This is a genomic window from Micromonospora sp. NPDC048999 (assembly GCF_040649295.1).
GTDB lineage: Bacteria > Actinomycetota > Actinomycetes > Mycobacteriales > Micromonosporaceae > Micromonospora.
The window spans coordinates 747,810-804,601 of record NZ_JBEZFI010000001.1 but is presented as its reverse complement, the minus strand read 5'-3'; the positions used below and the strand labels follow the sequence as shown (position 1 = coordinate 804,601).

The 56,792-nt window shown below is 72.2% G+C and carries 54 protein-coding genes and 1 pseudogene (2 of these 55 cut by a window edge); 28 read left to right on the top strand and 27 right to left on the bottom strand.

Annotated features, from left to right (window positions below):
• On the bottom strand, positions 1-80 hold the beginning of the coding sequence (locus tag AB0C02_RS03895; RefSeq protein ID WP_357540777.1) for an arginine deiminase. It extends 1,132 nt beyond the left edge of the window; the window shows 80 of its 1,212 coding nt (coding positions 1-80); the start codon lies at positions 78-80; its stop codon lies off the left edge, out of view.
• A gap of 162 nt (positions 81-242) precedes the next feature.
• Between AB0C02_RS03895 and AB0C02_RS03890 the strand changes: the two genes are divergently transcribed.
• From AB0C02_RS03890 to pheA, 4 genes are all read left to right on the top strand, one after another.
• Positions 243-980 carry a hypothetical protein gene (locus AB0C02_RS03890; RefSeq protein ID WP_357540775.1) on the top strand — a complete coding sequence of 246 codons (738 nt, stop codon included), beginning with the start codon at positions 243-245 and terminating at the stop codon, positions 978-980.
• Between the two features lie 230 nt (positions 981-1,210).
• Positions 1,211-1,666 (top strand): hypothetical protein, encoded by a 456-nt coding sequence (locus AB0C02_RS03885; protein ID WP_357540773.1) that lies wholly within the window; start codon positions 1,211-1,213, stop codon positions 1,664-1,666.
• Between the two features lie 222 nt (positions 1,667-1,888).
• Positions 1,889-2,395 (top strand): hypothetical protein, encoded by a 507-nt coding sequence (locus tag AB0C02_RS03880; RefSeq protein ID WP_357540771.1) that lies wholly within the window; start codon positions 1,889-1,891, stop codon positions 2,393-2,395.
• A gap of 10 nt (positions 2,396-2,405) precedes the next feature.
• Positions 2,406-3,362, top strand: coding sequence for a prephenate dehydratase (gene pheA / locus AB0C02_RS03875; RefSeq protein WP_357540769.1), 957 nt, complete (start codon positions 2,406-2,408; stop codon positions 3,360-3,362).
• A 35-nt stretch (positions 3,363-3,397) separates the two neighbouring features.
• Here the strand turns inward: pheA and AB0C02_RS03870 are convergent, their stop codons facing one another.
• Positions 3,398-3,742 (bottom strand): metallopeptidase family protein, encoded by a 345-nt coding sequence (locus AB0C02_RS03870; RefSeq protein ID WP_357541035.1) that lies wholly within the window; start codon positions 3,740-3,742, stop codon positions 3,398-3,400.
• A 124-nt stretch (positions 3,743-3,866) separates the two neighbouring features.
• A complete protein-coding gene (locus tag AB0C02_RS03865) occupies positions 3,867-4,295 on the bottom strand; it encodes an OsmC family protein (RefSeq protein WP_357540767.1) in 429 nt (142 codons plus the stop codon).
• A gap of 122 nt (positions 4,296-4,417) precedes the next feature.
• Between AB0C02_RS03865 and AB0C02_RS03860 the strand changes: the two genes are divergently transcribed.
• From AB0C02_RS03860 to AB0C02_RS03850, 3 genes are all read left to right on the top strand, one after another.
• On the top strand, positions 4,418-5,149 hold the full coding sequence (locus AB0C02_RS03860; protein ID WP_357540765.1) for a hypothetical protein: 732 nt from the start codon (positions 4,418-4,420) through the stop codon (positions 5,147-5,149).
• Between the two features lie 166 nt (positions 5,150-5,315).
• The gene (locus AB0C02_RS03855) at positions 5,316-6,137 is read left to right on the top strand and encodes an HAD-IIB family hydrolase (RefSeq protein ID WP_357540763.1); all 822 of its coding nucleotides are present in this window, start codon (positions 5,316-5,318) and stop codon (positions 6,135-6,137) included.
• Entirely contained in the window at positions 6,137-6,949 is an 813-nt protein-coding gene (locus AB0C02_RS03850) for an HAD family hydrolase (RefSeq protein ID WP_357540761.1), read from the top strand. The genes AB0C02_RS03855 and AB0C02_RS03850 overlap by 1 nt, the downstream gene beginning before the upstream one ends.
• A 10-nt stretch (positions 6,950-6,959) precedes the next feature.
• Here the strand turns inward: AB0C02_RS03850 and AB0C02_RS03845 are convergent, their stop codons facing one another.
• The gene (locus AB0C02_RS03845) at positions 6,960-7,550 is read right to left on the bottom strand and encodes a bacterial proteasome activator family protein (RefSeq protein ID WP_357540759.1); all 591 of its coding nucleotides are present in this window, start codon (positions 7,548-7,550) and stop codon (positions 6,960-6,962) included.
• Positions 7,551-7,634: 84 nt separating this feature from the next.
• Between AB0C02_RS03845 and AB0C02_RS03840 the strand changes: the two genes are divergently transcribed.
• A complete protein-coding gene (locus AB0C02_RS03840; RefSeq protein ID WP_357540757.1) occupies positions 7,635-8,462 on the top strand; it encodes an alpha/beta hydrolase in 828 nt (275 codons plus the stop codon).
• Positions 8,463-8,511: 49 nt separating this feature from the next.
• Complete coding sequence (locus tag AB0C02_RS03835) at positions 8,512-9,726, top strand: ABC transporter substrate-binding protein (RefSeq protein ID WP_357540755.1); 1,215 nt, start codon at positions 8,512-8,514, stop codon at positions 9,724-9,726.
• Positions 9,727-9,803: 77 nt separating this feature from the next.
• On the opposite strand, the gene ddaH is transcribed toward AB0C02_RS03835, so the two are convergent.
• Complete coding sequence (ddaH, locus tag AB0C02_RS03830) at positions 9,804-10,637, bottom strand: dimethylargininase (RefSeq protein ID WP_357540753.1); 834 nt, start codon at positions 10,635-10,637, stop codon at positions 9,804-9,806.
• 59 nt (positions 10,638-10,696) lie between these two features.
• On the opposite strand from ddaH, the gene AB0C02_RS03825 reads away from it, so the two are divergent.
• From AB0C02_RS03825 to AB0C02_RS03815, 3 genes are all read left to right on the top strand, one after another.
• On the top strand, positions 10,697-11,155 hold the full coding sequence (locus AB0C02_RS03825; protein ID WP_357540751.1) for an Lrp/AsnC family transcriptional regulator: 459 nt from the start codon (positions 10,697-10,699) through the stop codon (positions 11,153-11,155).
• A gap of 132 nt (positions 11,156-11,287) precedes the next feature.
• Entirely contained in the window at positions 11,288-13,165 is a 1,878-nt protein-coding gene (locus AB0C02_RS03820) for a beta-propeller domain-containing protein (protein WP_357540749.1), read from the top strand.
• Positions 13,166-13,310: 145 nt separating this feature from the next.
• Entirely contained in the window at positions 13,311-14,228 is a 918-nt protein-coding gene (locus tag AB0C02_RS03815; protein WP_357540747.1) for a zinc-binding dehydrogenase, read from the top strand.
• 36 nt (positions 14,229-14,264) lie between these two features.
• Here the strand turns inward: AB0C02_RS03815 and AB0C02_RS03810 are convergent, their stop codons facing one another.
• From AB0C02_RS03810 to AB0C02_RS03800, 3 genes are all read right to left on the bottom strand, one after another.
• Positions 14,265-15,365 (bottom strand): hypothetical protein, encoded by a 1,101-nt coding sequence (locus tag AB0C02_RS03810; protein ID WP_357540745.1) that lies wholly within the window; start codon positions 15,363-15,365, stop codon positions 14,265-14,267.
• 90 nt (positions 15,366-15,455) lie between these two features.
• On the bottom strand, positions 15,456-15,713 hold the full coding sequence (locus AB0C02_RS03805) for a DUF6457 domain-containing protein (protein ID WP_357540744.1): 258 nt from the start codon (positions 15,711-15,713) through the stop codon (positions 15,456-15,458).
• The gene (locus AB0C02_RS03800; protein ID WP_357540742.1) at positions 15,710-16,306 is read right to left on the bottom strand and encodes an NTP transferase domain-containing protein; all 597 of its coding nucleotides are present in this window, start codon (positions 16,304-16,306) and stop codon (positions 15,710-15,712) included. The genes AB0C02_RS03805 and AB0C02_RS03800 overlap by 4 nt, the downstream gene beginning before the upstream one ends.
• 200 nt (positions 16,307-16,506) lie before the next feature.
• Between AB0C02_RS03800 and fdhD the strand changes: the two genes are divergently transcribed.
• A complete protein-coding gene (gene fdhD, locus AB0C02_RS03795) occupies positions 16,507-17,361 on the top strand; it encodes a formate dehydrogenase accessory sulfurtransferase FdhD (RefSeq protein ID WP_357540740.1) in 855 nt (284 codons plus the stop codon).
• 71 nt (positions 17,362-17,432) lie between these two features.
• On the opposite strand, the gene AB0C02_RS03790 is transcribed toward fdhD, so the two are convergent.
• Positions 17,433-18,482, bottom strand: a complete 1,050-nt coding sequence (locus AB0C02_RS03790) for a DUF4192 domain-containing protein (protein ID WP_357540738.1) — start codon at positions 18,480-18,482, stop codon at positions 17,433-17,435.
• A 162-nt stretch (positions 18,483-18,644) separates the two neighbouring features.
• Here AB0C02_RS03790 and AB0C02_RS03785 point away from each other — a divergent pair, with 162 nt between their 5' ends.
• The 5 genes from AB0C02_RS03785 to AB0C02_RS03765 all read left to right on the top strand — a co-directional run bounded on the left by AB0C02_RS03785 (position 18,645) and on the right by AB0C02_RS03765 (position 25,438).
• Positions 18,645-19,559: a fructosamine kinase family protein gene (locus AB0C02_RS03785; RefSeq protein WP_357540737.1), complete on the top strand. Its 915-nt coding sequence runs from the start codon at positions 18,645-18,647 to the stop codon at positions 19,557-19,559.
• The gene (moaA, locus tag AB0C02_RS03780; protein WP_357540735.1) at positions 19,556-20,572 is read left to right on the top strand and encodes a GTP 3',8-cyclase MoaA; all 1,017 of its coding nucleotides are present in this window, start codon (positions 19,556-19,558) and stop codon (positions 20,570-20,572) included. Before AB0C02_RS03785 ends, moaA begins: the two co-directional genes overlap by 4 nt.
• Before the next feature lie 3 nt (positions 20,573-20,575).
• Complete coding sequence (locus AB0C02_RS03775) at positions 20,576-20,821, top strand: MoaD/ThiS family protein (RefSeq protein ID WP_357540733.1); 246 nt, start codon at positions 20,576-20,578, stop codon at positions 20,819-20,821.
• An 11-nt stretch (positions 20,822-20,832) separates the two neighbouring features.
• Positions 20,833-22,155, top strand: a complete 1,323-nt coding sequence (locus tag AB0C02_RS03770; RefSeq protein WP_357540731.1) for a metallophosphoesterase — start codon at positions 20,833-20,835, stop codon at positions 22,153-22,155.
• 94 nt (positions 22,156-22,249) lie between these two features.
• On the top strand, positions 22,250-25,438 hold the full coding sequence (locus tag AB0C02_RS03765) for a UvrD-helicase domain-containing protein (RefSeq protein WP_357540729.1): 3,189 nt from the start codon (positions 22,250-22,252) through the stop codon (positions 25,436-25,438).
• Between the two features lie 37 nt (positions 25,439-25,475).
• Here the strand turns inward: AB0C02_RS03765 and AB0C02_RS03760 are convergent, their stop codons facing one another.
• Both AB0C02_RS03760 and AB0C02_RS03755 read right to left on the bottom strand, forming a co-directional pair.
• Positions 25,476-26,150, bottom strand: a complete 675-nt coding sequence (locus tag AB0C02_RS03760) for an A24 family peptidase (protein WP_357540727.1) — start codon at positions 26,148-26,150, stop codon at positions 25,476-25,478.
• Positions 26,151-26,161: 11 nt separating this feature from the next.
• A complete protein-coding gene (locus AB0C02_RS03755; protein ID WP_357540725.1) occupies positions 26,162-27,220 on the bottom strand; it encodes an EamA family transporter in 1,059 nt (352 codons plus the stop codon).
• A gap of 86 nt (positions 27,221-27,306) precedes the next feature.
• Between AB0C02_RS03755 and AB0C02_RS03750 the strand changes: the two genes are divergently transcribed.
• A complete protein-coding gene (locus AB0C02_RS03750) occupies positions 27,307-28,023 on the top strand; it encodes a flagellar basal body protein FliL (protein ID WP_357540723.1) in 717 nt (238 codons plus the stop codon).
• 135 nt (positions 28,024-28,158) lie between these two features.
• Entirely contained in the window at positions 28,159-29,394 is a 1,236-nt protein-coding gene (locus AB0C02_RS03745; RefSeq protein WP_357540722.1) for an ATP-binding protein, read from the top strand.
• 15 nt (positions 29,395-29,409) lie between these two features.
• Here AB0C02_RS03745 and AB0C02_RS03740 read toward each other — a convergent pair whose 3' ends face one another.
• Positions 29,410-29,952: an N-acetyltransferase gene (locus AB0C02_RS03740; protein ID WP_357540720.1), complete on the bottom strand. Its 543-nt coding sequence runs from the start codon at positions 29,950-29,952 to the stop codon at positions 29,410-29,412.
• Between the two features lie 147 nt (positions 29,953-30,099).
• Here AB0C02_RS03740 and AB0C02_RS03735 point away from each other — a divergent pair, with 147 nt between their 5' ends.
• Both AB0C02_RS03735 and AB0C02_RS03730 read left to right on the top strand, forming a co-directional pair.
• The gene (locus AB0C02_RS03735; RefSeq protein ID WP_357540718.1) at positions 30,100-30,645 is read left to right on the top strand and encodes a DoxX family protein; all 546 of its coding nucleotides are present in this window, start codon (positions 30,100-30,102) and stop codon (positions 30,643-30,645) included.
• Between the two features lie 201 nt (positions 30,646-30,846).
• A pseudogene (locus AB0C02_RS03730) lies at positions 30,847-32,217 on the top strand (glycosyltransferase 87 family protein); the annotation flags it as partial.
• A gap of 16 nt (positions 32,218-32,233) precedes the next feature.
• Here AB0C02_RS03730 and AB0C02_RS03725 read toward each other — a convergent pair.
• The 7 genes from AB0C02_RS03725 to AB0C02_RS03695 all read right to left on the bottom strand — a co-directional run bounded on the left by AB0C02_RS03725 (position 32,234) and on the right by AB0C02_RS03695 (position 37,765).
• The gene (locus AB0C02_RS03725; RefSeq protein WP_357541033.1) at positions 32,234-32,647 is read right to left on the bottom strand and encodes a molybdenum cofactor biosynthesis protein MoaE; all 414 of its coding nucleotides are present in this window, start codon (positions 32,645-32,647) and stop codon (positions 32,234-32,236) included.
• Between the two features lie 44 nt (positions 32,648-32,691).
• Positions 32,692-33,948, bottom strand: coding sequence for a molybdopterin molybdotransferase MoeA (locus AB0C02_RS03720; protein ID WP_357540716.1), 1,257 nt, complete (start codon positions 33,946-33,948; stop codon positions 32,692-32,694).
• 71 nt (positions 33,949-34,019) lie between these two features.
• Positions 34,020-34,490 carry a MogA/MoaB family molybdenum cofactor biosynthesis protein gene (locus AB0C02_RS03715; RefSeq protein WP_357540714.1) on the bottom strand — a complete coding sequence of 157 codons (471 nt, stop codon included), beginning with the start codon at positions 34,488-34,490 and terminating at the stop codon, positions 34,020-34,022.
• The gene (gene moaC, locus AB0C02_RS03710) at positions 34,487-34,978 is read right to left on the bottom strand and encodes a cyclic pyranopterin monophosphate synthase MoaC (RefSeq protein ID WP_357540712.1); all 492 of its coding nucleotides are present in this window, start codon (positions 34,976-34,978) and stop codon (positions 34,487-34,489) included. The genes AB0C02_RS03715 and moaC overlap by 4 nt, the downstream gene beginning before the upstream one ends.
• Positions 34,979-35,231: 253 nt before the next feature.
• On the bottom strand, positions 35,232-37,025 hold the full coding sequence (locus tag AB0C02_RS03705; RefSeq protein ID WP_357541031.1) for a tetratricopeptide repeat protein: 1,794 nt from the start codon (positions 37,023-37,025) through the stop codon (positions 35,232-35,234).
• A 70-nt stretch (positions 37,026-37,095) separates the two neighbouring features.
• On the bottom strand, positions 37,096-37,200 hold the full coding sequence (locus tag AB0C02_RS03700) for a hypothetical protein (protein ID WP_357541029.1): 105 nt from the start codon (positions 37,198-37,200) through the stop codon (positions 37,096-37,098).
• On the bottom strand, positions 37,184-37,765 hold the full coding sequence (locus tag AB0C02_RS03695) for a bacterial transcriptional activator domain-containing protein (RefSeq protein WP_357540710.1): 582 nt from the start codon (positions 37,763-37,765) through the stop codon (positions 37,184-37,186). The genes AB0C02_RS03700 and AB0C02_RS03695 overlap by 17 nt, the downstream gene beginning before the upstream one ends.
• A 541-nt stretch (positions 37,766-38,306) precedes the next feature.
• On the opposite strand from AB0C02_RS03695, the gene AB0C02_RS03690 reads away from it, so the two are divergent.
• The 4 genes from AB0C02_RS03690 (at position 38,307) to AB0C02_RS03675 (ending at position 43,720) form a co-directional block, all read left to right on the top strand.
• Entirely contained in the window at positions 38,307-40,853 is a 2,547-nt protein-coding gene (locus AB0C02_RS03690; RefSeq protein ID WP_357540708.1) for a bifunctional diguanylate cyclase/phosphodiesterase, read from the top strand.
• Between the two features lie 148 nt (positions 40,854-41,001).
• Entirely contained in the window at positions 41,002-42,333 is a 1,332-nt protein-coding gene (locus AB0C02_RS03685) for a glycosyltransferase 87 family protein (protein ID WP_357541027.1), read from the top strand.
• A gap of 10 nt (positions 42,334-42,343) precedes the next feature.
• Positions 42,344-42,976: a phosphoribosyltransferase family protein gene (locus AB0C02_RS03680; protein WP_357540706.1), complete on the top strand. Its 633-nt coding sequence runs from the start codon at positions 42,344-42,346 to the stop codon at positions 42,974-42,976.
• A 57-nt stretch (positions 42,977-43,033) separates the two neighbouring features.
• Positions 43,034-43,720 (top strand): maleylpyruvate isomerase N-terminal domain-containing protein, encoded by a 687-nt coding sequence (locus AB0C02_RS03675; RefSeq protein ID WP_357540704.1) that lies wholly within the window; start codon positions 43,034-43,036, stop codon positions 43,718-43,720.
• Between the two features lie 34 nt (positions 43,721-43,754).
• Here AB0C02_RS03675 and AB0C02_RS03670 read toward each other — a convergent pair whose 3' ends face one another.
• The 5 genes from AB0C02_RS03670 to rpsF all read right to left on the bottom strand — a co-directional run bounded on the left by AB0C02_RS03670 (position 43,755) and on the right by rpsF (position 48,484).
• Entirely contained in the window at positions 43,755-46,436 is a 2,682-nt protein-coding gene (locus AB0C02_RS03670) for a replicative DNA helicase (protein WP_357540702.1), read from the bottom strand.
• A gap of 407 nt (positions 46,437-46,843) precedes the next feature.
• Entirely contained in the window at positions 46,844-47,290 is a 447-nt protein-coding gene (gene rplI / locus AB0C02_RS03665) for a 50S ribosomal protein L9 (protein ID WP_357540700.1), read from the bottom strand.
• Positions 47,291-47,304: 14 nt separating this feature from the next.
• Complete coding sequence (rpsR, locus tag AB0C02_RS03660) at positions 47,305-47,544, bottom strand: 30S ribosomal protein S18 (protein WP_007073789.1); 240 nt, start codon at positions 47,542-47,544, stop codon at positions 47,305-47,307.
• A gap of 41 nt (positions 47,545-47,585) precedes the next feature.
• Entirely contained in the window at positions 47,586-48,113 is a 528-nt protein-coding gene (locus AB0C02_RS03655) for a single-stranded DNA-binding protein (RefSeq protein WP_357540698.1), read from the bottom strand.
• Between the two features lie 80 nt (positions 48,114-48,193).
• Positions 48,194-48,484: a 30S ribosomal protein S6 gene (gene rpsF / locus AB0C02_RS03650; protein ID WP_067301247.1), complete on the bottom strand. Its 291-nt coding sequence runs from the start codon at positions 48,482-48,484 to the stop codon at positions 48,194-48,196.
• 652 nt (positions 48,485-49,136) lie between these two features.
• On the opposite strand from rpsF, the gene AB0C02_RS03645 reads away from it, so the two are divergent.
• Complete coding sequence (locus tag AB0C02_RS03645; protein ID WP_357540696.1) at positions 49,137-49,925, top strand: deoxyribonuclease IV; 789 nt, start codon at positions 49,137-49,139, stop codon at positions 49,923-49,925.
• Positions 49,922-51,817 (top strand): hypothetical protein, encoded by a 1,896-nt coding sequence (locus tag AB0C02_RS03640; protein WP_357540694.1) that lies wholly within the window; start codon positions 49,922-49,924, stop codon positions 51,815-51,817. Before AB0C02_RS03645 ends, AB0C02_RS03640 begins: the two co-directional genes overlap by 4 nt.
• Here the strand turns inward: AB0C02_RS03640 and AB0C02_RS03635 are convergent.
• The 3 genes from AB0C02_RS03635 to AB0C02_RS03625 all read right to left on the bottom strand — a co-directional run.
• A complete protein-coding gene (locus AB0C02_RS03635; RefSeq protein ID WP_357540692.1) occupies positions 51,814-53,325 on the bottom strand; it encodes a glycosyltransferase 87 family protein in 1,512 nt (503 codons plus the stop codon). The genes AB0C02_RS03640 and AB0C02_RS03635 overlap by 4 nt on opposite strands.
• 121 nt (positions 53,326-53,446) lie before the next feature.
• A complete protein-coding gene (locus AB0C02_RS03630; RefSeq protein ID WP_357540690.1) occupies positions 53,447-56,263 on the bottom strand; it encodes a transglycosylase domain-containing protein in 2,817 nt (938 codons plus the stop codon).
• A 194-nt stretch (positions 56,264-56,457) separates the two neighbouring features.
• Positions 56,458-56,792, bottom strand: the 3' portion of a protein-coding gene (locus tag AB0C02_RS03625; RefSeq protein WP_357540688.1) for a DUF5318 domain-containing protein. It continues 130 nt past the right edge of the window; only the last 335 of its 465 coding nucleotides appear in the window; the start codon falls outside the window, past its right edge — the gene reads right to left on this strand; it ends in the stop codon at positions 56,458-56,460.

Sequence of the window (56,792 nt, the reverse complement as noted above, 5' to 3'; positions counted from 1 at the left end):
AGGCGGGCCAGTTCCGGCCCGGGGCGGTGCAGCAGCACCGTGCCGAGTCGGGCGACCTCGCTGTCCACATAGTGGGTCACCTTCGCAGCGTAGGACGACGTCCGCACCATCCGGGAAAAGAAGTGTGAATGAATATGGCATTCATCCGCACTCATTCCGGCGATCCAACTTGCCGACCACCCGGGTGCGCAACGTAGGGTAGTGGAGACATAACTTCGAGAGACCTTTTGCCGGAGGTCGCGATGACTGTCTTTCCCGCACGCCGAGGCGCGCCGACCCGGGCCCTGTCACCGGTCTCGACGCCTCATCCCCGGGTCGAGCCCACCTCGGCGCTCGAACCGGCCCGACCGACTCCGCTGGAGTGGGCCCGCCGCCGCCGGGCCGACCGGGGCGCCCGCCGGTTGGAGGCGGCCGGCGCCCGGGCGCTCGGCCAACTCGACCACCTCGGTCCCGCCTGGCACGTCATCGAGTGGCCCCGGACGGATGTCTCGGACGTCCTGCTCGACCGCGGCCAGACCGAACGGGCGGGCTTCCTCGCCATCGGGCCGAGCGGGCTCTTCGCGGTCACCGTCGTTGACCACGGCCGCGCCCGGGTGCTCGTCGCCGGCGACGTGGTGCAGATCAACGGGAAGCGTCCGCCCTATGTGACCGAGGCGCGTCGGGACGCCAAGCGGGCCAGCAAGGCCCTCTCCGAGGCGGTCGGCCTGCCGATCCCGGTGAGTCCGGTGCTGACCTTCGTCGGCTCGGGGGTCATCAGCGTGTACGGCCTGCCGAAGGACTGCCTAATGGCCACCCACCGAGAGCTGGACCGGCTCCTCGTGGCGGGCGGCAACCGGATCAGCCCGGCCACCGCCGAGAAGCTCTCCCGGGTCGCCCAGGCCCCATCCACCTGGTTCAACGGCACGTACCGTCCAGCGGCCGACTACCGGTGGTATGACGAGGGCCGAACGGCCCCTGACAAGCGGGCCGCCCGCCGGTAACGTCTGCGGCGACGCCACGTGGTCCGCGGCGCCGCCTCCGGTGGTTCCGTCGGTCCGCGCCGTCGCCGGCCGCCCCGACACGGGCACCCGTCGCACCGACACCTGTCCCACGCCCCCGCCGGCGCTGAGGCGCCCCGAGCAGCACCGGCGGCCCGGTGGTCCAGCGCGGTCGCGCGGCCGCCGTGCGACCGGCTAGCGTGGACGGACCGTCGGTGTACATAGGAGGCGCGGTGGCCCACGTCGAACTGTCGCTCTCGGAAGTCTTCGCGCCCGCAGCCGGGACACCGACCGAGCAGGCGTTCGACAACGTCGGGCAGTGGTCCGGCATGGTCCGCCGGGCCGCCGAGCCGTGCCTGCTGATCGACGCCGGCACGACCGTCGTCGCGATTTCCGCGTCCGGCTGCGAGCTGCTCAGCCTCGGCACGCCGGAGGCCGTGATCGGGCGGCCACTGCTGGAGGGCGGCCTGCGCCTGGTCGACTTCACCGCCGTGCCGAGCGAGCTGACCGAGCAGGACACCGACAGGATCCCGCCGCTGCTCGCCCTGCACTCCGGGCGGCTGGCCCGCGGCCTGCTCCGAATGCAGGGGGCCGGCACCGATGGCGGCACCACCGTCGACGCCATCTCCACCCCGGTGCTCGCCGACGGCAAGGTGGCCGGCTCCCTCACCTTTTTCTCCAAGGTCTGACCCGCGCCACGCCGGCGATGCCGGAGCCGGCCCCGGTGCGGCGGCCCAGCGCGCCGGAGCGGGCCGGGCACCGGGCGCACAGGTGGCCTTCACCCGGCCGGATGATCCTCCTACGATTGGCTCGGCCAAACCGGCCACAATGATGCCCCTCGATTCCCGAGGATCGGACCCGTGCCAGCCACCCCACCCAGGCCCACCGACCGGCGGAGGCCGAGCCGTCCGGTGACGCCGCGCGCCCCGCGGTCCGTTCCGGCGGCACTGGTCGCACTGCTGGCGCTCGCCGGCTGCGGCACGCCACCGGAGCTACGGCGGCCGGCCCCACCAGCCGCCACCACCTCGGCCACGGCCACCGCCACGGCCGTGCCGACCGCGACGCCGACCTCCCCGGCCACGGTGGCCGCCCCGACCCGTAGCCCCACCACCGCCCCGAGCGCCGCGCCGTGCGGATCCGGCCCGTCCGGCGATCGGGTGATCGCGGTGCTGCGCGCCGGACGGGTGCTCCCCGAGAACGTCCGGGTCACGGTCCGCAAAGGGCCGCTCTGCGCGGAGGGCTGGCAGTACACCGTGCTGGCGATGACCGGGCGCGAGGAACTCCAGGTGGTCACCCGGACGGAGCCGGGCGCCCTGGAGCTGGTGACCGCCGGGACCGACGTCTGCTCCGCCGAGGTACGCGCCGCCGGCCCACCGGGCATCCGGACTCTGGCCTGTGACGGCGTCCCCGGTGCGTAGGCTGGTCGTCATGCCCGGAACACCGCCGACCCGCTTCGTCTACCTTGGCCCCGAGGGCACCTTCGCCGAGCAGGCACTGCGTACCGTCCCCGCCGCCGAGCGAGGCAGCCGGTCGCCGGCCCGCAGCGTCGGCGAGGCGCTGGACGTCGTACGGGCCGGAGAGGCGGACGCGGCCCTGGTGCCGCTGGAGAACTCGATCGGCGGCGCGGTCGGGGTGACCCTCGACGAGCTGGCCGAGGGCGAACCGCTGGTGATCACCCGAGAGGTGATCCTGCCGGTGGAGTTCGTGTTGGCGGCCCGTTCGGGCAGCTCCCTGGCCGAGGTGCGGAGCGTGGCCGCGCACCCGCAGGCCTCCACCCAGTGCCGGGGCTGGTTGCGCGACCATCTGCCCGACGCGGTCGTGGTCGACGTCCTGTCCAACGGCGCCGCCGCGGCGGGCGCGGCGCGGGGCGAGTACGACGCCGCCATCTGCGCCCCGATCGGCACGACCCGACACCGACTGGCCGTGCTCGCCGACAAGATCGCCGATCATCCGGACGCGGTGACCCGGTTCGCGCTGGTGTCCCGCCCCGGCCCACCCCCGCCGCCCACCGGTGACGACGTCACGTCGCTGGCGGTCTACATCGCCCACGACCGGGTCGGCGCGCTGCTGTCGGTGCTGATGGAACTGGCCGTACGCGGGGTGAACATGAGCCGGATCGAGTCCCGCCCGACGGGCGAGGCGCTCGGCCGGTACGTGTTCTTTCTCGACTGCACCGGGCATGTGGCCGATGCCCGGCTCGGTGAGGCGCTACAGGGGCTGCGTCGGATCTGCGCGGGCGTGCGCTTCCTCGGGTCGTACCCCCGACACCGCTGGAGCCCGGCGGCGAGTGACCGGCCGGTCCCCGCTCCGGCCGGTCTCTCCGACGCCGACTACGCCGACGCGGCGGCCTGGCTGGCCCGGCTGCGCGCCGGCGAGTTGAGCTGACGCTGCAAGCGACCGGACGGACGCCCGCAGCGCGGTCAGCCCCAGCCGAGGGCGTGCAGCCGCTCGTCGTCGATGCCGAAGTGGTGGGCGATCTCGTGCACCACGGTCACCGCGACCTCGTCGACGACGTCCTCCTCCGTGTCGCAGATCCGCAGGATCGGGCGACGGTAGATGAGGATCCGGTCCGGCAGGACGCCGGAGTAGTTCCAGCCCCGCTCGGTGAGGGCGTGCCCCTCATAGAGCCCGAGCAGGCTCTCGCCCGGGGGCGGATCGTCCTCGACCAGGATGACCACATTGCTCATCAGCCCGAGCAGCTCCTCGGGCACCTCGTCGAGCGCCTCGCCGACGAGTTCCTCGAACCGCTCCCGACTCATTTCCACGGCCACGCCGCCCATCCTCCCCGACCCACCACCCGACCATCCGCCCGTACCGGCGCACGTTCACGGAAGGAGTGGCCACCGGAGTTCCGGATGGGACACTCCTTCCGTGCCGCGCCGTGCCGGATCAGGCGAGGCGGGCGGCCAGGGTGATCTGGGCGCCCGGGGAGAGCAGCCGCGAGATCGGGCAGTTCTCCTTGGCCACCTCGGCCAGCTTGGTGAACTGGGCCGCGTCCATGCCCGGAACCTGACCGACGGTCTCCAGGTCGATCCGGGTCACGGTCATGCCCGCGTCGGTCTTGTCGAAGTGCACCTTGGCGGTGGTCTCCACCGAGATGTCGGTCGCGCCCGCGTCGGCGAGCTGCTTGGAGAAGGCCATCGAGAAGCAGCCGGCGTGCGCGGCGCCGATCAGCTCCTCGGGATTGGTCCCCTCACCCTCCTCGAAGCGCGACTTGAATGAGTAGTTGCCGGTCAGGCCGCCCTTGCCGGTGCGGACCGTGCCGGCACCCCCGGCGAGGTCGCCCTGCCAATGTGCGGAAGCGGTACGGATAGGCATGTCTCCGACGCTAACCGAAACCCGGCCGAAAAACACCGAGCAGCGGCGAGCCGGGCGGACCGGTCGCCGGGGCCGCCTGTGTCATGATTCGACGCAGGCCCGCCGACGCGGAAGGGTGGCCGATGTCCGATCTTCCCATCCCTGGACAGGACGACCGGTCAGCCGGCATGACCGTCGTGGAGTGGGGTGACGTCGAATCCGCGCCGCCCGGCCGGGTCGGCCGTTCGCTGGCCGGGCTGGCGCGGGACCGCCGGCTGCCGCCGGTGCTGGCCGGCCTCGGCGCGGTGGCCGCCGTCGCCTCGCTGATCGGCGAGTGGGCGGTCATGACGATCCCGAACAACGGTCCGGAGGGAAACACCACCCTCCGGACGCCGAGCGGGGTGGCGGAGGTGGGCGGCTTCGGCGTCGCCTACCTGGTGGGGCTACTCGGCCTGACCTGCGCGGTCGCGCTCGCCCTGCGCGGCACCGGCCCGGCGCGGCAGAACGCCCGGGTGGCCGGTCTCGGCCTCGCCGCCGCGATGCTCGCCGTGCTGACCGCCACCGCCCTGTCGCTGGGCGCCTCGGAGCAGCGCCTCTTCATCTACGGGCCGGAGGACGGTTTCCGGGTCGACCACGGACGCGGACTGGTCACCGCCTTCGTGGCCACCGTGCTGCTCGCGGCCGGCCTCTACCTGTCCGGACGAGCAACCGGCGCGCAACTCGATCCGGACGGCGAGGCCGCAACGGCGTCACCGGACCACGGCCGGGCGGGACGGGGCCGACCCCGTTCGGACGAGGACTACCGGCCGCCCGCGCCGGCCGGCCTGACGGTCGAGCCCACCATGCCGTTCGCCCGTCCCGAAGCGCCACGCTGAGCTGGGCGCGGCGGGACACCGAACAGCCGCCACGGGTTGGTGTCCGATTCGCCAAAAAGCCATGGTTGCGACCCGTTCCGCGAGATACGGTTGCTGCCCGCCGGTCGTGGGCCGAGGCACCGACGACCTGACGGCTGACGCGACGGCGGCGGGCGAAGGAGGAACCATGACCCGCCCGGGGCTGCCCAAGCTGATCGCCACCGACCTCGACGGCACGCTCGTCCGCAGCGACGAGACCGTCTCGGCGTACACCCACCAGGTGCTTGACCGGGTGCGGGCCGCGGGGATCCCGGTGGTCGGCGCGACCGGCCGCGGACCGCGCCTGACCGAACTGACCCGCAACGACATCCGCGCCGCCGACTTCCTGGTGATGGCCGGCGGGGGACGGGTGGTCGACCAGAGCGACCCCGAGGGGCCGCTGGTGCTGCGCGACGAGCGGCTCTCCGGCGAGGTGCTCGCCGGGCTGCTCGTCGACCTGGAAGCCGCCGTCGGCCCGCTGACCGTGATGGTGGAGGCGTCCGACGAGCACGACGCGCCGCTCTGGGGCGACTTCCACGCGAGCTGGCCGTACCAGGACCGGTTCGAGGCGCGCACCCGCGCGGAATGCCTCTCCGGCGACGTGATCAAGGCGTTCGCCCGGACCGCCGACCACCACGTGGACGAGCTGCTGGCGGTGGCTCGCCAGATCGTCCCGCCGGCGCTGGCCACGCTCACCCAGGCCGGGCTCGGCTTCATCGAGATCTGCCCGCCGGGGGTGGACAAGTCCACCGGGCTGAGCGTGGTGGCCGAGCGGCTCGGCGTCGACCCCGCGGAGGTCCTGGTCTTCGGGGACCAGCCCAACGACCTGCCGATGTTCGGCTGGGCCGGCTGGTCCCGGGTGGCGGTCGCCAACGCCCACCCGGAGGTCCGCGCGGCGGCCGACGAGATCACCCTGCGCAACGACGACGACGGAGTAGCGATCTACCTGGATCGACTACTCTCCCGGTGATGGGAGAGGCACCTCGGCTGGTCGCCACCGACATCGACGGCACGCTGCTCCGCGACGACCGGACGATCAGCCCGCGCACCGCCGGGGTGCTGGCCCGGATCGCCGCGGCGGGCACGCCGGTCGTGCTGGTCACCGGCCGTCCCATCCGCTGGCTCCAACTCGTGTACGACCAGCTCGCCGAGCCGCTGCCGGCTATCTGCGCCAACGGGGCGGTGGTGTACGACCCGGGCGCTGACGAGGTGCTCCGCGCCGACCCGCTCGCTCCCGAACTGCTCGCCGAGGTGGCCCGGCGGCTACGCGCCCAGGTGCCCGGGATCAGCTTCGCGGTGGAGATCGTGAACAGCCGGCAGATGCGGCACGAGGCGCACTACCCACTGCGCTGGGACGCCGACACCGACGCGATCCGGGCCATCGAGTCGCCGGAGGAGCTGCTGGCCGTCCCGGCGGTGAAGCTGCTGGCCCGGGCCGGCGAGCAGGACCCGGACGTGTTCGTACGGGTGGTGGCCGGGGCGCTGGCGGGGCTGGCCGAGGCGACCCACTCGTCGTACAGCGGGCTGGTGGAGATCTCCGCCTCGGGCGTGACCAAGGCGGCGGGCCTGGCCTGGTACGCCGCCCGGTTCGGGATCGACGAGCGGGAGGTGCTGGCGTTCGGAGACATGCCGAACGATGTGCCGATGCTGGCCTGGGCCGGGCGGGCGGTGGCGGTCGCCAACGCTCACCCGGCCGTGCTGGAGATCGCCGACGAGGTGACCGGGTCGAACGCCGAGGACGGCGTGGCGGCGTACCTGGAGCAGGTCTTCGGGGTGGGCTGAGCCCGGGCCGTCAGAGGTACTGGCCCGGGGCGTGTCCCTCGTTGGTCGGCGGCATGCCCGGCATGCCGGGGGCTATCCCGCCGGGGCCGCTGGGCAGCGCGGCCCGGCCGGAGCGCATCTGCTCGAGCTGCACCCGGGCGGCCATCTGCTGGGCGACCAGGGCGGCCTGGATGCCGTGGAACAGCCCCTCCAGCCAGCCGACCAACTGGGCGTGGGCGATCCGCAGCTCGCTCTCGCTGGGTGCCTTGTCCTCCGCGAAGGGCAGCGAGATCCGTTCCAGCTCCTCGCGCAGCTCGGGGGCGAGGCCCTCCTTCAGCTCGACGATCGACCGCTCGTGGATCTCTCGCATCCGGTGCCGGCTGGCGTCGTCGAGGGGGGCCGCCTTGACCTCCTCCAGCAGCTGCTTGATCATGCTGCCGATCCGCATCACCTTGGCCGGCTGCTCCACCAGGCGGGTCGGGTCCTCGCCCTGCCCCTCCTCGGTCTGCATCGTGCCGACCGGTCGACCATCCGGCCCGACCACCACCACCGTGCCGGGGATGCCGTCGTTGTCGTGTTCGTCGTTGTGTCCGGCGGAGTGCGCTTCGGTCATGGCACCCATCTTTACCCAGCCGCCGCCCGTCGCACGAGTCGGGACCGGCTCCGGGGCCCGAACCACCCGGCCGGGCGCGCTACCGTCGCCGCCATGTCCACAGACCCGCGCGCCGTCCTGACCCGACCGGCCCCACCGCCGGACGTCACGGTCGCCTACGGTGACCATCCGGAGCAGCTTGCCGACCTGCGCCGACCGGCCGGCGGTGGTCCGGCCCGACGGTTGGTGATCGTGGTGCACGGCGGCTTCTGGCGCGCCGAGTACGACCGCACCCACACCGGCCCGATGGCCGCCGCGCTGGCGGCGCTCGGTCATCCGGTCGCCCAGGTCGAGTACCGGCGCACCGGCCAGCCCGGCGGGGGATGGCCGAACACCCTCACCGACGTGCTGGCCGGGGTCGCCGCGCTCCCCGGGCTGGCCGCCGCCGCGCTCCCCGGGCTGGTGGCACCGGCGCCGCCGATCCTGGTCGGGCACTCCGCCGGTGGGCACCTGGCGCTGCACGTGGCCGCGAACGCCCCGGCCACGGTCGGCGGCGTGCTCGCGCTGGCGCCGGTCGCGGACCTCGCCGAGGCGTACCGGCTGGACCTGGACGGGGGCGCGGTCGCCGCGCTGCTCGGCGGCGGCCCGGCCGAGGTCCCCGAGCGGTACGCGACCGCCGACCCATCCGCTTCGGTGGCGATTCGGGCACGGACAGTGGTTATTCATGGTGCCCTCGATCGCCAGGTGCCGGTTTCGATGAGCCGCTCCTGGGTTGCCGCCGCCCAAGCCGCCGGCACCCCCGCCACCCTGATTGAGCTGCCCGAATGCGAGCACTTCGGCCTTATTGCCCCCGACTCGGCGGCTTGGCCCCGGGTGGTCGATGCGTTGCGGTTCCTGCACGATGATCTTCCGGCCATTGACGCACGTTCGCCAAGCAGGTAGAACGCCGGAGGGGCGTGCGCCCTGTCAGCCCTTTCCGGGAAGGAAGTCGGTGTCGCAGATGAACCGCAGGCGGGCTCTTCAACTGCTGGCCGCGTTGGGTGCCACCGGGCTGGCGGCGGGCTGCGGCTCCGACTCCGAGGGCGACGCGCCCGGCAGCCTGGTCAAGATCGGGCTCATCGTGCCGGGCAGCGGCCCGAACAAGGCCATCGGCGAAGAGATCGCCAACGGGTTCCAGCTCTTCCTCAGCCTCAACGACCAGCAACTCGGCGGACACCCGGTGACCCTGGTGACGGCCGAGGAGGGCGACAGCGCCAAGACCGGCCAGGCGGCCGTCGACAAACTGCTCAAGGAGGGCGTGCTCGCGCTCACCGGCGTGGTCAGCCCCACCGTCATGTTCGGCATCCGGGACGCCGTCGAGCAGGCCCGGGTGCCGCTGGTCGGCTCCAACGCCTCCCCGATCAGCCTGCAGAGCGTCGTCTACATCTGGCGCACGTCGTACGTGCTCAGCGAGCCGGGCGAGGCGATCGGCCAGTACCTGCGTCAGACGCTCAAGGACACGTCCAGCCGGATCACCGTCTTCGCTCCGAAGACCACGAGCAGCCGGGACATCATCGAGGGCTTCCGGCGGGGCTACGAGCAGAGCGGCCGCCGGGTCAACGATTTTGTCTACACTCCCGACCTGTCCAACCCGGGCAAGGGCGCATACTCCAGCGCCATCCGCAAGGCACTGCCTCGCAGGCCGCAGGCGGTCTTCTGCCACTACACCGGCGCGGCCGCGACGAGCTTCATCAAGCAGCTCTACGACGAGGGCTACCGGGGCCCGATCTACGCGCCCGGCTTCCTCACCGAGGGCTCCGTGCTGAGCCAGCTCGACGACGGTGAGGGCGGTGAGCTGCGGACGCGGATCGAGAAGTACGGCATCCACACCGCCCTGAACTACTCGGCCGACCTCAACAACAGCGCCAACCGGGTGTTCGCCTCGGCGTACCGGAAGACGCACAACGCCACTCCGACCACCTACGCGATGGCCTCGTACGATGCCGCGCAGGTGTTGGACAAGGCGATCCGGCTGGTCGGGGCGAACCCGACCCCGCAGCTGGTCAACCTGGCGCTCGGCAAGATCGGCCAGATCGACAGCCCGCGCGGGCCCTGGCAGTTCAACCAGCCGCGTACCCCGCAGCAGAAGTGGTACCTACGCCGGGTCCAGCGCGACGGCCGGCTGCTGTCGAACGTCGTGGTCTCCGAGTTGGCCACGCTGGGCTGACCCCGTCCGTACACCGCACGGGGCGGCCTCCTTTGTGAGAAGGCCGCCCACGCGGCGTGCTCGGCACGGGATACCCGTCAGTGCCGCAGCTCGGCGATGCAGCACTTCACGCTGCCGCCGCCCTTTTTCAGCTCGGCCAGCTCGACCGGAACCGGGTTGTACCCGACCGCCTTGAGCTTGCCGGCCAGCCGGGTCGCCTCGGTGTTCAGCACGACGTTGAGCCCGTCGCTGACCAGGTTCAGGCCGAAGGTCAGGGCGTCCTCGTCGTCGGCGATCACCGCGTTCGGGAAGAGCTGGGCGAGGATCTTCTGGCTGGCCGCCGAGAAGGCGCCCGGGTAGTAGACGACGTTCTCGTCGTCGATCGATGCGAGCGCCACGTCCAGGTGGTAGAAGCGCGGGTCCACCAGACGCAGCGAGACCACGGGGCGGCCGAGCGCCTCCTGCGCCTCGGCGTGCGCCGCCAGCTCGGTGCGGAAGCCGTAGCCGGCGAGGATCAGGCCGCCGTGCGCGTCCGGCAGGTACGCGAAGTCGCCCTCGCCTTCGTTGATCACGCTCGGCGCGACGAACCGCCAGTCGTTCTCCTCGTAGAAGGCGCGGTGCGCGGCGGCCTCGGCGGTCCGCTGTTCGTACTTGAACTGGGCGCCGTAGACCGTGCCGTCCACCACGAAGGCGCCGTTGGCCGCGAAGACCATGTCCGGCAGGCCCCGCTCGGGGGTGAGCAGGTGCACCTCGTGGCCGAGGCCGACGAGGGTCTCCCGCAGGCGGTCCCACTGCTTGACCGCCAGCTCCGCGTCGACCGGCGCGGTCACGTCCATCCACGGATTGATGGCGTACTCGACCGTGAAGTGGTCGGGGGAGCACATGAGATATGTCCGCTTTCGCGGGACTCGCTGCTGGTTCACGATCACCAAGAGTAGGTACGGTACAACTTTGGTAACAGCCACAACCATTGCTTGCCAGAGGCGGAACGTTGCAGATAGACGCGATTGACCAGCGAATCATTGCATTGCTCGTGGCAGACGCCCGTGTTTCGTACGCGGACATCGGCACGCGGGTGTCACTCTCCGCCCCCGCGGTCAAAAGACGCGTCGACCGGCTTCGATCGTCTGGGGTCATCCGGGGATTCACCGCGATCGTCGACCCGGCCGCCGTCGGCTGGACCACCGAGGCCTTCGTCGAGCTCTTCTGCGCCGGCCGGACCACCCCGGCGCAGATCGGGGTCGCCGTACGCCGGCACCCCGAGGTGGTCGGCGCGTACACCGTCTCCGGGGAGGCGGACGCGCTGGTGCACCTGCGGGCCGCCGACATCTCCCACCTCGAGGAGGCGCTGGAGCGGCTCCGGGCCGAGTCCTTCGTCACCTCGTCCCGCAGCACCATTGTCCTCTCCCGGCTGGTCGAATCCCCCGGCGTCGGCCCGTCCGGCCCCTGAACCGCCCAGCCGGTCCCTGACCCCCTGACCTGCCCAGCCGGTCTGAGCTGCCCGGGCGGCGGCCCCGGCCGGGTGCCGCGGGCGGTGCTCGCGACCGGGAACCGGGCCGGGCCGGCCCGCGTCGAAACGGACATGCGACCCGTAACCACCGTCGCCGGGGCGGCCGGCCTGCTCGCCCTGGCCCTGCTGGGCGGCAGCTCCGTCGCGCCGGCAATGTCCGCGCCGAACGCGCCCGTGCCGAACGCGCCCGTGCCGCCGCCACCCGCCGCACTCCGGCTGATCTCGTACGACTCGTGTGCCGAGGCGCTGGCCGGGCTGCGGGCAGCCGCCACCGCCGTCGTCGGCCCGTGGGGCTTCGGGCAGGGCTGGCGGCGCGCCGTCGACTTCGGCGCCGTGCCGGCGGGGGGCGCCGCCGTCACGGGCCGGGAGGACGCCGCGGCACCGGCCTACTCCGGCACGAACAACCACGAGTCGGGCGCCGACGAGCCGGACCTGGTGAAGACCGACGGACGGCGGATCGTCACAGTCACCCGTGGGGTGCTGCGGGTGGTGGATCCGGCGACCCGGCGGGAGAGCGGCCGGCTCGACCTCGCCGGGGCGGGCCGGGACCGGTGGTGGCCCGACGGCGAGTTGCTGCTGCACGGCGACCGGGCGCTGGTGCTGGTTCGGTCCCCCGTGCTGCGAGGGGGCCACGTGCCGGCCGGGCCCGGGGAGGACACCCGGCCCCGGCTGCTCCTGGTCGATTTGGTCGGGCCGCCGAGGATCATCGGGACGTACCGGATCGAGGGCGGTCTGCTCGACGCGCGGCTGACCGGGTCGACCGCCCGGGTCGTCGTCCGCTCGGAGCCGCTGCTCTCCTTCCGGTACGACGAGCGGGCCACCGACGCCGAGCGGACCGCGGCCAACCGCGCGGTGATCGCGAAGGCCGGCCTGGACGCCTGGCTGCCCCGGTACGAGTGGACCGCCGACGGCGTGCGGCACGTCGGCCGGGTCGGCTGCGACCGGCTGAGCCGGCCGGCCAGTTCCACCGGCACGGCCCTGCTGACCGTGCTCACCTTCGATCTCGCCACCGGCCGGCTCGGCGACGGCGACCCGGTCAGCATCGCCTCCGACGCCGACCTCGTGTACGGCACGTCGGGCAGCCTCTATCTGGCCGGCGAGGCCGGACCCGGACCGCGCCGGTGGGATCGGCCGTGGCGGCCCGAGGCGGTGTGGACCGAGATCTACCAGTTCGACACCGGCGGTCCCGGGCACCCCCGCTACGTCGCCACGGGCAGCGTCCCCGGCACACCCGTCAACCAGTACGCCCTCTCCGAGTGGCAGGGGCACCTACGGGTGGCCACGACCCGGGAGACCACTCGGGGTACGACCAGCGAGTCGGCCGTTCACGTGCTCACCCGGCAAGACGACCGGCTGGCCGAGACGGGTGTGGTCACCGGCCTGGGCCGGGGCGAGCGGATCTACTCGGTACGTTTCCTCGGCGGGACCGGCTACGTGGTCACCTTCCGGCAGACCGACCCGTTGTACGCGCTGGACCTGACCGACCCGGCCGCGCCCCGGGTCACCGGCGAGCTGAAGATCAGCGGCTGGTCGTCCTACCTGCACCCGGTTTCCGAGGGTCGGCTGCTCGGGGTCGGGCAGGAGGCCGACGGCCGGGGCCGGGCACTGGGCCTGCAGGTCTCCCTCTTCGACGTCCACGACCCGGCCCGCCCCGCCCGGCTGGCCCGCTACCACCTGCCCGAGAGCATGTCGACGGTCGAGTACGACCCGCACGCCTTCCTGTTCGACCCGACGACCGGGCTGCTGGCGCTGCCGCTGGACAGCGGCGCGATCCGGCTGCTCACCGTCAACGGCGGAAGCATCACCGAGGTGGGCACCGTCAACCACGGGAACGACCCGGCACTCCGGTCCCTGCTGGTCGGTGGGGAGCTCTGGATCGTGTCGGAGGCGGGGCTGCGGGTCACCGATCCGGCCACCGCCCGCACCCTCGGCTGGCTGCCCCTGACCTGACGGACACCTCCCTCCTCCGGCGCGAGTCGGGCTTCCTGCCCGCGGCGGTTGACCTCAACTCGGGTTGAGGTTGTTGGCTGGAGGCCGGTCGTCGGAAGGGGGACACGTGCGCGCTGTGTGGTTACGGGAATTCGGAGGTCCGGAGGTGCTGCTGCCGGGGCCAGCGCCCGATCCGGCTCCCGGGCCCGGGCAGGTGCTGATCGAGGTGGCGCACGCCAACCTCACCTTCGTGGAGACCATGTTCCGGGCCACCGGCTTCGGGCCATTCCCGACCGCGCCGCCGTTGATCCCCGGCAACGGGGTGGGCGGCGTGATCAGCGCCGTCGGCGCGGACGTCGAGCCGGAGCTGGTCGGGCGCCGGGTGGTGAGCGGTACCGGTGGCTCGGGCGGGTACGCCGAGCGGGTGGTCGTCGACCGCGGCGCACCGATCGAGGTCCCGGCGGGGCTGCCGCTGGACGAGGCGGTCGCAATGCTCGCCGACGGTCGTACCGCCACCATGCTGGTACGCGCGGCCGGGCTGCGTCCCGGCGACCGGGTTCTGGTCGAGGCGGCGGCGGGCGGGGTCGGCACCCTGCTGACACAGCTCGCGGCGGCGGTCGGCGCCCAGGTCGTCGCGGCCGCCGGAGGTACGCGGAAGGTGGCGCTACTGCGCGAGCGCGGCCTCGACCCGGTGGTGGACTACCGGCAGCCGGACTGGACCGACCGGGTGCGCGCGGCCACCGGCGGGGTGGACGTGGTCTTCGACGGGGTGGGCGGGCAGGTCGCCCGCGACGCGTTCGACCTGCTCGGCGCGAGTGGACGAATGCTCAGTTTCGGGCTGGCCAGCGGCACCTGGGCGGACCTGTCCGCCGAACTCGCGGCGGCGCGCGGAATCACCCTGCTCCGGCCGTCCGCCGCACCGGCGCAGCTGCGGGCGTTCACCGAACAGGCACTCGCCGAGGCGGCTGCCGGGCGGCTCCGGCCGTTGATCGGACAACGCTTCCCGCTGGAGAAGGCCGCCGACGCGCACGCCGCCATCGAGTCCCGTACCACGGTCGGCAAGACCCTCCTCGACCTCCACTGATTCCCCGACGCGGCCCGGGCGCCGGTTGGGTGGGTGTCAGAGGTACATGCCGGTGCGGTGGTCCGGTTGGGCGCGGGAGGACTGGTCATCGCCGAAGAAGCGCTTACCGCCGAACTCGCCGTGCAGCCGGTCGTCCAGTTCGTCGGCCAGACCGGTCATCACCTGCACGGCGAGCATCAGGTGAGAGGGCTGGAAGTTACGGCCGAAGACCGGGATCGAGGCCCAGACCGTGTCGTCCGCGCAGTAGAGGCGGCCGATCGGCATCCGATTGGTCAACTCGGAGAGCTTCACGTAGAGGCGCTCGGTCGGCTCGATCTCGGTGAGCACCGGGGAGAAGACGTCAACCAGGGGCGGATTGTCGCGTACCCGGACGAAGACCATCGCCGAGCCGGCGCGGATGTTGATGTCGCCGTCCGAGTCGACCTGCAGCTGGTCCGACTTGGCCCTGAGCATGGTGGAGACGACGGTACGCACCCGTTCCGCCAACGCGAGCACGTCGTCGTCGCCAGCGTTGCCGCGTGCGGCAACGGCCAGCGCCTCGTCCAGCTCGGCCGACACGTCCCGGTCCGGGCCGAACTCGCTGCGGGCGGTGCCCAGCGGTTCCACCGGCAGCGGCTCACCTTCGGCATCCTGCGCGAGGTAGACCAGGAAGGCGGGGTGGGGAGCGCCGTAGACATCCCGGAGGGTCCGGGACAGCACGGCCGCCAGCCGGCTCGCCTCCGCGACCGTGCAGTCCAGGCCGAACTGGTCGCCGGAACCCTCCACCACCCCGGGCGGGGACCAGCCGAGCGCGATCATGTCGGCCACCGCGGCCCGGTCCAGCCGGTAGCCCGGGGGCAGCATGGCGTTGCCGACCGCCCGCGCCGACAGCCGGCCCACCTCGACGACATCGGCGCCGATCGAATAGACGGCGTCGCCGGTGCCGGAGGCGGTGGGGTCGAGGGTCAACTCCAGGTGCGCGCCGGCGGGCAGGACGCGCAGCCGGTCGGCCAGCGCCTTCGCGAAGTCCCGCCAGGCCTCGGTCACCTTGGCCCGAAGGTCGGCCGTGGTCGGCTCGTCCAGCAGGATCGACTCGTACTGCTCCGACGTTGCGCCGGCGGGCTCGTCGACCGGCGTCGAGGGGGGTTCTGCCGTCATGATCGCCTCCGTCCGTCACCGCCACCCTACCCACGGGCCGTGACAGACGAATCACGCCGGACCGGGATCGGACACCCCCGCCCGGGCGAGCTACCCGGTCGGCCCGGTCCCGTCCAGCTCGACCGGCCAGGTGCCGGCCAGCTCGCTGAGCCGGGCGGCCGTCGCGGCCTGGTCGGCCCCCCGCCCCACGGCCACCCCCAACAGGTACGCGGTGACCGGCGCGCCCGGGCGCAGCACCTGATGGGCCACGTCCTTCGCCAGGTCGAGCACGACCGGCACCGACACCTCGCCCGGGTCTATCCCCAGCTCGGCGCAGGCCGCCGTGACCCAGTCGTCCATCACCGTCATCGTGTCCACTCCTCGGCCCGGCGTACGTCCTCGTCAGTGTCGCAGTCGAACCAGGGCGGCGGCCCGAACCCGGACCACGTGACCTCCCGTACGTCCGCCCCGGCCAGCAGCCCGCGCACCGGGGCCCCGTCGACCGTGCCGCCCCGCTCGACCGCCAGCCGGTCGACCGCGGCCCGCAGCGCGGCCGCCCGCCACACCCCGCAGAGCTGCTGCCTGCGGCCGTCACCGTCCACGTAGCAGGCAACGTCGGCGCCCGACCCCTCCAGCACGCGCCGCAGGTCGGTCACCGCCGCCGGGGTCAGCAGCGGCAGATCCGCGGCGAGCAGGGCGATGGTGGTCGTGCCGGGGCCGAGGCGGGCCAGCCCCGCGGCGGTGGCGGCGACCGGGCCACCGCCGGGCGGTGCCTCGCGGGTCACCCGTACGCCGGCGGGTAGCGGGCCGGCGGGGCCGACCACGATCCGCGGCGCGGCGTCGACGACCGCAGCCAGCACCCGGTGCAGCATCGACCGGCCGCCGACCGGCCGCGCAGGCTTGTCCACCCCGCCCATGCGCCGGGCCGCGCCCCCCGAGAGCACCACCGCCGCGTACGCCACCCGGCCACGCTAACCGCCCCGAAAGCCGGCCGGGCAGGGGCCGGCCGGCGCAATGTGCGGCAGGTTGGGGCCTTGCGGGCGCAGGATGCCACAACCTGCCGCAACCTGAGTGGATCATGCGGCGACGCGCGGCCCCGCAGGTGCCGGGCGGGAGCGACGTCGGCGTGCGGGTGGCCGGCCTGGCGAGGCAGGATGGCGGGATGGGACGGGCGACTGACCGGCGTGGCGTGCTCCGGATCGACCTCGACGGGGCGGCCGACGGGCGTAGCCAGGTACGGCGGCCGGACACCCTGGCGGTGGAGGAGCCGCTGGAGATCCGCGTCGGGCCGGCGGGCCCGGGCCGGCGGAAGCCGCTTGCGGTGACCATGCGCACCCCCGGTGACGACCTGGACCTGGCGATCGGGTTCCTGCTCACCGAGGGGCTGATCCGCTCGGCCGACGACGTGCACACCGCGCAGCTCTGCGCCGGCGCGGAAACGCCGAACACCTACAACGTGGTCGACGTGGTGCTGGCACCGGGCGTACCGGAGCCCGCCACCGACCCAGCCCGCAACTTCTACACGACCAGTTCGTGCGGGGTGTGCGGCAAGGCCAGCATCGACGCCGTACGCACCCGGTCGCGGTTCGCCGTGCGGGACGACGCGCTCAGCGTGACCGCGGAGGCGCTGGCCGCCCTTCCGGACCGGCTGCGCGCGGCGCAGCGCGCCTTCGACCGGACCGGCGGCCTGCACGCGGCCGGCCTGTTCACGGCCGACGGTGAGCTGGTGGTGGCGCGCGAGGACGTCGGCCGGCACAACGCGGTGGACAAGGTGGTCGGCTGGGCGGTCCGGGAACGCCGGCTGCCGCTGGCCGGGCACGTGCTGCTGGTCTCCGGCCGGGCCAGCTTCGAGCTGACCCAGAAGGCGTGGATGGCCGGTGTGCCGCTGCTGGCGGCCGTCTCCGCGCCGAGCACCCTCGCGGCCGAGCTTGCCGAGGAGGCCGGGATGACCCTGGTCGGCTTCCTGCGCGGCCGGACGATGAACGTCTACGCGGGCGCGCAGCGGATCAAGGGATAGCTTCCCGGGTCGCGATCGTTGACAGTCGGGCTGGAGGTTTGGCGGCGTGTCGAACAGCTGCGCAGCCACGATCATGGCCGGGCTGGCCGGCGGGGGCGGCGGGGCCGGCGGCGGATCACCTCGGGGGAATCGACCGTGGGCCAGCCGTCCAGCTCGGACGGGGGCAGCCCACGGCGGAGCATGTCGTCCAGGAGCAGCGCGAGCGAATAGTCGGGGTGGGCGGCGAGCACCCGTTCCAGGGCCACCGCGGCCAGGGCACCCTGTCCTGCCCGCCAGGCCGCGAAGGCGAGCAGGCTACCCGGAGCGGCGATCAGCTCCGGCTCGGCCCGGCGCAGCACCTCCGTCCAGAGGCTGATGTCGGTGTCCCGCCCGTCGGTGCGTTCCCAGGCGTGGTCGCGCACCGGAAGGTGGGTGAGGAGCACGGTCAGCCAGGCCACCTCGTCGTCGCCCAGCCGCTCGCCGCGTCGGTGGCGGTGGAATGCGCCGCGCACCGCCGCCACCCCGGCCGAGCGGACTGACCCGCCGACCTGCGCGGTCCCGGCAGCCTTCTCGGTCAGCTCGGCCAAGCGGCGCCGGGCCCGTGCGGTGGCCCGGTGCATGGCGACCCGGATCGGCCCGTCGAGCGGGGACACCTGCGCGGTCAGCGCGGCCCGGTCGGGCAGGGCCACCTGGCCGGCGAAGACGGCCGCCGCGCTGACCTCGCTGGCCTGCGGGTCGTACGCGGTGCCGTCGAGGGGGCAGCACTCCGGCTCGGTGCAGAGGTAGGACCACCACCGCCCGTCGGTGACCCGTAGCGCGTCGAGGACGAGCAGTCCGGACGCGTCCAGGGCCGCACCGACCGCGTCGACCGCTCCGGTCACCCGGGCGGCCGGCCCGTAGCCGATCACGGTGGCGGACTCGGCGTCCTGCCGGGCGACGACCTGCGCCAGATGCCGGGCGGCGGGCCGAGGGTCGGTGCCCGGCTCGGGCAGGTCGCCCCGGGCGGCGAAGACGACCTGGCGGCCGCGCAGCGCCACCACGACCACGCTGTCGGTGGGGTGGAAGCCGAGCAGGTACGGCACGGCGGCGATGAGGTCGGCGGGTGAGCGGACGGCGAGCCGGGGCTGGTCGGTCGGTGTCATGCCGGCAGCGTGCGCCGGCTGCCCTCGGCTCGACAGACCCTGTGGACGACACGCGGTTCGTCCACAGATACGGAGAGTATTGGCGCAGGTGAGCGCCGTACGGTCAGGTGCCGGGACGGCGCACGACCCACGGCGAGCGGCGGGAGCGGATACCTTGCGCTCATGGACCTGGCGTACCTGCGAGCGCACCCGGAGCACCTGCCGACCTTCCTGACCCATCAGCGGATCCGGGAGACGCCGGTTTCCGGCGGGGACAGCTGCGCCGCGTCCCGGCTCACCCTCGACGACGGGCACTCGGTCTTCGCCAAGACCTGGCCCGAGCGCGCGGGGCGGCCAATCCCCGAGGGCTTCTTCGCCGCCGAGGCGGCCGGGCTGCGCTGGCTGCGCGCGGCGGGCACGGTCGCCGTACCGGAGGTGATCGTGGCGCTGCCGGAGCTGCTGGCGCTCGACTGGGTCGACCCCGGCGAGCCGACGCCGGCGGCGGCCGAGCGGTTCGGGCGCGAGCTGGCCGGTCTGCACCGGGCCGGGGCATCGGCGTTCGGCGCCGAGTGGGCCGGATTCATCGGCGCGCTGCCGCAGGACAACACGCCGGACCCGGGCCCGTGGCCGGAGTGGTTCGCTCGTCGGCGGCTGCTGCCGTACCTGCGGATGTCGGTCGACAACGGCGCGCTCGCGAGCGCGGAGGCCGACCTGGTCGAGGAGCTGATCGACCGGATCGGTGAGCTCGGCGGCGACGAGCCGCCGGCCCGGCTCCACGGCGACCTCTGGCCGGGCAACCTGCTCTGGGGGGTCGACGACCGGGTGTGGCTGGTCGATCCGGCCGCGCACGGCGGGCACCGCGAGACGGATCTGGCCCAGCTCGCGCTCTTCGGCGGCCCGCCGCACCTGGACCGGATTCTCGCCGCCTATCACGAGGTGTGGCCGCTGGCGGACGGCTGGCGGGAGCGGGTGCCGCTGCACCAGGTCCAGCTGCTGCTGGTGCACACCGCGCTGTTCGGCGGGGCGTACGCGGACGCGGTGGGCTCCGCGGCCCGCGCGGCGCTCCGGAGTGCCGGACACGCTACGGTCGACGGGTGACCGCCGCCCCGACGACGACCGACGGGGTCCTCGTCGACCGGTACGGCCGCGTCGCCCGGGACCTACGGGTCTCGCTGACCGACCGCTGCAACCTGCGCTGCACCTACTGCATGCCGGCCGAGGGGCTGCCCTGGCTGGCCGGGCCGGAGCTGCTCACGGACGACGAGATCGTCCGGCTGATCCGGGTCGCGGTGCACCGGCTCGGCGTCACCGAGGTCCGTTTCACCGGCGGGGAGCCGCTGATCCGCCCCGGCCTGGTCGGCATCGTGTCGGCGGTGGCCGGGCTGAAGCCCCGGCCCCGGATCTCGCTGACCACCAACGGCCTCGGGCTGGCCCGCCTCGCGCCCGCCCTGCGGGCCGTCGGCCTCGACCGGGTGAACGTGTCGCTGGACACCCTGGACCGGGCCCGGTTCACCGAGCTGACCCGGCGGGACCGGCTGGCTGACGTGCTCGCCGGGCTGGCCGGTGCGGCGGCCGCCGGGCTGGCCCCGGTCAAGGTCAACGCGGTGCTGATGCGCGGGGTCAACGACGACGAGGCACCCGCGCTGCTCCGGTTCGCCCTGGCCCACGGCTACGAGCTGCGCCTCATCGAGCAGATGCCGCTCGACGCCCAGCACGGCTGGGACCGCGCCGCGATGGTCACCGCCGACGAGATCCTCGCCGCCCTGCGCGCCGAGTTCGACCTGAGCGAGGACCCGGCCGAGCGGGGTGCGGCACCGGCCGAGACCTGGCTGGTGGACGACGGCCCGGCCCGGGTCGGGGTGATCGGCAGCGTGACCCGCCCGTTCTGCGGCGACTGCGACCGTACCCGGCTCACCGCCGACGGCCAGGTCCGCACGTGCCTCTTCGCCAACGAGGAGGCCGACCTGCGCGGCGCGCTGCGCGCCGGGGCGGACGACGCCGAGCTGGCCCGGCGCTGGCGTGGCGCGATGTGGGGCAAGCGGGCCGGGCACGGCATCGACGAGCCGGCGTTCCTGCAACCCGCCCGCCCGATGTCAGCGATTGGAGGCTGATCGGTGCAGCTCACCGTCCGCTACTTCGCCGGGGCGCGGGCCGCCGCCGGCCGCACCGAGGAGACCACGTCAGCCGGCCGGTCGCTCGACGAGCTTGTCGACGAGTTGGCCGCGCGGCACGGCGAGCGGCTCTCCGCCGTGCTGACGGCGGCGAGCTTCCTGGTCGACGGGGTGGCCTGCCACGATCGTCGGGTGCTGCTGCCGGCCGGGGCGACCGTTGACGTGCTGCCGCCGTTCGCGGGCGGATGAGGGAGGGTTCCGTGTTGGCGATGGTCACGTTCCTGGGCTTCGCCGTGCTCGTCGTCGCGCTGATCCACCTCTACCTGTGGAAGCGGCTGGTCCGGGACACCACCGGTCCGGGGCGCTGGCGGCGGGTCGGCGGGGTGGTCGCGCTGCTGCTGGCGCTGTTGCTGCCGGTCACTCTGGTGGGCACCCGGTTTGGGATGTTTTGGCTGGCCGGGCCGGGCTACCTCTGGCTGGCCCTGATGTTCTACCTGCTGGTGCTGCTGCTGGTGCTGGAAGTGCCGATGGCGGTGGCGAGGCTGGCGCTGCGCCGGCAGGCCCGGCGCGCCGAGCCCACCACCGCCGCGCCGAAACCGGCCCTCGTCGCAGCGGGCGACTCCGCCGGCGCCGCCGGGTCGCCGGTTGACATCCTGGCCGCCGCGCAACCGGCCGAGAATGCCGCCGCCGCGCAGCCGGCCGAGAACCCCGTCGACCCGCCGGCCGCCACGCGGCCGGAGCACGACCCGTCCCGGCGGCTGCTGCTCGCCCGGGGGGCTGCGATCTTCGCCGGGCTCACCGCCGCCGGGGTCACCGGGTACGGCGTCCGTACCGCGATGGGCCCACCGCAGCTGGACCGGGTGCGTATCCCGCTGGCCAAGCTGCCCCGCAGCATGGACGGGCTGCGGATCGCCACCGTCTCCGACATCCACCTCGGGCCGCTGCGCGGTCGCGCGCACACCGAGCGGATCGTGGCGATGATCAATCGGCTCGACGCCGACCTGGTGGCGGTGGTCGGCGACCTGGTCGACGGCTCGGTGGCCGAGCTGGGCGAGGCGGCGGAACCACTGCGTGATCTGCGGTCCCGGTACGGCAACTTCTTCGTGACCGGCAACCACGAGTACTACTCCGGCGTGGAGGAGTGGGTCCGCGAGGTGGACCGGCTCGGCCTGCGGGTGCTCCAGAACGAGCGCCAGGAGATCCACGCCCGGGGTGGCGTCCTGGACCTGGCCGGGGTGAACGACGTGACCGCTGCCGGCACCGGGCTGGCCGCCCCCGCCGACTACGCCGCCGCCCTCGGCGACCGGGACCCTAGCCGCCCGGTGGTGCTGCTGGCCCACCAGCCGGTGGCCGCCCACGAGGCGGCGAAGTTCGGCGTGGACCTGCAGCTCTCCGGGCACACCCACGGCGGCCAGATGGCACCGTTCAACCTGCTGGTCGGGCTTCAGCAGCCGGTGGTCTCCGGCCTCGGTGAGGTGGACGGCACCAAGGTCTACGTGACCAACGGCGCCGGCTTCTGGGGTCCGCCGGTCCGGGTCGGCGCGCCGCCGCAGGTGACTCTGGTCGAGCTGCGCGCCGCATAGCGCGGACGGGTCGCGCAGTCCAGCACCGGATTGCTCAGGTCACGAGTACGCGTGGCGGCGGGCGGGCGGGGGATCGGGCATGACAGGATGCGGCGTGCCTCCGTTCAGCGCAGCACCCCCCGGTGGCCTTTCGCCGTTCGTCGCGGATCTGCACATCCACTCGAAGTACTCGCGCGCGTGCAGCCGCGATCTGACCCTGCCGAACCTGGCTCGGTGGGCCCGGCGCAAGGGCCTCGGCGTGCTCGGCACCGGCGACTTCACCCATCCCGCCTGGTACGACCACCTGCGCGAGACGCTGCACCCGGCCGAGCCTGGCCTGTTCCGGCTCAGCCCCGAGGCGGAGCGGGACGTCGCCCGCCAGCTGCCGCCCCGGCTGGCCGACGCGGCGGAGGCCGACCCGGTCCGATTCCTGCTCAGCGTGGAGATCTCCACGATCTACAAGCGGGACGACCGGACCCGGAAGGTGCACCACCTGATCTACCTGCCGGACCTGGACGCGGCGGCCCGGTTCAACGCGGCACTGGGACGGATCGGCAACCTCGGTTCGGACGGCCGGCCGATCCTGGGGTTGGACTCGCGGGATCTGCTGGAGATCACGCTGGAGGCCAGCCCGGACGGCTATCTGGTGCCGGCGCACATCTGGACGCCCTGGTTCTCGGCGCTGGGTTCGAAGTCCGGCTTCGACGCGATCGCCGACTGCTATGCCGACCTCGCCGAGCACGTCTTCGCGGTGGAGACCGGGCTCTCCTCCGACCCGGCGATGAACTGGCGGGTCGGCAGCCTGGACCGCTACCAGTTGGTGTCCAACTCCGACGCGCACTCCCTGCCGGCCCTGGCCCGCGAGGCCACGGTGTTCAACTCGACGCGCGACTACTTCGCGATCCGCGAGGCGCTGCGGACCGGGGACGGGCTGGCCGGCACCATCGAGTTCTTCCCGGAAGAGGGCAAGTACCACGCCGACGGGCACCGGCTCTGCGGCGTCAACTGGTCGCCGGAGCGGACCCGGGCGGCCGGGGGACGGTGCCCGGAGTGCGGCAAGCCGCTGACGGTGGGCGTACTGAGCCGGATCGAGGAGCTGGCCGACCGGCCCGAGGGGCATCGGCCGGCGCACGCCCGCGAGGTGACCCACCTGGTGCCGCTGGCCGAGATCCTCGGTGAGATCAACAAGGTGGGCGCCCGCTCGAAGAAGGTCGAGGGCAAGCTCAACGAGCTGATCGCGGCGCTCGGCCCGGAGTTGGAGATCCTCACCAGCACCCCGCTGGACGAGATCGGCCGGGTCGGCGGCGAGCTGCTCGCCGAGGGCATCGGCCGGCTGCGCCGGGGCGAGGTGCACCGGATCCCCGGCTACGACGGCGAGTACGGCGTGATCACCCTCTTCGACCCGGCCGAGCTGGGCGGCGGGACATCCGGCGGGCAGGACACGCTCTTCGACGTACCGGTGCCCGCGCAGCGGAAGCCCGCGGCGCCGGCGCGGCCACCGAAGGGCACCCGCCCGGCGGCGGCCAAGGCCGAACCGAAGCGGAAGCCGGCTCCACCGCCTCCGCCTCCGATCGCGCCGGCACCCTCCCCGCACGAGCCGTTCGAGCCGATGCTCGCCGGCATGGAGGAGGTCGGCACCGGCCTCCTGGACCGGCTCGACGCGATGCAGCGGGTGGCCGCCTCCGCGCCGGGCGGCCCGCTGCTCATCGTGGCTGGTCCGGGCACCGGGAAGACCCGGACGCTGACCCACCGGATCGCGTACCTGTGCGCGGAGTTGAACGTCTTCCCGGACCAGTGCCTGGCGATCACCTTCACCCGGCGGGCGGCCGAGGAGCTGCGCCACCGCCTGGACGGGCTGCTCGGTCCGGTGGCCGAGGACGTCACCGTCGGCACGTTTCACTCGCTGGGGCTGACCATCCTGCGGGAAAACGCCGAGGCCGCCGGGCTGCCGGCGGACTTCCGGATCGCCGACGAAGCCGAGCGGGCCGCCGCCCGCGCCGAGGCCGGTGACGACGACGACCGGTACACCGCGCTGCTGCGCAAGCGGGACCTGGTCGACCTGGACGAGCTGCTCACCCTGCCGGTGGCGCTGCTGAAGGCGGACAAGAAGCTCGTCCGCGAGTACCGCGAGCGCTGGAAGTGGATCTTCGTCGACGAATACCAGGACGTCGACGCCGTCCAGTACGAGCTGCTGCGGCTGCTCAGCCCCGCCGACGGCAACCTCTGCGCGATCGGCGACCCCGACCAGGCGATCTACTCGTTCCGGGGCGCCGACGTCGGATACTTCCTGCGCTTCTCCCAGGACTTCACCGACGCCCGGCTGGTCCGGCTGAACCGCAACTACCGCTCCTCTGCCCCGATCCTGGCCGCCGCCGTGCAGGCCATCGCGCCGTCGTCGCTGGTCCGCGGCCGCCGGCTCGACCCGGCCCGGCTCGACCCGGAGGCCCCGCTGGTCGGCCGCTACGCCGCGGCCTCCGTCGCCGACGAGGCCGACTTCGTGGTACGCACCATCGACGAGCTGGTCGGCGGCCTGTCCCACCGCTCGCTCGACTCGGGCCGGATCGACGGCCGGTCCACCTCGCTGTCGTTCTCCGACATAGCGGTTCTCTACCGCACCGACTCCCAGGCCGCTCCGATCCTGGACGCCCTGGCCCGGGGCAACATCCCGGTGCAGAAGCGCTCGCACGACCGGCTGCGCGACCGGCCCGGGGTGCTGGCGATCGCCCGCGAGCTGCGGAATGCCGGGCTCGACGGTTCGTTGACCGCCCGCGTCCGGCTGGCCGGGCAGATCCTGGCGGACCGCTTCGCCGTGCCGACGCTCGACGGCACCGGCTCGGTACGCCCCGAGGACGTGCGTACCGCGGTGGACCTGCTCACGCCGCTGGCTCGCCGCTGCGGCGACGATCTCGGGCTCTTCCTCTCCCAGCTCGCCACCGGGGCGGAGGTGGACGCCCTGGACCCGCGGGCCGAGGCGGTCACCCTGCTCACCCTGCACGCGGCCAAGGGGCTGGAGTTCCCGGTCGTGTTTCTGGTCGGCGCGGAGGACGGCCTGCTGCCGCTGCGCTGGCCGGGGGCGGAGCCGGACGACGACGCGGTCGCCGAGGAGCGGCGACTCTTCTTCGTCGGCCTGACCCGGGCCCAGGACCGGCTGTACGTCAGCGACGCCGCCCGGCGCAGCCGGCACGGCGCGGAACGCGACTGCCGTCCGTCCCCGTTCCTCGACGTCATCGACCCGGGACTGTTCGAGCGCTTCGGCGAAGCCGCACCCCGCCGCCCCAAGGACCGCCAACTCCGCCTGCTCTGACCGGGTGTCCCGGGCGAGTGGGCGGAGAGCACCGTGGTCACCCGGAGGCGAGCAGGATCGCCAGCCAGGCACCGGCCAGGATCGCCGGGCCGAACGGGAGCGCGGTGTCCCGGCGTACCTTGCGGGCAGCCAGGAGAGCGAGCACCACGACTCCGTTGAGCAGGTGCGGCAGGAGCAGGCCGAGCGCCAGGGCCGGCCAGCCCAACCAGCCGAGCGGCAGGCCCAGCGCGGCGGCGAGCTTGACGTCGCCGAAGCCGAGCCGGGAACCGGGCAGGAGCGCGAGCAGCACATACCCGGCGAAGGAGGTGGCCGCACCGGCCAGAGCGGGGAGCAGGCGGTCCACGTTGCCGCCGGCCAGGGCGGCGCCGGCAAGGCCGAGCCCGCCCGCGACCGCAGCAAGGGCCACCAACCGGTCAGGCAGCCGAAGGCAGGCCAGATCCACCAGGGCGAGTACCAGTCCGACCGCGCCCACCAGCAACAGCGCCGGCAGTTCGGGCGCCGCTCCCCGCGCGGCGGCCAATCCGCCGAACACCACCGCGCCCGCCACGATCACTCCGAGCCGCGCGACGGGTCGGACTGCGACCTGTCGACCAGATGCCGACCGGGGAAACGGAGCAGACGCCGACCCGGCGAAGCGATGGGCGAGCGGGCCGGCGGCCCAACCGGCCAGCGCGCCGAGCAGCGCGGCAACGGCGACCAACCCGGCGGACACGCGCCCGGATGTTACCGGCGGGCCGCCACCGGGGCTGCCCCGTCGACCCGGCCGGCCGCCGCCTTGCGGGGCCGCTCGGTGCTCACCACCACCGCCACCCCGGCGACGATCACCGCGCCGCCGAGCAGCACCTGGTGGGTGACCGGCTCCGCAGCGAGCGCCGCGCCGAGCGCCACCGCGACCACCGGGTTCACGTACGCGTAGGTGGAGACCAGGGAGATCGGGGCGTGGTGCAGCAGCCAGACGTACGCCGTGAAGGCGACCAGCGAGCCGGCCACCATCAGGTACGCCAGCGCCGCCCACGAACGACCGGTCACCTCGGCGGGCGAGAAGTCGCGCAGCTCGCCGCGAGCGCCGGCGAGCACGGCGAGCGCCAGCGCGCCGGCCACCATCTCGTAGACGGTGGCCACGAACGGATCGGCCGGCATCCGGATGCGCCCGGAGAGGAAAGAGCCGATCGACCAGGAGGCAGCCCCGGCGACCACGGTGAGCGCGCCGGCCACCGGCACGCTTCCCGGCCCGTCGACGGGGAGCACGAGCAGCACGAGGCCAAGGAAGCCGAGGGTCACCCCGGCGAAGGTCCACGGCCGGGGCCGGTCGCCGCCGAGCGTACGTAGCAGCACGACCAGCAGCGGGACGGTGGCCACCAGCAGCGCGGCGATGCCGGAGGGCAGCGCCACGCCGGCCTGGCCGGACTCGGCGAGCACCACGAGACCGTTGCCGCCGGCGAGCAGCAGCACGCCGACCAGCCCGGCGGACCCGAGCTGCCGCCGGTCGACGCGGAGCGCGCCCGGTCCCCGGCGGAACCGCAGCACCAGGGCGAGGACTCCGGCGGCGGCGGCGAACCGCAACGCCGCGGAGGTGAGCGGCGGCAGCGACTCGACCGCGACCCGGATGCCCAGGTAGGTCGAGCCCCAGAGCACATAGACGAGGACCAGCGCGGTCCAGAGCAGCGCGGGACGGGCGGCCGACGGCTCCAGGTCGCTGCGCGGCGTCAGACGCGCCGAGCTGGAGTTGTCGTTGGGGGCGTGGGCGACGGCTGGCGTCGCACTCAGGGGACGGGAGCGCATCGGTCAACCACGCTACGGTGATCACGGCGTCGGCGTCCCCCATTGGTGGCCGACCTCTCGGCAATGGCGTACCCAGGAGGACGTTCATGGCGAATTTCGGACCACCGGGCGACGGTTCACCGGAGCCGTGGGGTGGACGGCGACCGGAGGACGGCTACGGCCCCGACCCGCGCTACGGCCCCGGGTACGCCGCCCAGCCCCGCGGCTGGGGCGAGCCACCGGCCACCCCGTACGAGCCGCCCGTTTCCTGGAACGGTGGGCAGCCGGACGCCCCCGCGCCGCACCAGGGATACCCGGCGGCAGATCTCGGATACGGCGTCCAGCCGCCGTACGCCGAGCCGAGCCCGCCGAAGCGCGGCAAGGGGCCGCTGGTCGCGGCGCTGGCGGTGCTGGTGCTGCTCGGGCTCGGCGGCGCCGGGGCGTTCTGGTTCTTCGGTCGGGACGAGCCGGCCCCGGCTGGCGGCACCGGCGTGCCGGCCCCGTCGAGCAGCGACCCGAGCCGGCCGGCGAGCAAGCCGACCGGACCGGTCACCGCGGAGCCGGCCCCGACGTCCTCGACCGATGCCCGCTTCGTGAAGGCGGGGCAGTGCCTACGCAACGAGGGGGCGGCCGACCAGCCGAAGCTGGTGATCAGCGAGTGCGGCGCCAAGACGTACCAGGTGCTGCGCCGGATCGACGGTGCGACCAGCGGCAAGAAGGACGCCGAGGCGAAGTGTGCCAAGGTCGACGGCTACACCGACTGGTACTTCTTCGACAGCGAGTTGGACTCGCTCGACTTCGTGCTCTGCCTCAAGCGGCGCTGACCCGATAACCGAAACTAGGGCTGTCTAGCGTCCAGGCTAGACAGCCCTAGTTTTGTCTCGACGGCCCCGACACGCCGGTAGCCACATCTACGGATGTCTAGCCCCACGGCTAGACGGCCCGATACTGTGCGATTCGTGGATCCGGTCCGCAACCCGTACGCCCCCGGCGCCGGCCAGCGTCCGCCCGAACTCGCCGGGCGCGGGCGCGAGCTGGACGTGTTCGACGTGGTGCTGGAGCGGATCGCCCGGGGCCGCCCCGAACGCAGCCTGATGCTCACCGGCCTGCGTGGGGTCGGCAAGACCGTCCTGCTCAACACCCTCCGCTCACAGGCGATCAACCATCTCTGGGGCAGCGGCAAGATCGAGGCCCGGCCCGACCAGTCGCTGCGCCGGCCGATCGCCGCCGCGCTGCACATGGCGGTCCGCGAGCTGGCGCCCCGGCACCGCGCCCCGGACCGCATCGACGGCTTCCTCGGCGTGCTCAAGGCGTTCGCCCAGCGCGCCACGCCCAGCGGTCGCGGCGGGGCGGCTCCGAAGCTGCGCGATCGCTGGCAGCCCGGCATCGACGTGCCGGCCGTCAGCGGCCGCGCCGACTCCGGGGACATCGAAATCGATCTGGTCGAACTGCTCACCGACGCCGCTGCCGTCGCCACCGACGTGGGCACCGGCATCGCCGTCTTCATCGACGAGATGCAGGACCTCGGGCCGGAGGACGTCTCCGCGCTCTGCGCCGCCTGCCACGAGCTGTCCCAACTCGGCGCGCCGCTGATCGTCGTCGGCGCCGGGCTGCCGCACCTGCCGGCCGTGCTCAGCGCCGCGAAGTCGTACTCCGAGCGGCTCTTCCGCTACCAGCGCATCGACCGGCTGGACCGGATCGCCGCCGACCAGGCGCTCTGCGCGCCGGCCGACCGGGAGGAGGTCGAGTACGAGCAGAAGGCCCTCGACCTGCTCTACGAGAAGTCCGGGGGCTACCCCTACTTCGTGCAGGCGTACGGCAAGGCCACCTGGGACCACGCGCCGCGCTCGCCGATCACCGCCGCCGACGTCCGGGTCGCCGCGCCCGAGGCGGAGGCCGAACTGGCCGTCGGTTTCTTCGGCTCCCGGTTCGAACGGGCCACCCCGGCCGAACGCGAGTACATGCGGGCCATGGCGTCCCTCTCCCTGGTCGAGGGGGAGGAGAGCGGCCGGGACGACATGGACGCTGCGGTGCCCACCGCGGAGATCGCCCGTACGCTGGGCCGGAAGCCGGCCAGCCTCTCGCCGGCCCGGGACGCGCTGATCAAAAAGGGGCTGATCTACTCCGGCGAGCGGGGCACGGTCGCCTTCACCGTCCCGCACTTCGGCCGGTACCTGCGCACCCAGCCGGCCTGAGCGCCGGGATCGGAGTCAGACCTTCGACCAGGGGGGCGGGAAGACGACCTCGCCCTGCGGCGGCGCGGGCTCCTCGCCGACAGGCGGCAGCACCAGCGCCTGCCACGGCTCCCCCAGCCCGGACCACGGGCTGGTCAGCCCCATCCGGTCGGCCCGACTGAACCCGAAGCGGCGGTAGAAGTTGGGATCGCCGAGCACCACCACCAGCTGTTCGTCCAGCTCGGTGGCGGCGTCCAGGGCCGCCTGGACCACAGCCGTGCCGTGCCCGATCCGCTGCCGGTGCGGGGCGACCGCCACCGGGCCGAGCGCCAGCGCCGAATACGCGCTGTCGTCGGCACGCACCCGGACCCGGGTCAGCAGCGCGTAGCCAACCACCTCGCCGCCGTACTCGGCGACCATGGCCAGCTCCGGGATCCAGTCCTCGCTGCGCCGGAGCTCGTCGACCAGACCCACCTCCGGCGGCGTGGCCACGTCGGGGCGGGCGAAGGCGCCGGCCAGCACCCGGGCGACCGGTGCCTCGTCGGCCGGATCCTCGGGTCGCAGTCGCAGCGTCGTCACCCGCGCGACCTTACCCTGCGTACCCGGTCCATCCGCGACGGTCGCTGAAATCGTTACGCCGGCCGCCCGGCTCGGGACGTCCACGTCGGCCGATCCCGTTCGTGTGTTGCGGGGGTGACGACCGCCGCGACGGGGTATGACTGAGCCATGAAGCCCGTGCGTACCCTCGCCCGCGTCATGTTGAGCGGCATTTTCGTGGTCAGCGGCGCCCGCACCCTGAAGAACCCCGGTCGGCTGGTGCCCACCGCGAAGCCGGTCACCGACTGGGCCGCCCCAATGATCCAAAATCTGCATCCCCGGATCCCGACCGACACCGAGGCGCTGATCCGGGCCAACGGGGCCACCCAGGTCGTCGCCGGGCTGTTGCTGGCCACCGGTCGGTTCGCCCGACCCGCCGCGCTCGCCCTCGCCGGCACCCTGGTGCCGACCACCATCGCCGGTCATGCCTTCTGGAACATGGACGAACCGGCGGCGCGGGGCAACAACCAGATCCACTTCATGAAGAACCTCGGGCTGCTCGGCGGTCTACTGCTCGCCGCCGCGGACACCGGCGGGAAGCCCGGGCTGCGGTGGCGCGCGGGCCACCGGATCAACCACTCACGTCGCTCCGTGCAGCGCGCGGTCCGAACCGCCCGCCGGGAGGCCAAGATCGCCGTACGCTCGGCGGCCACCGGTCGCCGAGTTCCCGGCTGACCCTTACCGGTGCGGCCACCACCCCCGCGAGGCCGCTAATCACCTGAACCCCCCGAGCCCCGTTGATGCAGTAACCAACAAGAACAAGTGTGGGATCGGACGCGGTCGCAGAACGCGGGAGGCAGTAACGTGAGGCACCGTTCTAGGCTCCGTGCGGGACCTGGACGGGTAGGGCGATCTCGGTACGGAGACAAAGCAGCCGTACGCGCCGGTGTCATCGCCGCCGTCGCCTACGCCGCGTGGCTCGCCATCGGCGCCTTCGGTCGGCCGTACAACTTCTTCGACATGAAGATCTACCACGGTGCCGTGGTGTGGTGGGCGAACGGCCACGAGCTGTACGACTTCATCGCCCCCGCGACGAACCTGGGCTTCACCTATCCCCCCTTCGCCGCGCTGCTCATGCTGCCGATGTCCCGGCTGCCGGTCGAAGTCGCCGGCTGGCTGAACGCGCTGGCCAGCATCGCGGCGCTCGCCGTCGTACTGGCCGCGCTGCTGCGCCCGATCGTCGACCGGCTGGGCTGGTCACTCTGGTTCACCGTCGGCCTCGCCACGCCGATGGCCGTCGCCCTCGAGCCGTCCCGGGAGACCCTCGGCTACGGCCAGGTCAACCTGCTGCTCTTCGCACTGGTGATGGCGGACCTGATCGGCCTGCGCTGGCGGGCGAAGCGGGGCACCCACCAGGCGACCGCCGACTCGGCGCCGGCCCGGTTCGTCTACAGCGGCGCATGGGCCGGGGTCGGCATCGGTCTGGCCACCGCGGTCAAGCTCACCCCGGCGCTGTTCATCGCGTACTTGATGATCACCCGGCAGTGGCGCGCCGCGATGACCGCCGTCGGCACCGCCGCCGGCGTGACGCTCGGAACGTTCGCACTGGTCGAGCCGGAGTCACGTACGTACTTCACCGGTGTGCTCTGGCAGACCGAGCGGGTCGGCGCCGCGGACATGACCGCCAACCAGTCGCTCGCCGGCCTGCTCGCCCGGCTCTACGACGCCATGAAAACACCCGGCCTGCTCTGGCTGGCCTTCGCGTTGCTGATCCTGACGCTCGGGTTGTCCCGGGCGGCCAGCGCCCGGGCCGACGGTGATGAACTGACCGCGTTCACCCTGGTCGGGCTGACCGCCAACGTGATCAGCCCGATCTCCTGGTCGCACCACCTGGTCTGGGTCATCCCGGCGATCATCGTGCTGGCCGACGCCGCGGTACGCCGTCGCGAGGCGAGCCGCGGTGTGCCGCCCCGGGGCGCCGCGACACCGCCCACCGGCGGGGTGCCGGCGCTGCGTCCGCCTATCTGGTATCCCACACTCACCGGCCTGCGGCACGGGGTCGGCGCGCTCACGCTCTACCTGCTCTTCCTGATCTCGCCGATCTGGCCGTACGAGCACCAACTCCCCGAGGTGTCCCACTATCAGGACGGGCTGTTCGGCGCACTGATGGAGAACAGCCTGGCGATCGCCCTGATCGTGCTGGTCGCGGCGCTGCCCTGGCGTCCGGGTGCCGACCCGGCGTTCTATCACGACCGGCTGGCCCGCTCCGCGCACCGCCCGCCGCTGGCCGTCTGGCCCTCCCGCTGAGTGCGGACCGCCGACGTCAGGGGCAGTTCACCCACTCCTCGGCGCCGTCGGCGAAGACCTGCCGCTTCCAGATCGGCAATCGCGCCTTGACCTCGTCCACCAGCCGGGCACAGGCCGCGAAGGCCGCCGCCCGGTGGGCGGTGCTGACCGCCGCGACCAGGGCGACCTCGCCGATCTCCAACGGCCCGATCCGGTGCGACACGGCCACCGCGTACACCTGCGGGTCGGCGGCGATCTCCGCCGCCACCTCGCGCAGCACGGCCTCGGCGGTGGGGTGGCCCTCGTACTCCAGCAGGGTCACCGCGCGGCCGTGGTCATGGTCGCGGACCACGCCCTGAAAGGAGACCACCGCGCCGGCCCGGCGGTCGGCGACCGCCGCCTCATGCGCGGCCAGGTCGAGCGGCCGCTCGGTCACCGCGCCGATGACGATCGCCTCGGCCGGGCGGATGCCTTCTTCGTTCGCGACTACGGGGCTCACCACGCCCGCTCCCCGGCGAGCAGCGGCAGCGGTACGACGGGCACCCCGTCCCCCATCGCGCCGCTGGTGCCCGGCCTGATCACCGCGAAGCCGTCCGCCCCGGCCAGACCGCGCAGCATCGCCGAGCCGACGTGGCGCAGCGGGTGGGCGGTGCCGGCGACCCGGTCGAGCCGGACCAGGGCGAGGTGCGTGTAGTCGCCCCGGCCGGGGATCGGCGCGGCGAGGGTGGCCTCCGGCAGCACCGGCATCGGCCGGCCCGCCAGGCCGGCGAGCAGCGGCGCGACCAGCGAGACCAACGCGACGACGGCCGACTGCGGGTTGCCCGGCAGGCCGGCCACGAACCGGACCCGGCCGTCGCCGTCCACCAGCCGGGCCAGCAGCATCGGGAAGCCCGGACGGACCGCCACGGTGTTGACCACGTAGTCCGCGCCGAGCGCCGCCAGCGCCGGGTGCAGGTGGTCGACCGGGCCGTGCATGGTGCCGCCGGTGGTGCAGATCAGGTCGGCGTCCGCCAACGCGCCCCGCAGGGCCGCCACGTGGGCGGACAGCGTGTCGGCCACCGGGCCCACCACGTCGGCCGGACGCACCTGGCAGCCGTACCGGCGCAGCCAGGCGGGGACCGCCGGGCCGAGGGCGTCGCGGACCCGGCCGGCACCCGGCGGACCGGAGGTCAGCAGCTCGTCGCCGAAGACCAGCAGCGCGGCGCGCGGCCGGCGGCGAACCCGCAGCGTGTCATGCCCGCAGGACGCGGCCAGGCCGATCAGCGCCGGATCGACCGGCGTGCCGGCGGGCAGCAGTTCCTCCCCGGCGTACGCCTCCTCGCCCGGCTGCCGCCACTCGGGCACCGGGCGCGGCGTACCGGCCACCCGGCCATCCCCGGTCCGGGTCGACTCCTCGACCCGCAGGATCGCCGTGGTGCCCGCCGGCACCATCGCACCGGTGGCGATCTCGGCGGTGGTGCCGTCGGCGGTCAGCGGGGGCGGGGTGTGCCCGGCGAGCACTCGACCGACGACCTGCCACGGGCCGTCCCCGCGCACCGCCCAGCCGTCCACGCTGGAGGTGGGGAACGCGGGCAGGTCGGTGCGGGTGGTCAGCGGCTCGGCGAGCGTGTGGCCGTCGGCGTCGGCCAGCGGAAGCTCGACCGCGGGAAGCGCGGCGGCGAGGCCGATCGCGTACGCCCGGGAGCGGGCCTCCTCCCACCCGACCGGCGGCGCGGCGACCTGCGCCACCGCGGCTGCGGTTTTCGTGCTCATCCGGCGAGCCTATCCCCGGCGCGGCGGCCGACGGCTCCAGGTCGCCGAGCTGGAGCCGTCGCCGGGTGCCGTCAGTGGTCACCGCCGCGGAGCTGGTCGACGGCGTGCCGAAGGATCGGCCCGAGCACGGCCAGCCCGTCCTTCGCGCCGCCGCGCGAACCGGGCAGATTCACCACCAGCATCCGGCCGACCACGCCCGCCAGCCCCCGCGACAGGGCGGCGGCCGGGACGGTGTCGCGGCTGTGCGCGCGGATCGCCTCGGCGATGCCGGGGATCTCGTAGTCGAGCAGGGCGCGGGTCACCTCGGGCGTCCGGTCGGTCGGGGTGATGCCGGTGCCGCCGCTGGTCAGCACCACGTCGGTGCCCTCGTCGCGAGCGGCCCGCAGCGCCGCGCCGACCGGCTCGCCGTCCGGCACCACGATCGGTTCGTCGACCTCGCAGCCCAGCTCGCGCAGGCCGGCGACGAGCAGCGGCCCGCTGGTGTCCGCGTACACCCCGGCGGCGGCACGGTTGGAAGCGACGATCACCCGGGCCCGGATCACGCCCGGTCCTCCGGCCGGACCCACTCGCCGGTCTTGCCGCCCTCCTTGCGGAGCACCCGGACCGCGTCCACGGAGGCCGCCGGGTCGACGGCCTTGACCATGTCGACCAGGGCGAGCCCGGCCACGGCCACGGCGGTGAGCGCCTCCATCTCCACGCCCGTCCGGTCGGCGGTCTTCGCGGTCGCGGTGATCTCGACGGTGTCGGCGGTGAGCCGCAGGTCGACGGTGACGCTGTGCAGGGCGATCGGATGGCAGAGCGGAATCAGGTCGGGAGTGTGCTTGGCGCCCATGATCCCGGCGAGCCGGCCCACCGCGAGCGCGTCGCCCTTGGGCAGGCCGTCGCGGCGCAGCAGCTCCACCACCTCGGGCGTGGTGCGGAGCCGACCGGCGGCGACCGCGAGCCGGCCGGAGACCGGCTTGGCGGAGACGTCGACCATCCGGGCCGCGCCGGCGGCGTCGACGTGGGTGAGCTGCACGGAATCGGTCACGGCCGCGAGCCTATCCATTGGGTACGACGTGCCGGCCGCACCGGCACCGACGGTGGGGAGGAGCGCCGCACGGCAGGTGCCGGTCGTGCGACGCTCCTCCCTCAGCCACCCGCCGCCCAGTCGCTGGGGGGAACCTGACGGCGGGCGTCTCGTCGACCCGGTCCGCTGCCGGCTGGACCGCCCCCGTTGGTCGACACGCGGAGGACGGTAGCGGGCACCGCGACAAAAAATCGATAAGCGAGATAGCGACTGATCAACAGGCGGCATCGGGCAACCTCCTCCGGAGGTCGTGCTGCTCGGGTGCTCCGGTTCGCTCGAAGATCGACAGCGCCCGGCGCCAATGCCGGCGCGCCTGCTCTGGTTCCTCCACCATCATCAGGTCCCCGATGCGAGCCAACGCGCGACCCTGCTCCTGCAGGTGGTTGATCCGGGTCGCCAGTTCCAGCGCCCGTTGGTGGAACCGGGTCGCTTCGTCCGGATCACCCTGAGCCTCGGCCGTCACGCCGAGTTCGTTCAGCGCCGCGCACTGGGCGTGACGCTCGCCGTTGTCGATCGCCAACTGCAGCGCCGTCTCGTGCTGCCGGCGTGCCTCGTCGAGCTGCCGCAGTTCCCGTAGCGAGATGCCGAGGTCGACCCGAAGCTCCGGCTCTCCAAGGCGGTGGCCTGTCCGATCCCGAAGCTTCAGGGAAGCATTCATGAGACGGATCGCTGAGGCGTGGTGACCCAGCCTCGTCTTGACTATCCCGATGTGGCCCAGCGCATTCAGCAGATGAAACTGGTCCCCGTTCATTCTGGCAAGGTAGAGATGCAGCGCTGCGTCGAGTTCTCCACTCAAGAAGTAGACGCCCGAGAGGTTGGCACGGAAACGGGCGGCGTTCCGGCGGTCGCCCAACTCCTGACACGCGGCGACCGCCGCCTTCACCAGTTTGGTGGCCTCCAGGTAGTTGCCGGTCCGCACGTATGCGGATGCGAGATAGTTGTGCATCTGGGCAACGGCAGCCCGGTCCCCGATCCGTTCGGCGGCCACCAGGCCATGCTGGTTGGTGGTCAGAATGTCGTCGAAGTAGCTACGGATGTAGCAGAACCGCCATAATGCGCGGGCCAGCCGCCAGGCGTACCCGCCACGACCGGCCTTCTCGGCGTACGCCACGAGCGCAACAAGGTTGGCTCGCTCGCGCTCCAGCCATTCCACATCCGGAGCGCCTAGCGCCACCAACAGCTCGGGACGGGGTGGCGGGTCTACTGCGAGCACCTTCCCGTCCAAGGCCGGCTCCAACAGCACGGCAACGGCAAGCGCCGCACGGAGGCAGAGGTCCAGGAGCCGGTCGAGGGCGTGAAGGCGTACCTGACGATCGTCGAGTCGTCGCGACAGTTCTGAGGCGTACTCGCGCATCAGGTCATGCAGCCGGTACCGCCCGCTCGATGTCTCCTCCAACAGGTGGCGGTCCACCAGATCGTCGAGAAGCCGGGCGGTCTCCGACAGCGGAAGATCCGCCAGCGCCGAAGCCATCGGCGGGCTGAAGTCGTCACCCGGGTGGATGGCGAGCATCCGGAAGAGGTAGCGGCTGCGCTCGCTCAACGGCTCGTACGATGCGGCGAAGGCCCCGGCCAACGTTCGGTTCTCCACCGCGAGCTGGCTGATCCCGCCTGGCCCATTGGCGAGCCGACGCGCCAGGTCCACGACTCGCCAGCGGGGTCGATGTGCCAGCCGGGCACCTGCGAGCCTGATGGCGAGCGGCAGGTACCCGCAGCGCTGGGCCACCTCCCCGGCGGCGTCCGGCTCCGCGGTCACCCGATCAACGCCGGCCGTCACCGCAAGGAGGCGCACCGCCTCAGCCGGGGGCAGGACGCCCAACGATTCCGGAGCGCCGAGCTCCGCGGCGAACAACCGTGCGCGCGTGGTCACCAGGACCACGCAGCCTCGGTCCACCGGCAACGGGGGAAGTAACTGCTCACTGCAGACGGCGTTGTCCAGGACCACCACTGCGCGCCGCCGCGCCAGCTCCCGACGCCAGAGCTCCACTCGGTCGTCGAGTTCGGTCGGCATCCGCCCGGCCGGTATGCCCAACTGCCGAAGCAGTGTCACAAGGATGGCCTGCGGCTCGACGGGGGCGACGTCACCGTGACCCCCGAAGGTCAATGAACAGTTGAGCGTCGGGATAGTCCGGGGTCAGCTTCTGAGCCACATGGACGGCGAGCGTCGTCTTACCGCAGCCGGCCATGCCGTCGATCACCTGGATGACCGATCCGTGCCGGCTTCATGGGCGCGGGGGCCGTGCCCCTCCGCTCAGCTATTCGGCGGCGGGATTCAAGCAGCGACCGCCCCGCAGGATCATCTGTGGCGATGAGCGCCTGCATGAGCAGGACCTGAACATGCTCCCGCGCGTAGCGTCGGGCCGCGTACGGCCGCAGCAGCCCTACGGCGAGGTCCGGACGACCAACCCTCAGGTGCAGGTCGGCCAGGAGCTCGAAGGCTTCCTCACACTTTCGCTCGGCGGCTTCACGCCGGGCCGCCAGAGCCGGACCGAGCGGCAACCCGGCCAGGAGCGAACCGTGCCAGCCTTCGACCACATCGGCCAGCAGAGGCACGGCTTCCGCCGGGCTCTCGGCCTCCGACGTAGCGCGAGCTTCGGAAAGTCGAGCGGTCAGGCGGTTCAGATCGACTGTGTCCGGCGCTCCCGAAAGCCGGTATCCGCCCTGCTCACGAATGACCTCAATATTGCCATCTGCGGCTTTCTCGAAGGCTCGACTGTTTAGGTGTGCCGAGGGGTAGGTTGCAGTCGCCAACGCGGACCCCGAGGTCGCCGAGAACTTTTATCTCCACAGAACCCCACTCCGTGGTCGCGGCATTTCCAGATGATCAAAACGTGAAGTTTACCGATCGCAGCCGATTCACTACGCCCTCCACGTGCCGGTCGGCCGGCAGGGGTTTCGCTGAGCGACTTCCAACGGAACGATTGAGCGACGAGCCACCCCGTACATGAGTCGAGCGATGCCAGCAGTCAGACTGAGCATGGCGTCCAGGCGCGGGCAACGCGCGGCATCAACTCAAGAGCGCTCTGCACAGGCGAGATGGACAGAGTGTCACAAAGCTACTTAAGCTTGGCTAATATTGCGCAATGCGACATTTAGCCGACCTATTGGCGCATCCTTCTCCATAAGATCTCCCCAACTGTTTCGTAATAACCGCTCCGGCGGATTCGGAGCGCTCGAGCTAGGGGAGAACGCCATGCGCGGCAACGAGTGGATGTGAGAAGCCAACGACCATCCCGACCGACCCGGACTTTGCGCTACGGTGCGAGCAGCACCGGGTTATATCGGGAGCGCCATGGACAGTGCACAACGACGCGGCCATGAGGTCGACAGGACGCTGAGGATCCTGGTCGGCCTCATCGTCGTTCTAGCGGTCGCAGTCTGCGCCATCTCGTTGACCTCCGGAACGAGGTCCGCGCCCCACTCGGTCCGCGACTTCGCCACGATCGCCACGCTCACCTTCATGGTCACGGTGGCCACTCTGGTCAAGGCCCGAATCCGTATCAGATCGACGACCCATTCGATCACCTGGAACGAGACGGCCATCCTGATCGGAGCCGCCGTCGCGCCGCTTCCATGGGTGGTCCTCTGCACCGCAGTCGGAGTGGTGGTCGCCTTCACCATCCTCCGGCTCCCCGCCATCAAGACAGCGTTCAGCGTCGGCAAGAACACACTCATCGCGGGCGGTGCCGGGCTCACCCTGGTCACTCTTCAAGGCCCCTCGGATCCCGGGGGACCGCTGGCGTTGCTTGGGCCGATCGCTGCGGCTTATCTCGTGGCCACGGTCCTCGACGAGGTGATGGCGATACCGGTCATCGCGCTCGCCTCAGGCATGCGGATCCGCCAGCAGTTCCGCACGAACTGGGATCTTCGCGCGGTGGGCTTGGTGGTGCGGTTCGTGGTGACCGTCTGCACCCTGCTCATTCTCCGGGCCGACCCCCGACTGCTGCTCGCCGTGCCGCCGCTCGTGCTCAGCCTGCACCTGGCGTATTCCACCCGGATTCGCACCCGCACCGAGCAGCAGGCCTGGCAGCGCCTGGCCCAGACCACCGACGCGCTCAACGTGGTCGACCTCGATCGAGTGCTCACCACCGCCGTCACCCAGGCCGCCGAACTCTTCTCCGCCGACGAGGTCGAGATCGAACTGCGCGAGGGGGATCGCACGGTCCGCGGTGGCACCGGCGGCATCGCGTACGACGGTCCGAGTCCCGGGCCCAGCGCGGTGGACGGCACCGTCATGCCGGTGGTGCTGGAGGGGCATGATCGCTCGGTCAACGTCGGCCTGCTCCAGCTCCGGTTCGCCGGGCCGGTCGAGCTCTCCGAGCGGGAGAGGTACACCCTGCGTACCTTCGCCTCCGCCCTCTGCACCGCGGTCCGCAACGCCCAGGCGTACGCCGAGCTGGCCCGGATCGCCGAGGAGCACGCGTACGCCGCCACCCACGACGCCCTGACCGGGCTCTCCAACCGGCGCCACCTGCTCGACGAGGGCACCGAGCAGTTGACTCTGCGGCACGCCGACGGTGTCACCGCCCTGGTGCTGATCGACCTCAACCACTTCAAGGAGGTCAACGACACCCTCGGGCACGGCGCCGGCGACCGGGTGCTGATGCAGGTCGCCGACCGGCTGCGCGGCGCGGCCCGCCCGGGTGACCTGGTGGCTCGGCTCGGCGGTGACGAGTTCGCCGTCCTGCTACGCGGGCTGCCCGCGCCGGCGGTGGCCGTCCACCGGGCCGACGCCCTCCTCGCCGCCCTGCACGAACCAATCGACCTGGACGGCATGCGGATCAGCGTGGAGGCCAGCGGCGGCATCGCCGTCGCGCCGGCCAGCGGCGGGATGCCCGAGCTGCTGCGCCGCGCCGACGTGGCGATGTACCAGGCGAAGCGGTCCGGCCGACGGACCGCCACCTACGCGCCGACCCGCGACACCGCCGACCTGGGCCGACTCACCCTCGGCGGCGAACTGCCCCGCGCGGTCGCCGACCACGAGTTCAACGTCAACTTCCAGCCGATCGTCGACCTGGGCAGCGGCGAGGTGATCGGCGCGGAGGCGCTGGCCCGCTGGCAGCATCCCACCCACGGCGTGATCGACCCACTGCGGTTCATCGAGGCGGTGGAACGCAGTGGGCTGCTGCCCGCGTTCGCCGAGGCGATCCTCGACCAGGCGTTGATCGCGGCCGGCACCTGGCGGCAGGCCGGCTTCGACCTGCCGGTCTCGGTGAACGTGTCGCCGCGCAGCCTCCTCGACCCCCGGTTCCCGTCGGCGGTGCTGGCCCGGCTGCGGGCGCACGACCTGCCCCCGGACCGGCTGGTGCTGGAGCTGACCGAGACCCTGACGCTCAGCCAGCTCGACGTGGTGGACCGGGTGCTCAGCCGGCTACGCGACTCCGGCGTACGGCTGGCCCTCGACGACTTCGGCACCGGCTACTCCTCGCTCTCCCTGCTCTCCCGCATCCCCGTGCACGAGCTGAAGATCGACCGCAGCTTCGTCACCGCGATGGAAAGCTCGGCCGAGGCCGCCGCCGTGATCCGCTCCACCCTGGACCTGGGCCGCAGCCTCGACCTGGTCGTGGTCGCCGAGGGCGTGGAGAACGAACCACAGCGGCGGGCGCTCTGGGAGCTGGGCTGCGCCGCCGGGCAGGGCCACCTCTTCGCCCGGCCGCTGCCGGCCGGGACGCTGCTCGCCGCCCTCAACCGGGGGGCGGGCGGGCGACCGGGTGCCCTCGCGGCGCCGCTGCACGACGCGGGCGCGGTGATCCGCCTGCCCGGCCGCCGCACCGGCGGTCGAGGCCGGGCAGCTACCCCGGCGGCCACCCGGACCGCCGACGAAACCGCCCACTCCTGACCCGCCGTGTGGTCTGGATGCCGTTGATCGACTCGATGTGCGGCACGTGGTGGTCTCCGCCGGTGGTTGACACCCCCGTTTGCGGAACATGGACGAGGGAGTACGACCCGGGGCGTGGACAGGCGCATCTGCCAGACTGGGCCGTGTGATGGTGGACACCGGTCGAAGCTCCGGGCGCTGGACGAAAATCGACCGCGCGGCCGGCGGCCTCGCCCTCGACCTCGGTCTCTACGCCGTCGCAGCAGCCTTCGCCGGGGTCACCGCCACCACCTCCACCCTGCTCCCGCACCGAGCTTGGGGAGCCCTCGCCACCGCCGGGTACGTGCTCGCGGCGCTCGCCGTGGCCGGCCAACTGCTCGCTCGACGCCGTCGCATCGACACGCCACTCGCCGGGCTCGGTGCCCGCTGGGCGGCAGCCGGGTTCGCCTGGACCACCACGACACTTTTGCCCGTCGTCGCGCAGAGCGTCCAGCGGGCGACCGGGCGTACCGACCGGGCACAGGAAGAAGTGGTGGTGGTCGAACAGGCCGGCACCCGGCTCGCCGAGCACGGCACCCCCTACCTGGGCCACGACGCGATCGCCGCGCTGCCACCGGCGGAACAACTACTCGGCTACACCCCGTACCAGCCCGGAATGGCGCTGTTCGGGCTGCCCCGGGCCGCCACCGACGCCTGGTGGACCGACGCGCGGATCTGGTTCACCCTGGTCACCGCCGCAGCGCTGGCCGCCGCGGTAGCCACCCTGCGGGCCACACCCGGCTCGGCCACACCCGGCTCGGCCACACCGGCCCGAGGCTCCGCCGTGCTCCGGGGCGTACAGGCGGCCACCGTGCTGCCCGTCTGCGCCCTGACCCTGTCGACCGGCGGCGACGACCTGCCCGTACTCGCGCTCTGCCTGCTCGCGCTGGCCCTCGCCGCAGCCGACCGGCCCGGTCGGGCCGGCCTGGCGGTCGGCGCGGCCGGCGCGCTGAAACTCTTCGCCTGGCCGGTGGCGATCGTGCTGGTGTGCTGGGCCGCCACCCGCCGGGCCGGCGTCCGCGCCGCCGTCGGGGCGTTCGGGCTGCCGGTTCTCGCGTTACTCCCCGCCCTGCTGGTCGACCGGGACGCCCTGGTCGAGAACGAACTGCGCTTCCCGCTCGGGCACGGCCTGGTGACCAGCCCCGCGCAGTCCCCGTTCCCCGGCCATCTCATCGCCACCGCGCTGCCCGCCGGCCGGGTCGTCGCCGCCGCACTACTGGTAGCGGCGGGGGTGGCGATCGCCGTCCGGCTCCTCCACCGCCCACCGCGCACCGCCGCCGCCACCGCGCTGATCTGCGGGTACGGGCTGCTCGCGGCGATCCTGCTGATGCCGTCGACCCGTTTCGGCTACCTGCTCTATCCGATCGCCCTGCTGGTCTGGGCCCCCGCACTGGCCAAGGCCGGCGCGCCGCGGCCAGACTTTCGGGCAACTTTCACCACACGACCCGCCGCGAGGGCGTAGACCTGAGGACATGACCACCTATTGCGACCGGGCCGAGGCGGGTCGAGCGCTCGCCGACCGGCTCACCGACCTCGCCGGGCAGCCGGACGTCATCGTCCTCGGGCTGGTACGCGGCGGGGTGCTCGTCGCCAAGGTCGTCGCGGAGCGCCTCGACGCGCCAATGGACGTGCTGGTGGTCCGCAAGCTCGGCGTGCCGTGGGCGCCCGAGGTGGCGTACGGCGCGCTCGGCCCCGGCGGGGTGCAGGTGCTCAACGAGGTGGTCGCCAGCCGGCTGAGCGACGCCGACAAGGCCGAGGTGCGCCAGCGCGAACAGGCCGAACTGGAGCGCCGGGAGAGCCGGTACCGGGCCGGCCGGCCGCCGCTCAACCTGAGCGGGAAGACGGCAGTCGTCGTCGATGACGGGCTGGCCACCGGGGCCACCGCCCGCGCCGCCGTGCAGGTCGCCCGCCACCTCGGCGCCGCCCGGGTCGTGGTGGCCGTGCCGGTCGGCTCCGACCAGGCGTACGAGATGTTGGCCGCCGAGTCCGACCAGGTCGTCTGCCTCCAACTGCCGCCGGACTTCGCCGCTGTGGGCGCGTACTACGACGACTTCCACGAGGTGTCCGACGACGAGGTGACGGACCTGATCACGGCCAGCGCGTAGGCCGAGCTTCGTGCCAGCCTGGATGCCGAGCCGATCCTCCTGTGAGACGCTCGCCCAATGAAGCCCGGCGGGCAGCACATCGCGTTGGCGCAGGCCTACGACGGCATCACCCGGGTGATCGCCGATCTGCCCGACGTCGACCTGCAACGGCCGACCCGCTGCCGGGGCTGGCTCGTCGCCGACCTGCTCTTCCACGTTCTCTGCGACGCTCAACGGGCCCTGGTCGCGCTGGCCAGCCCCGTGCCCGGTCCGCCGGACGTCGACAGCGTCAGCTACTGGCGGCCCATCCCGTCCGGCGGAGACGACGGCACCCGGCACGCCCGGTGGATCCGGCGCTCCGCCGCCGCGTTCGACCGCCCAAACGGCGTGGTCCGGCTCTGGGGCGACACGGCTCCCGCCGCCGTCCGCGCGGCCGGTGCCGCCGTGCACAGCTTCGACCCGCATGGCTGCGTCACCACCCAGGGCCACGTGATCGCCGTACCGGATCTGCTGGCCACCCTCACCACCGAGGCCGTGGTCCACCACCTCGACCTGGTCGTCGACCTGCCCGACGCGCCCCCACCCGGCGCCGTCGCCCTCGGCGTCGCGGTGGCCACGCTGGACGGCCTACTCAGCGACGCCGTCCGGCCGACTTGCTGGGACAACCAGGAATACCTGCTCAAGGCCACCGGCCGGGTGCCGCTGACCGACCACGACCGGCGGGAGCTGGGCGAGGCCGCCGGCCGGTTCCCGCTGCTCGGCTGAACTGCTCGCCCGCAGCGGTTCTCGGCGGAACGGATCAGACGATGGCCATGTCGACGAAGCGGGAAAGGTGCAGCTGAGCCGCGACCGTCACGGTGTCAGTCGGACCATTTCTGTGCTTTGCAACAATAAAGTCCGCTTCTCCGGCTCGCGGCGACTCCTTGTCGTAGTAGTCGTCGCGGTGCAGCAGAAGGACAACGTCCGCATCCTGCTCGATTGAGTTATGAGTGGCGATGCCGTTGGCGATGAAGTTATGCGTCCCCAGCACGGTCGCGTCGTAGACGTCCTGTTCACCTACGGACTCGATCGACACGATCTCGTCCCAGAAGACGTCATTTGTGGCGTGCAGGTCGAGGTCGACAGCGTCCAACACGCTAGCGATCTTCGCGAGCCTCGAGCGGCTGGGGGCATGCTTCCACATCGTGCTGCCGCAGAACTGCGTGCCGTTGGCCGCTGCAAACTCGCGATGGCTCATCTGCTGCTCGGCCAGAATCTCGCGGACCCGGGCCCATACCTCTCTCGGTACGGTATCGACGTTCGGATTGCTCTCCACGCCCTGAAGGCAGTCAAGCAGGGCGGCACACCTGGCCGACCGCTCCCCGTACACGCCGATTTCGCGAAGGAAGCGAAGCTGGTCGTCACGCCCGGAGATATCAAGGGTGTACTGCGGCCGATGACGGGCGACCGGTACCTGTCTCAACCTGGCGGTGATGCCATAGCGGAGCAGGAGGCGGGAGATGTCCTCCAGCATCCGGCGGCTGGTCGAGGAGAAGTAGACCCGACCACCACGACCTGACTTGTTGACGGTGACGGACCCATCGGTAGCCCACAGGTGCCGCAGGAACAGGGTGACCTGCTCCTTGGGCAAGCCGAACACGGACTGCGGCAGGAACTTCTCGTGGGACCTCAGCCCGAACAGGCCGAGTTCGTCCAACCACGCGGCGATCGGATTCCGTCGCCCACGGGCGAGCCGGTACGGCGCGGGTAGGCGGAGGGTGGTCACGCGAGCGGCGGCGTAGTCATCTCGAACGGCAGTAATGCCGAAGTGTTCGGCGGCATTCGACACGGCCTGCAGGTTCATCTCGTCACAGCTGGCGTAGCGAATGGGCTGGCGAGGAACGAAGGAGCCGTCGCCGAGCAGATGCGCAAGCAACACCACCTCGGGTTCGGTCCAAGGCTGAACAGCCAACGGCGGCGGGATGTGCCGAGGAGCCGCGATCCTTGTCTGGACTGTCAGCTCGGCCAACGGCACCCAGCCGCCGAAGGTGAGGAAAGGATGGTTCGCCGTGGCATCGATCTGCTTGCCGGACGCAAGGGTCATCCGGAAAACCTCCCGAGTCCCGCTAGGGAAGGCGTGTGTGAGGGTTCGCGGCGTGTAGCGAAGGCTCTCGTCCAACGCCCAGACCGGGATATCCTTCGCCTTGTCGGCAAGGAGCTGCCCCAAGGTCACTTCGGCGTTGGTGTCGGCTCGGATGAGCCGCGTCTCGGCGGTCAGACAACCGGACTCACGGAGATCAGACAACTGGGGTCGCTTGTCGGTGCGCTGCTCGGGGCCACGGTTCAGCTGGCTCACCGCGATAACCGGGCACTCGACCTCCTTGGCCAGCAGCTTGAGGCCACGGGACAGGTCGGCGACCTCCTGCTGCCGGCTCTCGGTGCGCTTGGGCGAGGTCATCAGCTGCAGGTAGTCGACCACGATCAGCTTGAGGTCGTGCTTCTGTTTGAGCCGCCGCGCCTTGGCCCGGATCTCCATCAGGTTCATGCTCGGCGTGTCATCGACGAAGAGCGGGGCCTCGCTGATCTCGCCCATGCAGCGGGCCAACTTGGTCCAGTCGTCGTCGGAGAGCTGGCCGCTGCGCAGCACGTGCAACGGTACGCGCGCCTCGGCCGAGAGAAGTCGCATAACGATCTCGACCTTGCTCATTTCCAGCGAGAAGATCGCCGCCGCCTGGTTGGCGCGGATAGCCGCGTTTCGGGCAAAATCCATACTTGCGGTCGATTTGCCCAAACCCGGCCGGCCGGCCACGATGATGAGCTGGCCCGGGTGCAGGCCGTTGAGCAGCCGGTCGAGGTCGCTGAAGCCGGTCGGGACGCCGGTCATCACGCCGCCCTGGGCGCCCACCGCCTCAATCTCGTCCAGCGTCGGCTGGAGCATGTCGGCCAGGACGGCGAAGTCCTCGCTGACCCGCTTCTCGGTCACCTCGTAGACGGCCTGCTGGGCGAGGTCGACGACGTCGTCGACGTCCCGGCTGCCGCCCTGGCCGGTGCCGTACCCGAGCTGGACGATCCGGGTGCCGGCCTCGACCAGCCGGCGCAGCACCGCCCGCTCGCCGACGATGCGGGCGTAGTAGGCGGCGTTGGCCGCGGTCGGGACGCTGGCGATCAGCGTGTGCAGGTAGGGGGCGCCACCGATCCGGGCCAGGTCGCCAGAGTCGGCGAGGGCGGCCGCGACGGTGATCGGGTCGGCCGGTTCGCCACGGCCGTAGATGTCGAGGATCGCGTCGAAGATGGTGGCGTGCACCGGACGGTAGAAGTCGTTGGACTTCAGGATCTCCACGACGTCGGCGATGGCGTCCTTGGAGAGCAGCATGCCGCCGAGGACGCACTGCTCGGCGGCCACGTCCTGGGGCGGGGTCTTCTCGAACTGCGCGTCCCGCTGCACCGGCATGGGCGGTTGCCCACCGGTTCGCTCCGTACGCGTGTCGTCACTGACCGACACGGGTCCCCCCTCGCTGCGTCGGATCGAATCCGGCTTGACCGCCGGGTCTGACAGCCTCGGCGACCCTCCGGTCGATCGGGGGCCATCGCCCGGACGGTCGAGGGAACACGATACGGAACCCGAGGTCAGCCCCTCAACAACGGCGGTGGACGAGCCTTGGGACAACCTGTGGATGCCGGGGGACCGACATGTGCGCAGGATGTGCACAGGGGTGTGGACAAGCGCAGAGAATTCCCGGCTAAACCAGCTCTGACCTGCGGAAATGCAATCCACAGCCTGTGGATGGCAGATTTCGGGTCGGATTTCGGCGGCTGGCGCGCGCTACGCGCCGGGATCCACGAGGTCGGGCATGCGGAAGGGCCCGCACCGGGAGTCCGGTGCGGGCCCTTCGTCGTGCTGTCGCGGCGTCAGCCCTGAACGACGTTCAGGTCGAACTTGGCGGTCACCTCGGGGTGCAGCTTGATGCTGACCGCGTAGTGGCCGAGCGACTTGATGTGACCGGGCGTCTCCAGCCGGCGACGGTCCAGAACCGGGCCGCCGGCCGCCTTGACGGCGTCGACGATCTCGGCCGGGGTGACCGAGCCGAAGAGCCGGCCGCCGGTACCGGCGCGGGCCTTCAGGTTGACCTTCAGGCCCTCGATCTGGGCCTTGACCTCGTTGGCGTGGCCGAGGTCGCGGATCTCCCGGGCCCCGCGGGCCCGCTTGATGACCGTGACCTGCTTTTCCGCGCCCTTGGTCCAGACGATCGCGAAGCCCTGCGGCAGCAGGTAGTTACGGCCGTAGCCGTCCTTAACCTCGACGATGTCGCCCGGGGCACCGAGGCCGGACACCTCCTGCGTCAGGATGATCTTCATGTCGGTGCCTCCTCTCAGCGGGCCGTGGCCGTGTACGGCAGGAGCGCCATCTCGCGGGCGTTCTTGACCGCACGGGCGATCTGCCGCTGCTGCTGCGAGGTCACGCCGGTCACCCGCCGAGCGCGGATCTTGCCGCGGTCGGAGATGAACTTGCGCAGCAGCGCGGTGTCCTTGTAATCGATGTAGGTGATCCCGTCCTTGTCGAGCGGGTTCACCTTCTTCTTCGGCTTGCGAAGTGCCGCAGCCTTGGCCATTGCTCTTGCTCCTGGTTTGCGATCGCGGGCGCTCGGCGCCATTAGAACGGGGGCTCCTCGTCGAAGTTTCCGCCGCCCGAACCACCGCGCGAGGGAGCCGGCGCAGCCGAGGCCCAGGGGTCGTCGAAGTTGCCTCCGCCGCTGCCCTGGCCACCACCACCGCCGAAGCCGCCACCGCCGCCCGAGCGGGACATCTTCTGCACCTTCGCCGTGGCGTAGCGCAGAGACGGGCCGATCTCGTCGACCTCCAGCTCGATGACGGTGCGCTTCTCACCCTCGCGGGTCTCGTACGACCGCTGACGCAGCCGGCCGGACACGATCACCCGGGCGCCGCGCTGCAGCGACTCGGCGACGTTCTCGGCGGCCTGCCGCCAGACCGTGCACGAAAGGAACAGCGGCTCGCCGTCCTTCCACTCGCCGGAGGCCTTGTCCATGAACCGGGGCGTCGAGGCGACCCGGAACTTGGCGACCGCCGCACCGGACGGGGTGAACCGCAACTCGGGGTCATCGGTCAGGTTGCCGATGACCGTGATGGTGGTGTCTCCTGCCATGACCATCTCCTCGCGCACTCATCAGGTCTGTCGTACAGGCTCTCAGAGCCCTCTGACAGAGCCGATGAGGCTGATCCGGACGAACCGGGTGTGGATGCTTAGCGCATCTCCGGCCGGATGACCTTGGTGCGCAGCACGGACTCGTTGAGCCGCAGCTGACGGTCCAGCTCGGCCACCGCCTCCGGCGTCGCCTGGAGGTCGATGACGGCGTAGATGCCCTCGGCCTTCTTGTTGATCTCGTACGCGAGGCGCCGGCGGCCCCACACGTCGGTCTTCTCCACCGAGCCACCCGCGGTCCGGATCACGTTCAGGTACGTGTCGAGCGACGGGGCGACGGTGCGCTCCTCGAGGCTGGAGTCGAGGATCACCATGACTTCGTAATGACGCAAGACGTGCTCACCTCCTGTGGGCTAAGCGGCCACGGTCCTTCCGTGGCAGGAGGTCGTGCGTCGTTGCCCGTGGCCGGTCCCGGGGGGACCCGGTCGGACGCGGGCAACCGGACCAGGATACCCGGTCGGGACGATCATGCCCGGGCCGGTCGTGCCGGGTGCCCGGATGCGGCGACAGGGGCCCACCTCGGCCACGAGCACCGGAGGTGGACCCCTGTCCACGGGGCCGCGGGGCGTCCCGTCCGCATTCCTTGGGTGGGACCTGGGGAGGAACGACCACACCGATGAGGTTGGATCGAGGACGCCCCGCGGAGCTTTATCGTGTTGTTACCTGCTCTGACCATACAACCGGTCTCGTCACCTGTAGGGGGAATTAGCAGAATTTGCCCCGATATCCTGCCGCCTGCGGTCAGGTGTGCCGAGCCGAACGGATCCCGCCCCGTCGTGCCGGGCCGCACGGCGGGGCGTCCCGTTTCCGGGGGTCTCCCCTGCACCCGGGCGCCTGTGGACCGCGCCCAGGTGGAGCGTCGACCGTCGATCCCACCTCGGACAACGACCGCGGGGCCCGCTGGTGACGCCACCCGCACCCGGTGCGGGGCACCGACACGCGCGTCCTGCCCGCTCATCACAGGCGCGACGTAGGCTGCCGTGCATGCGAATCGGAGCCCACGTCGATCCGACCGACCCACTGGCCGAGGCGGCCGCCCGGGACGCCGAGGCCGTGCAGTTCTTTCTCTCCGATCCTCAGGGGTGGAAGGCCCCGAAGGCCCGGGAGGACGCCGAGCGGCTGCGCGACGCCGGCGTCGACCTCTACGTGCACGCGCCGTACGTCATCAACGTGGCCACGCTGAACAACCGGATCCGGATCCCCAGCCGCAAGCTGCTGCTCGGCCATGCGGCCGCCGCGGCGGCCATCGGGGCCAAGGGGCTGATCGTGCACGGCGGTCACGTCAACGCCGGGGACGACGTCGCCGTCGGCTTCGACAACTGGCGCAAGACCTTCGCGTACGCGGCGGAATCCGGCGGCTTCCCGCTGCCGGTCCTCATCGAGAACACCGCCGGCGGCGACAACGCCTGCGCCCGTCACCTCGACGCGCTGGCTCGGCTCTGGGACGCGCTCGGCGACTACGAGGTGGGCTTCTGTCTCGACACCTGCCACGCGCACGCCGGCGGCGAGGAACTGCTGGGCCTGGTGGACCGCATCAAGGCCATCACCGGCCGGATCGACCTGATCCACGCGAACAACTCCAAGGGCGCCTTCAACTCGGGGCAGGACCGGCACGACAACCTCGACGGCGGGACCATCGACCCGGAGCTGGTGGTGGCGGTCATCCGGGCGGCCGGTGCGCCGGTCATCGTGGAGACGCCGGGCGGTGTCGAGGGCCAGGCTGCGGACATCGCCTTCCTGCGCCGACAGTTGGGCGCGGGGGCGGCGGCATGACGACCGAGCAGTCCGACGCCACCGGCGGAGCCGACGGGCCCGAGAAGACCGACGAGGCCGAGTCCGCCGGCGCGGCCACCGAGAAGGACACGCCCACCGAGAGTGCGCAGCCGGCCGACCCCTGGTCCGCCTTTGGTCCCGCCCCGGATCCCGTGCTCACCCGGCCACGCCGGGCGGTCCGCGCGGTGGGCCGGTTCCTGGTGCACGAGTGGACCCTGGCCGCCGTCGCCTCGCTGGTGCTGGCCGTCCTGATGACCTGGCCCACCCTGTATTACGCGCGCTACACGCTGCCGCAGGACTACTGGGACCCGAGCCTCCAGTCCTGGCAGATGGCCTGGTCCGGGCACATTCTGCTGACCGACCCCGGACAGCTCTGGCAGTCGAACACGTTCTTCCCCGAGCGGTGGAGCTTCGCCTTCTCCGACACGCTCCTCGGCTACGCGCCGGCCGGCATGCTCGGTCACGGCCCCGAGGACGCCGTGCTGCGTTACAACATCATGTTCGTGCTGGCGCACGCCCTCGCCACGCTCGGGGCGTACGCGCTGGCGCGGCAGCTCGGCGCGGGTCGGATCGGCGCCGCGGTGGCCGGTGCCGCCTACGCGTACGCGCCCTGGCTGCTGGCCCAGGCCGGGCACCTGCACATCCTCTCCAACGGCGGCATCCCGCTGGCGCTGGCGATGCTCGCCCGGGGGCACGGCTGGTCCCTCCGCCACGGCTACCGGCCCAAACGCCGCCACGCCGGCTGGGCGTTCGCCGGCTGGCTGGTGGCGGCGTGGCAGCTCAGCCTCGGCTTCGGCATCGGGCTGCCGTTCGCCTACCTGCTGGCCGGCATCGTGCCGGTCGCGGCCGTCATCTGGTTCGCCCGGCGCTGGGTGGTGCGGCCGGTGAAGCGCCCGTTCGGTGGCCGGCTGCTCCTCGCCGACGGGCTTGGGGCCGTGCTCTTCGCCGCAGTGGGCGCGCTGCTGGCGGTGCCGTACTTCAAGGTTGCGGAGCTGCACCCGAACGCGGCGCGGACGCTCGCCGAGATCAACTTCTACTCGCCGCCGGCCAGCGGGTTCTTCACCGCCCCGGCGGAGTCGCGGATCTGGGGTCCTTTGCACGAGGGGGCGCGCGCCGTGCTGCCCTGGCACTCGGAGATGACGCTGCTGCCGGGCTTCGTGCTCTACGCCCTGGCGGCCGGCGGGCTCTTCTTCTCGGTCTGGCGGGTACGTCACCGGATCTTCCTGCTCGCCGGAGTGCTGGTGACGATGGCCCTGGCCATGGGCACCAAGTTCTTCGGCGGCCGGTTCACCTACGTGCCGCTCTTCGACTACCTGCCCGGCTGGAACGGGCTACGCACGCCGGGCCGGCTGATGCTCTGGACCACCCTGCTGCTCGGCCTGCTCGCCGCCGGCGCGGTCACCGCGTTCTGCGCCCGGGTACGCGAACTCGCCGCCGAGCGGATCCCGTCGTGGCCCGGCCCGTGGCTGCGGCTGGCCACCCTGCTGCCGCTGCTCCTGGTCGTCGTGGAGGGGTTGAACATCACCCCGCACCCGGTGGTGCCGGAGCAGCCGGCGGTGATGCGGGTGGTCGACGGCCCGATGCTGGTGCTGCCCAGCAGCCAGGCGCTGGACCAGTCGGTGATGCTCTGGTCGACCAGCCGGTTCCAGGACGTGGTCAACGGCGGCAGCGGTTTCACCCCGGTCCGCCAGGCCCAGGTGCGCGACGTCGCCGTCGGGTTCCCTGACCAGGCCAGCGTCGACTTTCTGCGCCAGCTCGACGTGAAGACCGTGGTCGTGCTGCCCGATCTGCTCGACAACACCCCGTGGGAGGGGCTCCTCGACCGGCCGACCGACGGGCTGGGCATCTCCCGCGAGGAGGTCGGCGACGCGGTGGTCTACCAGCTGCGCTAAGCGGCGGCGGGCGCGGTCACCGGATCGGTGGGCGGGCGGACGCGGTTGCGCCAGCGCTCGTGCCAGGGGGCGTCCTCGGCGCCGTCGAGGACGCCGCCGTCCGGGTCGTCGGCGTACGTGGCGCGGACCGCGTCGCGCTCGGGGCGGACGATGTCCCGGATCACGAAGCCGCAGAGCACCGCCACGGTGACCAGCCGCAGGCTGGCCGCCAGCACGAACACCCCCTCGGGGAAGACCGGCCGGCCGGTGGTCGAGCCGAGCAACTCGCCGTAGAAGGCGGCGAAGTAGCAGATCTCGGCGACCTGCCAGGCCAGGAAGGCCCCCCAGCGCGGCCGGGCGAGCACGGCGAGCGGGAGCAGCCAGAGCACGAACTGCTGGGACCAGACCTTGCTGAAGATCAGGAAGGCGGCGACCACCAGGAAGGCGAGCGACGCGAGCCGGGGCCGGCGTGGGGCGAGCAGCGCCAGCGCGGCCACGCCGACACACGCCATCCCGAAGAGCAGGTACGACACCCAGTTGAGGGTGGAGATGTGGGCACTCAGCCACTCGAACGGCCCGAGGTCACCCGGCTCGGACGGGCTGACCTTGCCGTCGAGGTAGCGGCCGATGTACCAGAGGGTGCCCCAGTCGATCGGCCGGGTGGTGTTCAGCTCGAAGAACCGGTTCCAGTTGTCCCGGTACGGGATCGCCACCGGCAGGTTGACCACGACCAGCGCCACCAGGCCCGTCGCGGCGGCGGTGAGCGCGGCGCGCAGCCGGCCGGCCCGTAGCCCGAGCACCACGATCGGGCCGAGCAGGAACAGCGGCCACAACTTCGCCGCCCCGGCCAGGCCGAGCAGGACGCCGGCCGTCGCCGGGCGGCGACGCGCCCAGGCCAGCAGCCCGAACGCGGCCAGCCCGACGGCGAGCAGGTCCCAGTTGACGGTGGCGGTGAGCAGCAGGGCCGGGGCGAGCGCGAACATCGCCGCGTCCCAGGGTCGTCGGCGACGCAGGTTGAGGATGACCGCGACGGTGGCGACGGCGAGCACGCTGAGCACCAGCGCGTTCAGGTTGTAGAACCACTGGCCCTGGTTGATGCTCGGGTTCTTCACGCCGAGGGCGTGCACCGGCAGGCCGAGCGCGCCCATGAAGTAGCCGGTCAGCACCGGGTACTCCACCGGGTGGTCGGCGTAGGGCACCTTGCCGTCGCTGAGCCCTTCGGCGTAGTAGAGCGCCAGCACGTCCGTGTAGCACATCCGGGTGTACTGCACGTTGTTCTGCCAGGCGCCGTTCTGGCAGGGCGACTTCTGCACCCAGTGCAGCGCGAGCGTCAGGCAGACCAGGGCCAGCACGATCCGGGCGGCGGTCCAGAACCGGCCCTCCCGGTCCACCGGCCGGTGCAGGGCGACCGCGTGGTCGCCGAGCGGGCCGCCGATCAGCTCCGAGGCGCCGCGGACGAAGCCGTCCGAGCGGGACGGGTGATCCACGGGTCCGCTCTCATCGATGCGCGCCGTCGACTGGGTGCTCATGGACAGGCATCCTGCCGCATGTCGGGGTATCCCGTCCCGTCTCAACGGCAGAAATTTCGCTACCCGGACACGGCGACGGCGGCCGGACCACTGGTCCGGCCGCCGTCGTCAGGCCATGCCATCAGTACGTCTGGCGTGGTGGCGTGCTGGGCAGCAGACCACCACCGCGACCGCCGTTGCCGTTGCCCTGGCCCGGCCAGGGGAAGCCGTTCCCGTTGCCGTTGCCGTTCCCGTTGCCGTTGCCGTTCCCGTTGCCGTTGCCGTTCCCGTTGCCGTTGCCGTTCCCGTTGCCGTCCTGGCAGAACCCGGGGATCGGGCAATCCGGCTGCTCCTCGGGCGGCTGCTCGACCGGCTTGACGCCGTTGCCGGCGTTCTGGTCGCCCATCCCGGTGACCGACGGCAGGGGCTCCTTGTCCGTGCCCTCCAGCGCGGCGTTCATGAACCGCTGCCAGATGGCGCCCGGCAGGGAGGAACCACCGATGTTCTGGCCGTTCTTGTCGATGATCTCCGGCTTCTTCTGGTCCCGACTACCCACCCAGACGGCGGTGGCGAGCTGCGGGGTGTAGCCGACCATCCAGGCATGGGCGTTGAGCGAGGCGTTACGTCCCGACTCCCAGGTACCGGTCTTGCCGGCGGCCTGCCGACCGTTCTGCAGGGACCGGTTGTTCGGCCCGGGGATCTGCTTGAGGACGCCGGTGACCTCCTTGGCGACGTCGGCGCGGATCCGCCGCTGCGGCTTGAGCTTCTCGCTGGCGACCAGCTCCCACTTGCCGGTGTCCACGTTCTGCTTCTCGACCTTCATCACGAAGTGGGCCTTGTTGTAGGTGCCTTCGTTTGCGAGCGTGGCCACGCCGTTGGCGTGGTCGAGCACGGTGACCGGATACTGGCCGTACGCCAGCACCCGGTCGAACTTGCTCGGGGCGAGATCTTCCGACTTGTTCTTGGTCAGGTCATACGCCTGGGGCGGGTCGACGGTCCAGACCGTGGACACACCAGCCTGCTTGGCCATGTCCAGCACGGTCGACGGCTTGATGTCCTCGGCGAGGTGGAAGAACGGCACGTTGTACGACTGAATGGTCGAGTATTCCAGCGTGCAATATTTGCCGCAGGTCCGGCTCACATCCCGGTTGGCGTTCTGAATCGGGGCGCCGTAGCCGTCGGGCGTGAACGGGGTGGCGTCCCAGTGCGACTTCACCGAGATGCCGGCGTTGACGGCCGCCGCCAGGCTGTAGATCTTGAAAGACGAGCCCGGCGGATGCCCGCCGGTCAGGTCGCCGTTCTTGTCGACGTTCTTGCCGGCGTAGTCGAAGTCGACGCCACTGTCACCGCCGTAGTAGGCGCGCACCCGGCCGCTCTTCGGTTCGATCGAGACCAGCGCGGCCATCAGGTTCTTGGGCTGGCCGGCGAGTTCGGAGTTCTTCTTGGCCCGCATGGCGGTGTTCTCCGCCAGGGTCTGGAGCTTCGGGTCGATCGTGGTCTGGATCCGGTATCCGCCGTCACGCAGCGCGTCGACACAGCTGATCTTGTCGGCCGCCCCGGTGTCGGAGCAGATGCCCCACTGGTCCATCTCCTGCCGGACATAGTTGATCACGTTGCCGCGGGGGCTCTTCACGCCGAAGCCGGTGTCCGCGACCGCCTTCGGCTTCAGGACGTTCTTCGGATACTCGGTCGGCCGCGCCGGCGTGTTCGGCGCGTTGAGCCAGCCCTCGATCTCCATACCGTCGAGCACGTACTTCCACCGCGCCTGGGCGTCTTCCGGGTTGACGGCGGGGTCGTAACCCCGGTGCGCGTCGGTGGCCTCCGGCTGCTTGATCAGGCCGGCAAGCACCGCGCCCTCGGCCGCGTCCAAATCCTTCGAGTGCTTGCCGAAGTAGGTCTGCGCCGCCGCCTCGATGCCGTACGCGCCGCGCCCGAAATAGATCACGTTGAGGTAGTGCTCCATGATCTGGTCCTTGGTGAAGGTGTCGTTCAGCTTCGAGGCGAGCATCGCCTCCTTCACCTTCCGGGCGTACGTGTCGTCCTTGAGGCTCGCGTAGGCGTTGCGGGCGTACTGCTGGGTGATGGTGGAGGCGCCCTGCTTGTCGGAGCGGGTGAGGTTGTTCCAGGCGGCCCGGGCGATGCCCTTGTAGTCCACGCCGGAGTGCCGGTAGAAGTTCCGGTCCTCCGCCGCGGCCACCGCGTGCTGCACGTGCACCGGAATGTCAGCGATCTTGACCAGCTGACGGTTCTCCTCGCCGAGCTTGGCCAGCACCGTCTTGTTGTCCTTGGCGTACACCGTGGTGGACAGCGGCATCGGCAACTGGTCGGGGAGGACGACGTTCGTCGAGTAGTAGGTGAAACCGACGACGCCGATACCCGCGATCATGATGAAGACGGCGAAGCCGGCGATCAGGATGTTGATCCGCCGGCGCTTCTTCGCCCGGGCCCGCGCGGCCGGGTCATCACCACGGCCACCGCGACCACTGCGGCCGGGACCGTTCGGGCCGCCCGGCCCACCGGAGCCGCCACCCGCCGCGCCGGACACACCGGCCCGGGCCACCGCGGCCCGTCCACCCGCCGAGCCGACGCTCGCCCGCCCGGCCGTACCCACGCTGGCCGCGCCGACGGAGGCGCGCCCGGCCGGCGCACCCGGAGAGACCGGCACCGAGGCGCGGCCCGCGCCCGCCGCCGCACCCGGCGACACCGGCACCGAGGCGCGGCCGGGCCGACCCACCGAGGCCGAGCCGGAAGCACCGCGCGGTGCCGGGGCCACACCGCCGACCGAGGCGCGTCCGCCGGACGCGGAGCCGCGGGGCGGCACGGAGGCGCGCGCCGAGGCACCGCCTTCCGACCCGGATGACCAGTCGTTCCCGCGCGGGCTACCGCCTTGATCGTGGTCGCCGTACGGGCCCGGGATCTGGGCCCGCCCACGCGAAGAACTGGGATCGCCGTAGTTCATTCCTCACACCCTGCCGGTCGCGATGGGGCGCAGGGGCGCCGCCACCGGGTTGCCGTGAGCTGGAACACGAGTCGCTACCCCCCGGGCGTACCGGGGTGCAGCGATCGAATCCGACCTAATCGGACCAATCAGACTTGAAGGCTGTCGATCGCCCCGCCCATACGTCGGACCGGGGTCGACCGGCAGCGCCGAACTCACCGTTGCGCCTCTCGCCTCCGACGAGGGGTGGAGCCGGCCGGAGCGGACGAGCCACTCACCGCCTGCGGCTCCGACCCGTCCTCCGCGATGCCGGGCAGCCCGTCCAGGCCGAGCAGGTACTGCTCGACGAGATGGTTCCACGCACAACCGGGGCAGACCTCCACCACGAAGACCTGGAACTCACGCAGCGTCATCGCCAGGACCGACAACTCGGCCCGGGTACGCGCCTGCCCGGCGGACTGCTTGAGTTCGTCGCCGTAAATGTAGTGGACATGCACGAGGTTGTCGCTGCGGCAGATCGGGCAACGCTCCTCGGTGGGTTCGCCGTGGA

Coding starts and splice junctions, on each gene's coding strand:
- AB0C02_RS03890 (WP_357540775.1), top strand. CDS start 243: ATGACTGTCTTTCCCGCACGCCGAGGCGCGCCGACCCGGGCCCTGTCA.
- pheA (WP_357540769.1), top strand. CDS start 2,406: ATGCCCGGAACACCGCCGACCCGCTTCGTCTACCTTGGCCCCGAGGGC.
- AB0C02_RS03865 (WP_357540767.1), bottom strand. CDS start 4,295: ATGCCTATCCGTACCGCTTCCGCACATTGGCAGGGCGACCTCGCCGGG.
- AB0C02_RS03860 (WP_357540765.1), top strand. CDS start 4,418: ATGTCCGATCTTCCCATCCCTGGACAGGACGACCGGTCAGCCGGCATG.
- AB0C02_RS03855 (WP_357540763.1), top strand. CDS start 5,316: ATGACCCGCCCGGGGCTGCCCAAGCTGATCGCCACCGACCTCGACGGC.
- AB0C02_RS03850 (WP_357540761.1), top strand. CDS start 6,137: ATGGGAGAGGCACCTCGGCTGGTCGCCACCGACATCGACGGCACGCTG.
- AB0C02_RS03845 (WP_357540759.1), bottom strand. CDS start 7,550: ATGGGTGCCATGACCGAAGCGCACTCCGCCGGACACAACGACGAACAC.
- AB0C02_RS03840 (WP_357540757.1), top strand. CDS start 7,635: ATGTCCACAGACCCGCGCGCCGTCCTGACCCGACCGGCCCCACCGCCG.
- AB0C02_RS03820 (WP_357540749.1), top strand. CDS start 11,288: ATGCGACCCGTAACCACCGTCGCCGGGGCGGCCGGCCTGCTCGCCCTG.
- AB0C02_RS03810 (WP_357540745.1), bottom strand. CDS start 15,365: ATGACGGCAGAACCCCCCTCGACGCCGGTCGACGAGCCCGCCGGCGCA.
- AB0C02_RS03805 (WP_357540744.1), bottom strand. CDS start 15,713: ATGACGGTGATGGACGACTGGGTCACGGCGGCCTGCGCCGAGCTGGGG.
- fdhD (WP_357540740.1), top strand. CDS start 16,507: ATGGGACGGGCGACTGACCGGCGTGGCGTGCTCCGGATCGACCTCGAC.
- AB0C02_RS03790 (WP_357540738.1), bottom strand. CDS start 18,482: ATGACACCGACCGACCAGCCCCGGCTCGCCGTCCGCTCACCCGCCGAC.
- AB0C02_RS03785 (WP_357540737.1), top strand. CDS start 18,645: ATGGACCTGGCGTACCTGCGAGCGCACCCGGAGCACCTGCCGACCTTC.
- AB0C02_RS03755 (WP_357540725.1), bottom strand. CDS start 27,220: ATGCGCTCCCGTCCCCTGAGTGCGACGCCAGCCGTCGCCCACGCCCCC.
- AB0C02_RS03750 (WP_357540723.1), top strand. CDS start 27,307: ATGGCGAATTTCGGACCACCGGGCGACGGTTCACCGGAGCCGTGGGGT.
- AB0C02_RS03735 (WP_357540718.1), top strand. CDS start 30,100: ATGAAGCCCGTGCGTACCCTCGCCCGCGTCATGTTGAGCGGCATTTTC.
- AB0C02_RS03720 (WP_357540716.1), bottom strand. CDS start 33,948: ATGAGCACGAAAACCGCAGCCGCGGTGGCGCAGGTCGCCGCGCCGCCG.
- AB0C02_RS03705 (WP_357541031.1), bottom strand. CDS start 37,025: ATGCCGACCGAACTCGACGACCGAGTGGAGCTCTGGCGTCGGGAGCTG.
- AB0C02_RS03700 (WP_357541029.1), bottom strand. CDS start 37,200: ATGGCCGGCTGCGGTAAGACGACGCTCGCCGTCCATGTGGCTCAGAAG.
- AB0C02_RS03690 (WP_357540708.1), top strand. CDS start 38,307: ATGGACAGTGCACAACGACGCGGCCATGAGGTCGACAGGACGCTGAGG.
- AB0C02_RS03685 (WP_357541027.1), top strand. CDS start 41,002: ATGGTGGACACCGGTCGAAGCTCCGGGCGCTGGACGAAAATCGACCGC.
- AB0C02_RS03680 (WP_357540706.1), top strand. CDS start 42,344: ATGACCACCTATTGCGACCGGGCCGAGGCGGGTCGAGCGCTCGCCGAC.
- AB0C02_RS03675 (WP_357540704.1), top strand. CDS start 43,034: ATGAAGCCCGGCGGGCAGCACATCGCGTTGGCGCAGGCCTACGACGGC.
- rplI (WP_357540700.1), bottom strand. CDS start 47,290: ATGAAGATCATCCTGACGCAGGAGGTGTCCGGCCTCGGTGCCCCGGGC.
- rpsR (WP_007073789.1), bottom strand. CDS start 47,544: ATGGCCAAGGCTGCGGCACTTCGCAAGCCGAAGAAGAAGGTGAACCCG.
- AB0C02_RS03645 (WP_357540696.1), top strand. CDS start 49,137: ATGCGAATCGGAGCCCACGTCGATCCGACCGACCCACTGGCCGAGGCG.
- AB0C02_RS03640 (WP_357540694.1), top strand. CDS start 49,922: ATGACGACCGAGCAGTCCGACGCCACCGGCGGAGCCGACGGGCCCGAG.
- AB0C02_RS03635 (WP_357540692.1), bottom strand. CDS start 53,325: ATGAGCACCCAGTCGACGGCGCGCATCGATGAGAGCGGACCCGTGGAT.
- AB0C02_RS03630 (WP_357540690.1), bottom strand. CDS start 56,263: ATGAACTACGGCGATCCCAGTTCTTCGCGTGGGCGGGCCCAGATCCCG.